Source organism: Mycobacterium sp. NGS59 (assembly GCF_059812345.1).
This window is the reverse complement of sequence record NZ_JCALCN010000010.1, coordinates 115344-170639: the sequence shown is the minus strand read 5'-3', so window position 1 is coordinate 170639 and position 55296 is coordinate 115344. Positions and strand designations below refer to the sequence as shown.

Here is a 55296-nt window from a genome sequence, read left to right as displayed (position 1 = left end):
CACGACTGGCCCGACGACGACGCGGTGCGAATCCTTCGCAACGTGCGCGATGCAGCGGAGACCGGCAGTCACCTGCTGCTGGTCGAATTCGTCGTCCCCGAACACCACCGGGAATTCGCCGGTAACTGGCTAGACCTGGAAATGCTGCTCGCACTCGATGCGCGGGAGCGCAGCGCCGAAGAGTTCGAGCGCGTATTCGACCTGGCCGGCTTCCGATTGAAGCGGGTGGTCCCGACCGCCTCGCCGTTCAGTGTGCTCGAGGCGCAAGCGGTGTAACTCCGGAACGCCTCGAAATCCCTGGTCGGCGCGGTGCGTGGCAGTACTTGGCAGCGCCACGCATGGATCTGGCAGTGCATAACCGGGACCGTCAGAGGTGTCCCGCTGCACAACGTCCCAGGAGCCCAAACATGACCGCCACATCCGGAGTGACCAACCGCCCACTGTCCGACTCGAGTGACTCGCTGCTGCGTTTCGCGATGCGCGCCGACGCCACGCTGACCGGTCTGATGGGACTGGTCGTCGCCGCTGCCTCCGACGAGGTATCGAGCCTGACCGGCCTGACGTCGACCCAGGAATTCAGCATGGCTGCGTTCTTCGTGCTCTACGGCCTGACGGTGTTCGGCCTGGCCGCCTTACCGGACCTGCGTCGGGTGGGGATCGCGGTCATCGCGGCGAACCTGGTGTACACCGTGGCCGCGGTGATCTTCGCGGAGTTGGTGCCGATGACGGCGATCGGCGTCGCCGCGACCCTGGCCAGCGGCGTCTACACCTTGGCGTTCGCCGGCGTGCAATACCTGGGACTGCGCCGTCTGGCGTAGCTCCCCTCCCCGCCGAGCGGGGTCGCCACCGCCCGAGCGTTGCGGTGTGTGGCCCCGCTCCGGCCTTTTGGCGAGCAGACGCAAAAGCACCCGATTTCGTGCCGAAACGGGTGCTTTTGCGTCTGCTCGCGGTCACAGCTTGCGCAGCCGCAGCCGGTTGATCGAGTGGTCGGCGTCCTTGCGCAGCACCAGGGTGGCGCGCGGGCGGGTCGGCAGGATGTTCTCCACCAGGTTGGGCCGGTTGATCGAGCGCCAGATCTCCTTGGCGGCGACCACGGCCTGCGGATCGGACAGCGCCGAGTAGTGGTGGAAGTGTGACTCCGGGTTGGCGAAAGCGGTGCTACGCATGGCCAGGAACCGCGACACATACCACTGCTCGATGTCTTCGATCCGGGCGTCGACGTACAGCGAGAAGTCGAACAGATCCGACACCATCAGCGTGGGACCGGTCTGTAATACGTTGAGTCCCTCGAGAATCAAGATGTCGGGGTAACGCACCACTTGTTTGGCGCCGGGAATGATGTCGTAGTGCAGGTGCGAATACACCGGCGCGCACGCGTAATCCGAACCGGACTTGATCAAGGTGACGAACCGCATCAGCGCCCGGCGGTTGTAGCTTTCCGGAAATCCTTTGCGGTGCATCAGGTTTCGCCGATTGAGCTCGGCGTTGGGGTAGAGGAATCCGTCGGTGGTGACCAGGTCCACGCGAGGGTGGTGATCCCAGCGGGCCAGCAGCGCCTGCAGCACACGCGCGGTGGTCGACTTGCCGACGGCCACACTGCCGGCCACCCCGATGATGAACGGAACCGGGCGGTTCGGGCTCTGTTGCTGCTCTCCGAGGAACTCCGCGGTGGCGGCGAACAGTCGCTGCCGGGCGGCGACCTGTAGGTGAATGAGCCGGGCCAGCGGCAGGTAGACCTCTTCGACCTCCAACAGGTCGATCTGCTCGCCGAGGCCACGCAGACCGACCAGTTCCTCTTCGGTCAAAGCCAGCGGTGTCGCCATCCGAAGCGCACGCCATTGCCGTCGGTCGAACTCGACATACGGGCTCGGCTCGCTCGGCCGCGGCATTGGGCCATTTTTGCAGGAACGTCAACGAGCCGTACGGGTGGGCCGGTCAAAGCGGACTGAATGATGAAACCGCACGCTGGATAGACTGACGGCCGTGACTGCCGCACCTGACGCCCGCATTTCCTCTTCAGTTATGTCCGCTCCGCTCGCCGAGGTCGACCCCGACATCGCCGAGCTGCTGGGCAAGGAACTCGCGCGTCAACGCGACACCCTCGAGATGATCGCCTCGGAGAACTTCGTGCCGCGTTCGGTGCTCCAGGCCCAGGGCAGCGTGCTGACCAACAAGTACGCCGAGGGTCTGCCCGGGCGCCGTTACTACGGTGGTTGCGAGCACGTCGACGTGGTGGAGAACATCGCCCGCGACCGCGCCAAGGCACTGTTCGGCGCCGACTTCGCCAACGTGCAGCCGCATTCCGGTGCCCAGGCCAACGCCGCTGTGCTGCATGCGCTGATGTCCCCGGGGGAACGGCTGCTGGGCCTGGATCTGGCCAACGGCGGTCACCTGACTCACGGAATGCGGCTGAACTTCTCCGGCAAGTTGTACGAGAACGCCTTCTACGGAGTAGACCCGACCACGCACCGGGTCGACATGGACGTGGTGCGCGCTCAGGCGCTCGAGTTCCGGCCGAAGGTGATCATCGCCGGCTGGTCGGCCTACCCGCGGATCCTGGACTTCGCGGCGTTCCGTTCCATCGCCGACGAGGTCGACGCCAAGTTGTGGGTCGACATGGCGCACTTCGCCGGCCTGGTCGCCGCGGGACTGCACCCCTCGCCGGTGCCACACGCCGACGTGGTGTCCACCACCATTCACAAGACCTTGGGCGGCGGTCGCTCCGGCATGATCGTCGGCAAGCAGGAGTACGCCAAGGCCATAAACTCCGCGGTGTTCCCCGGCCAGCAGGGCGGGCCGCTGATGCACATCATCGCGGGCAAAGCGGTCGCGCTGAAGATCGCCGGAACCCCGGAATTCGCCGAGCGCCAGCAACGCACACTGTCCGGCGCGAGGATCCTGGCCGAGCGACTGCTCGCCGACGACGTCGCCAAAGCCGGCGTGTCGGTGGTCAGCGGCGGCACCGACGTTCATCTGGTGCTGGTCGACCTGCGCAACTCCCCGCTGGACGGGCAGGCTGCCGAGGACCTGCTGCACGAGGTCGGCATCACCGTCAACCGCAACGCCGTCCCCAACGACCCGCGACCGCCGATGGTGACCTCGGGTCTGCGGATCGGGACGCCCGCGCTGGCGACCCGAGGCTTCGGTGACGCCGAGTTCACCGAGGTTGCCGACGTCATCGCCACCGCGCTGGCCGCCGGCACGTCGGCCGATACGACCGGCCTGCGGGAGCGAGTGACCCGCCTGGCCAGGGAATTCCCGTTGTACGACGGCCTCGAAGGCTGGAACCTCGCCTAGGTTCGCCGAGCAGACGCAAAAGCCCCTGTTTCGTGCCGAAACAAGGGGCTTTTGCGTCTGCTCGCCAGGGCACGCGACACGCGCGCGCGGGGATTTGAAAGCATCTGTGTATGCGAGTTACAGTAACCGCATGGCACAGAAACCTGTCGCTAACGCGCTGACTCTGGAACTCGAGCCCGTCGTGGAAGCGCTGCACGCTCACCACCTCAGCACCGAGGAGCTGTGGTACGCCCACGACTACGTACCCTTCGACCGCGGCGAGAACTACGCGTTCCTCGGCGGGCGGGACTGGGACCCCTCCCAGGCGACGTTGCCCCGCCCCATCACCGACGCCTGCGAAATCCTGCTGCTGCTCAAGGACAACCTGGCCGGCCACCACCGCGAGCTCATCGAGCACTTCATCCTCGAGGACTACTGGGGTCGGTGGCTGGGCCGCTGGACGGCCGAGGAGCATCTGCACGCCATCGCGCTGCGTCAGTACCTGGTGGTCACCCGCGAAGTCGACCCGACCGCCAACGAGGAGGCGCGCGTCCAGTACGTGATGAAGGGCTACCGCGCCGACACGTACTCCCAGGTCGAGACCCTGGTCTACATGGCGTTCAGCGAACGCTCCCACGCCACCTTCTGCCGTAATCTCGCCGCGCGCATCGAGGAGCCCATCCTGGCCGGGTTGATCGACCGCATCGCCCGCGACGAGGCGCGGCACGAAGAGTTCTTCGCCAACCTGGTCACCCACCTGCTGGACTACACCCACGACGAGACGATCGCGGCGATCGCCGCGCGCGCGGCCGACTTGCAGGTGCCCGGCGCCGACATCGACACCTATCAGGACAAGCTGAAGAACGTGGCGGACGCCGGCATCTATGACGAGGCGCAGCTACAGCAGGTGATCTCCGAGCGCATCACCGCCTGGGGGCTGGCCGACGAGCCGGCGCTCAAGCAATTCGTCACGGACTGAATCGAATTCCGGCGCGCCTGCGCTGCGGGGGTACAGCCACCGGAGTAGCGTCGCCTTCGATGGCCAGCGATCTGCTCTGCTGCCAGGGCGGCACTCCCGGTTTCTGCACCGGTCATTGCACCGGTCGTTGGAAAGGCAGGACCGGCCCCGGTCCTGGTGCCGCGGCCCCCGCCGACACGCTCGAGTGGGTCCGCCCGGGCGTCTTCCGCTCGAGGAGCGCCCCGTGACCGAAACCCGGACGTACGTGCTCGACACCTCCGTACTGCTGTCCGACCCGTGGGCATGCAGCCGGTTCGCCGAGCATGAAGTGGTGGTGCCGCTGGTAGTGATCAGCGAACTGGAAGCCAAGCGCCATCACCACGAGCTGGGTTGGTTCGCGCGCCAGGCGTTGCGGTTGTTCGACGATCTCCGGTTGGAACACGGACGGCTCGATCAGCCCATTCCTGTTGGTACAGAAGGCGGTTCGCTGCACGTCGAGCTCAACCACACCGACCCGTCGGTGCTGCCCGCGGGCTTCCGGACCGACAGCAACGACTCCCGGATCCTGAGCTGCGCCGCCAACCTCGCCGCCGAGGGCAGACGAGTCACGTTGGTGAGCAAGGACATTCCGCTGCGGGTGAAGGCGGCCGCGGTGGGCTTGCCGGCCGACGAATACCACGCACAGGACGTCGTCGTGTCCGGCTGGTCGGGAATGCGTGAGATCGAGACGGCCGCCGAGGACATCGACGCGTTGTTCGCCGACGGTGAGATCGACCTGGCCGAAGCCCGGGATCTGCCGTGCCACACCGGGATTCGGCTGCTCGGCGGGAGCTCGCACGCGCTGGGCCGGGTCACTCCCGCCAAACGCGTGCAGCTGGTCCGCGGCGACCGCGAGGTCTTCGGGCTGCGCGGCCGCTCCGCCGAGCAGCGGGTCGCACTCGACCTGCTGCTCGACGAGTCGGTCGGCATCGTGTCCCTGGGCGGCAAGGCCGGAACCGGAAAGTCGGCGCTGGCGTTGTGCGCCGGACTGGAGGCCGTGCTGGAACGACGCACCCAGCGCAAGGTCGTCGTCTTCCGTCCGCTGTACGCGGTGGGCGGCCAGGAGCTGGGCTATCTGCCCGGCAGCGAGAGCGACAAGATGGGCCCGTGGGCCCAAGCGGTGTTCGACACCCTCGAGGGCCTGGCCAGCCCGGCCGTGCTGGAGGAGGTGTTATCCCGGGGGATGCTGGAGGTACTCCCGCTGACCCACATCCGGGGCCGCTCGCTGCACGACTCGTTCGTCATCGTCGACGAAGCGCAGTCGCTGGAACGCAACGTGCTGCTCACCGTGCTGTCCCGGTTGGGCACCGGTTCCCGGGTGGTGCTGACCCACGACATCGCCCAGCGCGACAACCTGCGGGTGGGCCGCCACGACGGCGTCGCGGCGGTGATCGAAAAGCTCAAAGGGCACCCGCTGTTCGCCCACATCACGCTGCTGCGCAGCGAACGCTCCCCGATCGCGGCGCTGGTCACCGAGATGCTCGAGGAGATCACCGGGCCGCACTGAGTCTGCCCGCGGGTAAACTTCCTGCGTGCCGAAACCACCCGACAACCAGGCCTGGCGCTACGGGCGCATGGTCTTCGGCGTCCTCGTGGCGGTGGCGGTCCTGGTGGTCGGCGGTCTCACCGGCCACGTCACCCGGGCCGACAACCTGAACTGTTCGGTGGTCAAATGCATCGCGCTGACCTTCGACGACGGGCCCAGCCCGTACACCGACCGGTTGCTGCAGATTCTGAACAACGACGACGCACGGGCCACCTTCTTCCTGATCGGTAACAAGGTCGCGGCCAACCCGGGCGGCGCCAAGCGGATCGCCGAGGCGGGCATGGAAATCGGCAGCCACACCTGGGAACACCCCAACATGACGACGATCCCGCCCGAGGACATCGCCAGTCAGTTCTCCCGGGCCAACGACGCGATCGCCGCGGCGACCGGCCGTCGACCCACCCTGTACCGGCCGGCCGGCGGACTGTCCAATCAGACCGTGCGCCAGACCGCCGCCAAGTTCGGCATGGCCGAGATCCTGTGGGACGTCATCCCGTTCGACTGGGCCAACGACTCCAACACCGCAGCCACCCGTCAGGTGCTGATGACCCAGATCAAGCCGGGCTCGGTGGTGTTGTTCCACGACACCTACTCGAGCACCGTGGATCTGGTGTACCAGTTCATCCCGCTGCTCAAAGCCAATGGCTACCACCTGGTGACGGTCAGCGATCTGCTGGGGTCGCGGGCGCCGGGCAGCAGCTACGGCAGCCGGGAGAACGGCCCGCCCGCAAACGACCTGCGCGAAATCCCGGCTGTCCAGATACCTGCGTTGCCCAACACTCCGTCGCCCCAGCCGATGCCGAATCTGCCGATCACCGACATCCCCGGGCAGAACTCGGGCGGACCGAACAACGGTGCTTGAGCGCAAGCGGGAACCCAAACCCGCGCTGCGGCTCTCGCTCCAGTACGCAACCGATCTGGCGCTGGCCTACCTGCTGGCCGTCGCCGACGCGGCCGCGATCATGATCCCGTTGCGCGGCCACACGCCGGGTATCGCCAGCACCGACTTCGCCGAACGCAACACCGCTTTGGTGCTGGGCCTGGTCGCGTCGGCCACCATCGGCGTCGCGGCTGTCGGTACCGTGATCATCGCCCCGACCTTGCGGTGGTATGCCGCCGGCCACGAACCGACTCCCGAGCAGCGGGATGCCGCCATGAAAATCGCCGGGCGGCAATCGATCCTGATGGCATCGGCCTACGCCGCATGCGGCGCGATCCTGATCCTGGTGAACGCGCACCGCGGAGCTGCGCTGGTCGCGCCCATCGCGTTCGGAGTGGTCATCGGCGCCGCCGCCGCCGCAGGAACCGGCCTGCTGCTGGCCCAGCGCACCCTACGGCCGATCATGGCCGTGGCCACCCGGGGAAGTGAGCCACGGCTGGCCGTTCCAGGGGTGTTCGCCCGGCTGGTGCTGCTGTGGTTTCTGGTCAGCGCGTTGCCGATCGGCGTCATCGCGGCGTTTGTCGCCTTGCGCTCCGCCGGTTGGCTCAGCGACGAATCCCGGGCGCTCGACGTACCCGTACTGGTGGTGTCGATGGCCGCGCTGATCCTGGGATTGCCGACGATGATCCTGACGTCCCGCTCGATCTCCGATCCGCTCGGGGAGATCGCCGACGCGATGGGTGAGATCGAGCACGGCCACATGGGCACCTACGTCGGGGTGTACGAACGTTCCCAGATCGGGCGCCTGCAAAGCGGCTTCAACCGGATGGTCACCGGACTCGAGGAACGCGATCGAATCCGTGACCTGTTCGGACGCCATGTCGGAACCGACGTGGCCCGTCGTGCTCTGGAAGAAGGTACGTCGCTGTCGGGCGACGTGGTGGAGGCCGCAGTGCTCTACATCGACCTGGTCGGGTCCACGCGACTCGCCGAAAGCCGTCCGCCGCAAGAGGTTGCCGAGGTTCTCAACGACTTCTTCCGCATCGTCGTCGACACCGTGGACGAACATCGGGGCCTGATCAACAAATTCGAGGGCGACGCCGCGCTGGTCATCTTCGGTGCTCCGCTGCGCACCGACGAGCCGGCGTCAGACGCGCTGGCGACGGCGCGGGCACTGGGCAGCAGGCTACGACGACTTCCGTTGGTGGACTTCGGCATCGGGGTTTCGGCGGGCCGGGTGTTCGCCGGCAACATCGGTGCGGAAAACCGGTATGAGTACACCGTGATCGGTGACGCCGTCAACGAAGCCGCACGCTTGGCCGACCTGGCCAAGACCTCCGAGCGGCGCATCCTGTGCTCGGGGGCCGCGACCGAACGCGCCGGCACCGCCGAACGCGACCGTTGGGCCGAGTGTTATTCCACCGTGCTGCGCGGTCGCTCCGAACCCACGCACGTCTCGGCGCCCGTCTAGCTCGCGCGCTCTCGGCCGAGGAGGAGCTACTTCTTCGAAACCTTCAGCGCGCCGATGACACTGTTGACGGTCGCCTGCGAAGCCGTATCACCGATCGGCACCGCGCCGAGGAAGATGGTCACCGGTTTGGTGTCGACGGCGATGATGGTGACCGTGTCACCCTTCACCCCGCGCGTGGTGTCCGCAATGGTGATGTCGGCCTGTACCCGTGCTGCCTTGACCCCGCCGACCGTCGTCGACGACGTCTTCTTGCTCCCGAGCGTCGGCGAAACCTGGTTGTAGCCGGGGCCGTTGGCGATGCAGTCCAGCAACTTCGACGCCTGCGCGCCGACGTCCATGCTGGACACGAAGTTCGTCACCGCGACCTCGACCTGCATCATCCATTGGCTGCCGCCGGCCACTTCCTGACCGAGGCCCACCGCCTCGATCAGGTTCGGATTCTGGTCGTCGATGTACGGCGCCCAACCCGGTGCCGCGCTGGCCGGGAACGACAGCTTCCCGGCGCTCACCGTCTCACCGGTGGGCTTGGCGCCGCCGGACACGTTCGGGGTGCAGTCGGTTGCGGTCTGTTGGCCACTGCCCGGACCGGAGGCCTCTTCGGTGGTGGTCGACGAGTTGGCCGACGAAGAATCGTTTCCGCTGTTGAGCGTCATCGCCAGGATGACCACCAGGATGATCACGCCGACGACGGCGATGCCGGCCACGATCAACCAGGGCAGCTTCGAGTTCCCCGGCGGGGGTCCCGGCGGATAGGGCCCGCCTTGCCAGCCGGGCTGGGCGTACTGCTGCGGTGGGTAGCCCTGGGCGCCGTACGGATCCGCGCCGTACTGACCCGGCGGCTGGTAGGCGTAGGGATCGCCCTGCTGCGGTGGCGGCTGACCCGGTGGCGGGCCGCCCCAAGAGGGTTGCTGCCCATAGGGATTGGCCGCGTACGGGTCCTGGCCGTAGGGACCGCCGGGAGGCACAGTCATCGCTCAACCACTCTCATTCTCGTCGTCCGGGTCCTGCGGGCCGCCGCGCACTCGCGTCACCGTGATCATCTCAGTGACACCGGGATAACGCTCGTTCAGTCGGTGGGCTCGACCTTGGCCATCGCCAGCACGTCCAGCCGACGGTCAAGTTCCTCTTCGGACAGTTTGTCGCCGATCAGGCCGCGATCGATGACGGTCTGGCGGATGGTCTTGCGCTCCTTGAGCGCCTGCTTGGCCACCGCGGCGGCCTCCTCGTAGCCGATCGCGGAGTTCAGCGGCGTCACGATCGACGGCGAGGACTCGGCCAACTCGCGCAACCTGTCTTCGTTGGCGACGAGTCCGACGATGCAGCGCTCGGCGAACAACCTGGACACGTTGGTCAACAGCTTGAACGACTCGAGGATGTTGCGGGCCATCATCGGGATGTAGACGTTGAGTTCGAACGCGCCTGACAAGCCGCCGACCGCCACCGCCGCGTCGTTGCCGATCACCTGCGCGGCGACCTGCGTAACCGCTTCGGGCAGAACAGGATTCACCTTGCCCGGCATGATCGAGCTGCCCGGCTGCAGATCGGGCAGTTGAATCTCGGCCAGACCGGTCAGCGGACCCGACCCCATCCACCGGATGTCGTTGGCGATCTTGGTCAGCGACACCGCGATGGTGCGCAGCGCACCGGACGCCTCGACCAACCCGTCCCGTGCCGCCTGCGCCTCGAAAGAGTTTGTCGCCGTCCGCAACTCGGACAAACCGGTCTTGTCCACCAGCACCGCGACCACCTTGACGCCGAAGCCATCGGGGGCGTTGAGTCCGGTGCCGACCGCGGTGCCGCCGATGGCCAGTTCACCCAGCCGCGGCAGACACGCGCGCACCCGCTCGATGCCGGCTTCGATCTGGCGGGCGTAGCCGCTGAACTCCTGGCCCAGCGTCACCGGGACGGCGTCCATCAGGTGCGTGCGACCCGACTTCACCACCGTCTGCCACTGCAAAGCCTTGTCCGACAGCGCATCCTGCAGCACCTGCAGCGCCGGGATGAGATGGCTGACGGCGGCCTCGGTGGCGGCGATGTGGGTGGCGGTCGGGAAAGTGTCGTTGGACGACTGCGACATGTTGACGTCGTCGTTGGGGTGCACCTTCACCCCGTTCGCGGCCGCGATGCTGGCGATCACCTCGTTGGTGTTCATGTTGGAGCTGGTTCCCGACCCGGTCTGGAACACATCGATGGGGAACTGGTCGTCGTGCTTGCCGTCGGCGATCTCGTTGGCGGCGGCGACGATCGCCTCGGCCTTCTCCGGCGCCAGCAACCCGAGGTCCTTGTTGACCTGCGCGCACGCGCCCTTGAGCAGGCCCAGCGCCCGGATCTGGGTGCGCTCGAGGCCGCGTCCGGAGATCGGGAAGTTCTCCACTGCGCGCTGAGTCTGCGCGCGCCACAACGCCTTTGCCGGCACCCGGACTTCACCCATGGTGTCGCGCTCGATGCGGTATTCGCCGTCTTCGGCCATGAAATTCAGATCCTCACTGAAGGGTGGTCAGGGCAGGGGATAAGCGGCGCTGGTGTCGCCGGTGAAGTCGATCGCCGAATATTCGTTGAGCTTGGACAGCCGGTGGTAGGCCTCGATCATCCGCACGGTGCCCGACTTGGAACGCATCACGATCGACTGGGTGGTGCAGCCTCCGGGGTAGTAGCGCACACCCTTGAGCAGATCGCCGTCGGTGACCCCGGTCGCGCAGAAGAAGACGTTCTCACCGGACACCAGGTCGGTGGTGGTCAGCACCCGGTCGACATCGTGGCCGGCGTCCAGCGCCTTGCGACGCTCGGCATCGTCCTTGGGCGCCAATTGCGCCTGGATGGCCCCGCCCATGCAGCGGATCGCGGCCGCGGTGATGATGCCTTCCGGGGTGCCGCCGATGCCGGCCAGCATGTCAGTGCCCGAGCCGGGACGACACGCGGAGATCGCACCCGCGACGTCACCGTCGGTGATCAGCCGGATGCGCGCGCCGGTGTCGCGGACGTCGGCGATCAACTGCGCGTGCCGTGGCCGGTCCAGGATGCACACGGTCATGTCGGCCACCGACAGCGCCTTGACCTTGGCGACCGCCCGGACGTTCTCGCCGATCGGTGCGGTGATGTCCAGCACGTGCGCCGCCTCGGGGCCGACGGCGATCTTGTTCATGTAGAACACCGCCGACGGATCGAACATCGCGTGACGGTCGGCCACCGCCAGCACCGAGATGGCGTTCGGCATGCCCTTGCTCATCAGTGTGGTGCCGTCGATCGGGTCGACGGCGAAGTCGCACTCCGGCCCGTCGCCGTTGCCGACGTGCTCGCCGTTGTAGAGCATCGGCGCTTCGTCCTTCTCGCCCTCGCCGATCACCACCACGCCGCGCATCGACACCGAGTTGACCAGCTGGCGGATCGCATCCACCGCCGCGCCGTCGCCGCCCTCTTTGTCGCCGCGCCCGACCCACCGGCCCGCGGCCATCGCGCCGGCTTCGGTGACCCGGACCAGTTCCATGGCCAGGTTGCGGTCCGGGGCTTCGCCGCGGAAAGGTCGCGACGGGCTCGCAACGGAGGTCGGCGACGCGCCGGATCCCTGTGCAGTCATAGCTGCGATTGTCCCAGAAGCGGAACACCCGACTGGAGCTGGGATACTCGGGGAGTGACCGCCGAGCCGCAGCCGACCCCCAAACCGGCCAAGCCGCGAGTGCTGCAGGACGGCCGCGACATGTTCTGGTCGCTGGCGCCACTGGTGCTGGGTTGCATTCTGCTGGCGGGAATGGTCGGGATGTGTTCGATCGCGCCGGGCGGTACGAACCGGGGCACGGTCCCGTCCTACGACGCGGCGACGGCATTGCGGGCCGACGCTGCGACGCTGGGATTCCCGATTCGCATGCCGCAACTGCCGGCGGGCTGGAAACCCAATTCCGGAAGCCGCGGCGGAATCGAGGGCGGCCGCACCGACCAAGGTCAGCGGCTACACGCGGCGACCTCGACCGTGGGTTACCTCAGCCCGACGGGGATGTATCTGAGCCTGACCCAGAGCAACGCCGACGAAGACAAGCTGGTGGGTTCCATACATCCCGACATGTACCCGACCGGAACCGTCGACGTCACCGGGACCAGCTGGGTCGTCTACCGGGGCGCCGATCAGAAAGGTGCGGTCGAGCCGGTGTGGACCACCCGCCTGGGCAGCCCGGCCGGCCCCACCCAGGTCGCGATCACAGGTGCCGGCAGCCCCGAGGAGTTCCGTACCCTGGCGGCCGCGGTGCAATCCGTGCAACCCCTGCCGGCACGATAGAAAGGCGCCGACGTGAGCTCACCTGAAGCAGACCTCTCCGGGTGGTCGGTGCAGCCGTTCACCGGTGCCGGCTATACCCACGACGTGTACCGCAAAGGTTCGGGTCCCGGCGTGCTGTTGATCCCGGAGATACCCGGCATCCACCCGGGCGTACTGGGGCTGGGTAATCACCTGGTGGACAACGGTTTCACGGTGGCCATTCCGTCGCTGTTCGGCGAGCCGGGACGGGCCCAGTCACCTGGATACATCGCCGCCACGATCGGCAGGGCTTGTGTGGCAAAGGAATTCGCCGGCTTCGCCACCGACAAGCAGCGGCCGGTGTCGCTGTTCCTGCGCGCGCTGGCCCGCGATCTCAACGGCTCGACACCGGGCAGCGGGGTAGGCGTGATCGGCCAGTGCTTCACCGGCGGCTTCGCCTTGGCCGTCGCCGTCGACGACAGGGTGCTGGCCCCGGTACTCAGCCAACCTTCCGTGCCGTTTCCGTTGACCCCCAAGCAGCGCCGCGACCCCGGTCTGAGTGAAGCCGAGCTGAGCATCGTCGCCGGTCGCTGCGCCGACGAGGGCCTGTGCGCGATGGGGTTGAGGTTCAGCGAGGACATCGCGGTGCCGCGGGAACGGTTCCAGACCCTCAAGCAACGTCTGGGCGACGCGTTCGAGGTGATCGAGATCGACTCGAGTCCGGGCAACGCGCACGGTTTCAGCCGGATGGCGCACTCGGTGCTCACCGACGAGGTCCGCGAGGTCGACGGTCAGCCGGCCTACGAAGCGCGCAAGCGGGTGGTCGAGTTCCTCACCCGGCGGCTCACCTAGCGAAATATCGACATCGGATGAATCAAAGCACCCTCCAGAACTTCCCGCGCGAGGTCGGCGACTTCCACCGACCGCAGCGGCAGCTGGACCATCTCGTCGAGCGTGAACCACGCGGCGCCCAGTGACTCCTCATCCGGCACCGACTTCGGCGGACGGTCGTCGGCCGGGTGGGCCACGAAGATGACGCGCATCCGCGCGTTGCCGGGCAGCGGTGTGTGCTGAATACGCAACACCCCGTCCAGGACGATGTCGATCCCGGCCTCCTCCCGCGTCTCCCGGTGCGCCGCAATGGCGAACGTCTCTCCCGGTTCGACGCGGCCGGCCGGGAGGTACCACAGCTGACCGTGTTTGCGCTCGCGCACCAGCAGAAACCGCCGGCCCAGTCGGACCAGCACCAGGGAGAAGTTCCAGGTCGGAATCGGTTCGCGGGCCATCAATCCGGGACCGCGGTCTGCGCTTCGTCCTTGCGGCGGCCAAACCACTTGCGCCGCACCGGCTTATCGTCAGCGGCCTGCAGTGCCGGCAGGTCCACGCCCTTGTAGACCGCCAGGTAGACGTCGATCGTGGTGACGATGATGATCATCAGCACCGGACCGATGATGATGCCCCACGGGCCGAACATCGAGATGCCGGCGAACACCGACAGCAGCATCAGCGCCGAGTTGAGCCGGGCGTCGCGCGGCACCAGGACCGGCCGCAGGAAATTGTCGATGTTGGTGACCACGATCAGGTGGAACAGGATCACGAACAGTCCGCCGCCGATGTTGCCGAAGAAGCACATACCGACGCCGAACGGAATGGTCACGATCCCGCCGCCCAGCGGGATGATCGACAACGCGGTCAGCACGATCGCGAAGATGAAGAAGCCGTGGTGGAATCCCGCCAGGTAGATGGATGCGGCGCCGGCGACGCCCTGGCAGAACGCGATCACGAACTGTCCGTTGACGGTGCCGCGCACCATCGAGCCCATCTTCTGCAGGTACAGGTCGGTGACTTCGTCGCCGAGCGGGTTGAGCTGACCGATCAGGGTTCGCATCTTTTCGCGGTGGACCAGCAGTGCGACGAACACGTACAGGAAGATGATCGCCGACGTGATGATGCCGGCCAGGCTGCCGGCCGCGTTCTGCAGGATCCCCAGTAGCCAGTGGCCCGCGTTCTGCGCGGCCGAGACCACCGTCTCGCGCAGGTTCTCCGCGGTGACCGTGACGTGTACGAACGGCACCCGGCTCAGCAGTTCGTTGACCAGATGCAGGGTCTTGTCGCCCAACGTGTTCAGGTCGGTGGTCTTCATCCACCCGGCGACCGAGTCGACCATCCGGGCGATCTGGACGATGGCCAGTGTCACCAGCAGCGCGACCGGCACGATCACGATGCCCAGCGCGGACAGCAAGGTGCAGGTGGCCGACAGTCCGGTATTCAGCCGTTTGTTGAACCATTTGTACAGCGGGGTGAACAGATACGCGCCGACGGCGGCCACCACGATCAGGACGAAATAGTTGCGCAAAAAGTAGGCGCCGAACAGCACTGCGACGAGGGTGATGATCGCCAGCGCACGTTTCTGGGTAACCGTGAACTCGGTATTCATGCCTTGGCCGGGCCACCTCCGGTCGGTGTTGAGCGCCTCGTTACCTTATCGTCGTTTCGCGGGATGCGAGGCGACTCTGCCTCTGGCCAGGAGGAACAGCATGAGTGTGATCGAGACCAGTTACGGTCCGGTGCGCGGTGCCGACCTCGACGGCCCGCCCGGCCGCGTGACTGTCTGGAAAGGCATCCGGTTCGCTCGCGAACCCGTCGGCGATCTGCGGTTTCGGGCGCCGGAGCCGCCTGAGCCGTGGACCGAGGTCGCCGATGCCACGGAGTTCGGGCCGGCCTGCCCGCAGTCGACGCTGCCGAACATGAAGCTGGACTTGGGCGCCCCGCAGGGCGAGGACTGTTTGCGGCTGAACATCTGGGCGCCGGCCGGCACCTGCCCCGGGGAAGGCAAACCGGTGCTGGTGTGGCTGCACGGCGGCGCCTACGTCTTGGGCTCGGCCAGCCAGCCGCTCTACGACGGCCACACCTTGGCCGCGACCGGTGACGTGGTGGTGGTCACGGTCAACTACCGGGTCGGGGCGCTGGGGTTCTTGGACCTGTCATCGTTCAGCACCGCGCAGCAGCGGTTCGACTCCAACATCGGCCTGCGGGACGTGCTGTCCGCGCTGGGCTGGGTGCGCGACAACGTCGCGGCGTTCGGCGGCGACCCCGCCAACGTCACGTTGTTCGGTGAATCCGCCGGCGCCGGCATCGTCACCACCCTGCTCGCCAGCCCCGCGGCCGAAGGTCTGTTCGTCCGCGCGATCGCGCAGAGTTCGCCCGCCACTTCGGTTTACGACCGGGACCGGGGGCGGCGGGTGGCCGTTGCCGTCCTGGACAAACTCGGTATCGCCGAGTCCGACGGCCACCAGGTGGCGACCGCGTCGACCGAGGCGCTCATCGCGGCGACCAGTGAAGTGTTCAACGAGGTGCCGGTCAGCAATCCCGGCACGCTGGCGTTCGTGCCGATCGTCGACGGCGACCTGCTGCACGATCAGCCGGTCAAGCTGGCCCAGCAGGGCCGCCTGCTTCGGGTTCCGTTGATCATCGGCACCAACAAGCACGAAGCGGCCCTGTTCCGGTTGCTGCGCTCCCCGCTGATGCCGATCACGCCACACGCGATCACCACGATGTTCAGCCAGATCGCCGCCGAGCAACCCGACCTGCAACTGCCCACCATGGAGGATTTCGGGCAGGCGTACTCGGGCCGGCAGAAGTCGCGCAGCGTCGGCATGGCCACCGACATCGGGTTCCGGATGCCGTCGGTGTGGCTGGCCGACGGCCACAGCAGGGTGGCGCCGGTGTATCTGTACCGGTTCGACTACGCGACACCGTTGTTCAAGCTGCTGATGGTCCGGGCCGCCCATGCCACCGAATTGCCTTATGTGTGGGGCACTCTGGGCGGCCCGCAGGACATGTCGCTCAAGCTCGGTGGCGCCAAGACGGCGACGGCGGTCTCTCACCGGATGCGGACCCGATGGATCAACTTCGCTGCGCATGGTGAGCCCGGCGGACCGCCCGGCGAGCCGCGCTGGCCGCGTTACGGCGAGCCCGACCGCGCCTGTCTGGTGATCGACAAGCGCGACACCGTCGTCAACGACGTCGACGCGCGGATCCGGGAGGCGTGGGGCGCTGAGATGGTCAGCTTCCGGTAGTCGCCTTCGCGCCCTTCTTCTTGGCCGCCTGCGCGTCGGCGTTCATCTTGTGGAACATCTCCACGTAGTACGGCAGGCATTCCTTGAGCGCCTGCTCGGTGGTGAACAGCGGCTCGTAGCCCAGGTCGCGGCGCGCCTTGGCGATCGAGAAGTAGTTGTCCAGATACAGCCGTTCGACCGCGTTGGGCTCGAGAAGCGGTGCGGGGAAACCGAATCGGAAGTGCAGCCGCTGCCACCCCGTCATCACCCAGTGCACCGCCGGGCCGGAAACCCTCAGTTTGGGCCACTTCACGCCGCACGCCTCGACGACCGGGCGGGCGAACTCGAACATGTTGATCGGCTCGGCATCGTTGATGAAGTACGCCTGGCCGGGCGCGGTGCCGCCGGGCACCAGGTGCTCGGCGGCCAGGATGAAGCCGTGAATCAGGTTGTGCACGTAGGAGTTGTCCAACTTCGCCGACTTGCGGCCCACCAGCACCTTGACGTGGCCTTTGATCACGCTCTCGAAGAGCTTGCGGAACATGGTCTGATCGCCGTTGCCCCAGATGCCGCTGGGCCGAATCGAACACGTCAGGATTCCGCCGACGTCGTTCTGCGACAGCACATATCGCTCGGCGACCACTTTGGTTTCGGTGTAGAGATCGTGGAAGCGGTCGGTGTAGGGCAGGGTCTCGTCGCCGTTGGCGATGTTCTTGCCGCCCATCACCACGCTGTTGGACGCGGTGTAGACGAAGCGTTTGACACCCGCTTCGCGCCCGGCCTCCAACAGGTTCTCGGTGCCGCCGACGTTGACCGAGAAGTTGCGCTGCCGGTATTCCTCGGTCACCGAGGCACCGCCCATCAGTTCGATGATCGCCGCGGTGTGGAAGACGGTGTCGATGCCGTCGACGGCGGCTTCGCAGACGGCCTTATCGGTGATGTCGCCCTGCAGCACTTCCAATTTCGGGTGCTGGGGCAGCGGGGAGGGCGCCCGGTCGAAAGAGCGGACTTGGTATCCGCGCTCCAGCAATGTCCTGACCAGATTGGCGCCGACGAAGCCTGAGCCGCCGGTGACCAGGACGCTGCCGAGTTCGGTTGTCAGTGATGCATCACCCATCGGGGGAGCATAACTAAAACGTGTTCCAGTTCGGAACAGAAACAGGTCGGCGAATCAGTTTTGTTCGGCTTCCCCGGCGGCCAGCGCGTCCGCCACCCGCTGGCGGGCGCCAGCTAAGTGCTCTTCGCACCTTTTGGCGAGTTGCTCGCCTCTTTCCCAAAGCTTCAGCGACGCGTCGAGATCCAGACCGCCCTGCTCCAGCTGCCGCACGACTTCGACCAGTTCGTCGCGGCAATTTTCATAGCCGAGCTGACTAACAGGTGTAGTCGTGTCGCTCTCGGAATCAGGAACCATCTCAGGATCAGAAATCATCAAAGCGTCCTTCGCTCACCGCTGCGACGGCACCGTCGGCGACCCGTACCCGCAACCTGGTACCCGTGGGTGCGTCGTCGGTGCAGCGCAGCACCTCGGCGGCTGTCGGTGTCACCACTTGGACCACGGCGTAGCCGCGAGCCAGGGTCGCCGCCGGACCCAGCGTGGACAGTCGCGCGGCCAGGTGGCCGATGCGTTCGGTCTCGCCGTGGAGCAACCGCTTGACGTCGCGGCGCAGCGCGGTGCGGGCGCGGTGCACCTCCTCGCTGCGCGTCGTCACCATGCGCAGCGGGTCGGCCAACACCGGGCGGCTGCGCAACTGCGCCAGCGCGCGTTGCTCGCGGGAAACCCAGTTCCGCAGCGCCTGAGCGTTACGCCGGCGCAGGTCGTCGATCAGGCGCTGTTCGACCGCGGTGTCGGGAACCACTTTCTTGGCCGCGTCGGTGGGGGTGGCCGCGCGCAGGTCGGCGACCAGATCGCAGAGCGGATTGTCGGGCTCGTGGCCGACGGCACTGATCACCGGTGTGCGGCAGGCCGAGATCGCCCGGCACAGCGTCTCGTCGGAGAACGGCAACAGATCCTCGACGCTGCCGCCGCCGCGGGCCAGCACAATCACGTCGACATCGGGGTGCCGGTCGAGTTCGCCGAGGGCCGCCACAATCTGCGCGACGGCGTTGACACCCTGGGTCGCCGCGTGCCGGATGACGAACCGCACCGCGGGCCAACGCGCAGCCGCCACCGTAGTCACATCCCGTTCGGCGTGGCTTGCCCTACTGGTGATCAGGCCGATCATGTTGGGCAGGAACGGAATCGGACGCTTCAGGCGAGGGTCGAACAGTCCCTCGGCGTCCAGCAGCCGGCGCAACCGGTCGATGCGGGCCAACAGTTCGCCGACGCCTACGGCACGAATCTCGTTGAGCCGCAACGAAAACGTGCCACGCCCGGTGTAGAAGGAGGGCTTGCCGCACACCACCACTTGAGTGCCCTCGGTCAGCTTCACCGGTGCCCGCAGCACCAGGTCGCGCGAACAGGTCACGGTCAGCGACATGTCGGCTGCCGGGTCACGCAGCACCATGAACACCGTATTGGTGTTCGGTCGCATATTGATCTGAGCCAGTTGGCCTTCCACCCACACGGTGCCCAGCTTGTCGATCCAGCCGGCGACCCGAATGGCGACGGCGCGAACCGGGAAGGGGTTCTCGGCTGAGTTCGCGTTGGGCGCGCCGGTCACTTCGCCGACGCGCGGGTGATCCTGTTGGCGAGCAGCGTCTGGAACGGCGCGCGGGCCTTGGTGGCCTGCTCGTAGGCCAGCAGCGCCTCGAGTTCGGCGACGTCCAGCGACTGCAGCCGGGCCCGCAGTTGGGCCAGCGTCAGCTGCGGATAGTCGAGTTCGGTTGCCACCGGCGGTACCGGGGCGCCAGGGCCGGCCTGCTGGTCGTCCGGCTGCGTCCGGGACTCGACGGTCTCGGCCGGGTCGGACACCGAGTACAGCGCGAAGCGCCCCTCGGCGCGGCGGTCGCCGTCGACCCCGTCGACCGGGATGGGGGAGAACCCGCCCTGGCCGCCGCCGTCGATCACCTCCAGGTCCTCGTCGAACGTCGCCCACTCGGGTTGCTCGTCCTTGGGCGGGAACAGCGACTCCAACGTGGTGTCGCCCTTGATGACCAACTCAGCCAGGTTCTGCTGGAAGCGCATCACCAGATGAGCCGCCTGGGACGCCAGCGTCATCGGGTACATGAGGATCGTGCGCGGGAGCTTGATCGTCTCCTCGACGGCGACTGTCGCCGCGCCGACCAGCAGCCGAAACCCGTACGGTGCAGTAGTCATGGCTCCAAGACTGCCTCAAGCAGCGGCGAACTCCAAGCTGGGGCCGCTGAGATGGCAGGCCGGTATCGGCAGAAAGTACCCTGGACGCATGGTGCCGACTATTGACATGGGAATTCCCGGTGCCTCGAGATCGGTAGTCGACGACCCCACCGGTAAACGAGTGTTGCTGGCCGAGCCGCGTGGCTACTGCGCGGGGGTGGACCGGGCGGTCGAAACGGTGGAACGTGCGCTGGAAAAGCACGGCGCACCGGTGTACGTGCGGCACGAGATCGTGCACAACCGGCATGTGGTCGACACGCTGGCGCAAGCCGGCGCGGTGTTCGTCGAGGAGACCGACCAGGTTCCCGAAGGTGCCATCGTGGTCTTCTCCGCGCACGGCGTCGCACCGACGGTGCACGCGGCCGCCGCCGCGCGCAACTTGCAGACCATCGACGCGACCTGCCCGCTGGTCACCAAGGTGCACAACGAGGCGCGCCGGTTCGCTCGCGCCGACTACGACATCCTGCTGATCGGCCACGAGGGGCACGAGGAGGTCATCGGCACCGCCGGCGAGGCCCCCGATCACGTGCAGCTGGTCGACGGGGTCGAATCCGTCGAGCATGTCCGGGTTCGTGACGAGGACAAGGTGATCTGGTTGTCGCAGACCACATTGTCCGTCGACGAGACGATGGAGATAGTGGAACGGCTGCGCCAGCGCTTCCCGAAGATGCAGGATCCGCCCAGCGACGACATCTGCTATGCGACGCAGAACCGCCAGGTCGCCGTCAAGGCGATGGCGCCCGAATGCGAGCTGGTGATTGTCGTCGGCTCCCGCAATTCGTCGAACTCGGTGCGGCTGGTCGAGGTGGCGCTCGGCGCCGGGTCCCGGGCGGCGTACCTGGTCGACTGGGCCGACGACATCGATCCGGCATGGCTGGACGGGGTCACCACGGTCGGCGTCACATCCGGGGCGTCGGTTCCCGAGGTGCTGGTCCGCGGTGTGCTCGAGCGGCTGGCCGAGTACGGCTACGGCACGGTGCAACCGGTGACGACGGCCAACGAGACGCTGGTCTTCGCGTTGCCGAGGGAGATCCGCCCGGCGCGGGCGAAGAGCTAGGGACGCCGGGAGTCTCCTTATTTCAATCTCGGTGACTCAGCGCCGCCGAGCAGGTCAGGCGTCGTACTCCCACGCATCGGGCGACGGCCGCCGCGGTGCCCGCGACCGGTTGCGGCGCGGTTCGTCCCGTCGCTCGTCGCGAGGTTCGCCGCGCGAGGCCTGCCCGCGGTACCGCACCTGCGAAATCGGGTGGTGAGTGGGACTGGACCCACCGGATCCCGCCGAAGCGGCGCGCCGGCTGCGCGGCTCGTAGGGCGGCTCGTACGGCGGGTACGGCTCGTAGCCACCGCGACGCTCGTGCCGGCTGCGGCGTTCGCCCCGGATGGGCGGCTCGGCCCGATCGTAGGTGTCGTACGGATCGAAGCGGCTACTGCGCGGTTCCGGACGGTCGTAGGCCCGCTCGTAGGAATTGCGGCGCGGACGCGGCTCCCGGCGCATCTCCCGCGGCGGTGGGGTGCGCGGGTCAGGGTCGTCGTCGGGGCGGCGCCGACGCGGTCGCCGGGGCGGGTCAGCGGGGTCGAAGTCGGACGCATCGGGTGCCGACGGCCGGCGTGGGGCGCGACGCGGACGCTCGTCGTCTGGCTCGGATGCCTCGTCCGCTCGGCTGTCCGGCCGGACCTGCCGGGAGCGGGTTCGGGTCGGGCGCTGCGCGGATCGGCCGCCGTTACGTGCGGTCCGGCTGGTTCTGGCGGTCCGGCTCTTGGCGTGCGTGGGTGCCGCGTCGGCCGCGTCGACGTCGTCGCCGGAGATACCCGCAAGCAGCGAACTCACCTTGGACCGGATGCCACTGAACACCGAGGGACGCTGGGTGGCGACCTCGTCGTTGTCGCTGTCCCCGGCCTCGCCGTTCTTGCCCAGATACCAGCGAATCAGCCCGATGAAAAGCACGCCACCGGCGGTACCCAACATCAGCGGAAACCGCTCGATCAGCGGGTAACCGCAGTTGATCAGGAGGTCTTTGAACTTGTCGACCTTGCCGCCGTGGAACAGCCAGTAGGCCCCCGGCACCGCGCAGAACAGGATCAGCGGCGGCTGGATGACCGCGGTGAACACCGCGGCCTGCCGCACCGCCAGGACCGCGGCTACACAACCTGCGATGTAGAACCCGGCGAAGACGTGGGTCAGTTCTTTGTGGCCGGAGTCGATCAGGTACCCCGCGGCGGTTGCCCCGACAGCGATGAATACCGCCCCCCACCAGGGCACGCCCGGGATGCCCGGGACGATCGAGCGATGGCTCGGTTCGACCCCTGACGTATCCCGCTGCGCTGACACATGTTGACCGTACCGGCAATCCGCCCGAAGGCCCGTATATAGCCGGGCACTCGCCGTTGGCGTCCCCCGTAGACTTGGCTTCCCGTGAGCCTGAGCCTGGGAATCGTGGGTTTGCCCAACGTCGGCAAGTCGACTCTTTTCAACGCGTTGACGCGCAACAACGTGGTGGCGGCCAACTACCCGTTCGCAACCATCGAACCCAACGAGGGCGTCGTGTCGCTGCCCGATCCGCGCCTGGACAAGCTGGCTGAACTGTTCAAGTCCGAGCGCGTCGTCCCGGCACCGGTGACCTTCGTCGACATCGCCGGTCTGGTTGCCGGGGCCTCCGAGGGTGCCGGTCTGGGCAACAAGTTCCTGGCTCACATCCGGGAATGCGACGCCATTTGCCAGGTGGTGCGGGTGTTCTCCGACGACGATGTGACGCACGTCTCAGGAAAGGTCGATCCCCGGTCCGACATCGAGATCGTCGAGACCGAGCTGATCCTGGCCGACATGCAGACGCTGGAACGGGCGCTGCCCCGGCTGGAGAAAGAAGCCCGCACCAACAAGGACCGCAAACCGTTGCACGACGCGGCGTTGAATGCCCAGCAGGTCCTCGACAGCGGCAAGACGTTGTTCAGCGCGGGAGTGGACACCTTGCTGCTGCGGGAATTGAACCTGTTGACCACCAAACCGTTCCTCTATGTCTTCAACGCCGACGAAGGGGTGCTGACCGACGCTGCCCGGGTCGCCGAGCTGCGTGCGTTGGTCGCACCGGCCGACGCCGTATTCCTTGATGCCGCAATCGAATCCGAACTACTCGAACTCGACGACGAGTCCGCTGCGGAGCTGCTGGAGTCGATCGGACAGACCGAGCGGGGCCTGGATGCGTTGGCGCGGGCGGGTTTTCACACTTTGAAGCTGCAGACTTACCTGACGGCGGGGCCGAAGGAGGCGCGCGCGTGGGTGATTCATAAGGGTGACACCGCGCCGAAGGCGGCCGGGGTGATCCACACCGACTTCGAGAAGGGCTTCATCAAGGCCGAGATCGTCTCCTACGACGACCTGGTCGCGGCGGGTTCGATGGCCGCGGCCAAGGCGGCCGGCAAGGTCCGGATGGAGGGCAAGGACTACGTGATGGCCGATGGGGACGTGGTCGAGTTCCGGTTCAACGTCTAAGTCGAGCGGACGGATGCGATTCGAGACATCGTCTACTTGGACTTCACCCCCCCTGAAAATGGGATTTCACTGGTAGCATGTTCCCATGGAAGCAGTGATCGATTCTGGGGGGCGTGTCGTGCTTCCGAAGCACCTTCGTGACGCGCTCGGCTTGACGCCGGGTACGACGGTGGACATCTCGCCGTACGGGACCGGATTGCAGCTAACACCTGGTGGCAGGACAGCGCGGCTCGAGCGGGATGCGAACGGGCGCTTGGTGGCTCGTGCCGACACCGAGGTTACCGACGAGATGATGTTTGCTCTGATCGACTCCGGGCGACGTTGACGACCGTCCGCGTCACGGCGGTCGACACCAGTGTCGCGGTACCGCTGCTGATGACATCGCACCTTCACCACGCGGTGGTCGCTGCGTGGGCGGAGAGTCGAACCCTGGGTCTTTGTGGGCACGCACTGGCTGAGACGTACTCGGTCCTGACCCGGTTGCCCGGCGATGCTCGCGTCGATGCTGCCGACGCAGTGGCATTGATCGATGGGAACTTCGCTGCGTCGCTGCAACTCGGTGCGCGCGCCGCGCGATCCGCACATCGCGAGTTCGCGCGACGAGGTATTGCCGGTGGCGCAACATACGACGGGTTAGTGGCTTTGGCCGCTCGCGAGCACGGTGCCGTCTTGGCCACTCGAGATGCACGGGCGCGGTCTACCTACGAGGCGCTTGGTGTTGCCGTCCAAGTGCTTGTCGGCGACGTCGGGGGCGTTCAGTGACCGCCGGCGATCCGGTCGAGAGACAACGGCGCCTCATCGAACGTCGAAAGTCGTCTCGAAGCAACTGAGAGACGGGACGACGCCGAGATCCGGCGCGCAGTGGCAGAACCGGCCGGTCGATCGATGAACCCCCGTCCGGGCAATACTGACGACCGCGACGGGGTTCCGTTGCGACACTGCTCAGTTGATGATCTCGCCGCGCTCATCCGCGCGTAGCGCGGCCAGTCGGTCGTGCCACGCCTGAAGAGCCTCGGGCGACAGCCGCGTCCAGTCCTCGACTTCTGCGATGACCCGGAGCGGTTCACGGCTGCGGTAAGAGCGGGTCGGATTGCCGGGGAACTTCTTGTCGGTGACGTTCGGATCGTTCTCGAATTCACCGGTCGGTTCGACGAGATACACCCGGGGCGTGCCGCCGCCGGCGGCGAGCTCGGCCGCCAGCCCGGCGCCGTCGCGCAGGGCGGTGAAGTAGATGTGATTCATCACTATTTCGGGCCGGTAGTTGGAGCGAAAGCCTGCGGTGAGCAGTTCCCCCGTCTTCAGTTCAGCCTTCGTTCCGTGAAAAAACGGGCCTTCGTCCAGCACTGTCTCAGGTTACGGCTACTGCGGCGCGCTTCGGTGGGCGTCAGTCATGCGGTCGGTCTGCCTTCCGCGATTCGACGCGTGACGTCAGTAAGCAAGGCGGTCAGCAGCAACTCGAACGCGCGATCATCCTGCGCGGGTGCGGTAGCGGAAAAGCCGGACGCGCCGGCAACCAAAAACCCTGCCGCATAGTGCTTTTGGGCCAATCGACCGCGAAGTACCGAACCCTGAACCAGCTCTGAGACCGCTGAGTACGTCTCGTAGGCCGTCTGCTCATCGAGGCCCGCCGCGATCATGCTGGCGATCGCTTTCTGGGTCTCCTGTGCACCGAGCCGTTGCGCCATTGGGCTCAGTGCACCGCGAATGAGGATCAGATCCGTCAGCACCGGATCGCGCAGGAAAGTTTGTCGCACACCGCGCACATGCGTCGTCAAGGATTCGCGCCAATCGTTGGAATCGACGAAGGCCGGCATCCCACTGCGGCGTAAAGCCCGATCCGTCATGGCATCCAGGAGCTCTGCTTTGTTGCGAACGTGCCAGTAGACGCTGGTCACTCCCACACCCAACATCTTGGCGACCAGCGGGATACTCAGCTCGTCGACCGACGACTGCGCTGCTATTGCGAAGGCGGTATCCACGATCGCATCTGCGCTCAGGGTGCCGCGTGCTCGTCGCGAGGACTGTTGCGGTGACATTCAGCGCCGGATCTGACGGGTGACGACTGGGGGACCCGCCAGGGGCGCCTCAATCAGTCCAGGTGCAGCGTCGATGACAGCAGGTATGGCGTTGACGGCCGCCATTGCCGTTGCGGCGACGCCGGGATTGGTGGAGTCCCCGGGTGCGGGGTCCAAACGTAGCTCGAGAGTCATGTTGGGGGAGCCCGCGATGCGGAACACCATTCCACCCTGGCCGGGTTGCGCTGGGCGCGGCCAGCTGTCGGGCCAGGGAGTGGAGGTGACGGTGGCGAAGTACTGCACCGACACGACTGGGCGGTCATTGCTGATCGCGGCGAGTTGCCAGCGATGACCGCAAATGGTGTTCTTTGCGATCACGCCCAGCGCGGTGTCGAGATCGTCGGGCGCCAGGATGGTCTCCCAGTCCAACGCCACTGTCTCGACGTCAACCGACAACGTGTCGGCGATGTAGCGCACGACCGGTTCCCAGTCGTTGTTCACCTTGCCCACCGCGATGCGGATAGGCACGTGACCGTCGGGTTTTCCGAAGCCCATCGACTCGTGCAGGACCTCCCAGATCGGGTAGGCCAGGTCGAGGTCGAGCGCGTACTCGTCCATGCGGTAGGAGTCGACGAGACCGGCGCCGGTCAGCAACGCGGTCGGCAGGTTGAGGCTCACGAACCCGGGTTCGCAGCCGGTCGCGTAGAACGTGGCGTTACCTTGTCCTGCAGCGCATTCGATCGGTTCACGCCATCGCATTGGAGCTGCCTTCGGATACACCATCGGGATGGCCGAGATGGTCACGACGTTGATGCCGGCCTCGAGGTAATCGACGATGTCGGCGATGACCTCATCTTCGCGGCGGACGGCGGTCGCACAGTAGGCGACGCAGTCGGGTTTGGCGTCCACGACCGCGGTGAAGTTGTCAGTGGCGCGTATGCCGACCTCAGGACGTCCGCACAACCGGCCCGCATCTTGGCCGACCTTCGCCGGTGTCGAGACCTTGACTCCGACTAGATCCAGCGCGGGGTCATCGATGATCGCGCGGAGAGCCGCGCTTCCCGTCATGCCGGTACCGACGTGCACCACGCGGCGCTTGGCGGTCGCAGAATCGAGAGATGCGCTCATCGTCGTTGCCTCTCGAGTTTCGCGGGCGGCTTAACCCGGCGTCCCAAGGCAGTTGAAGCAACCTGCCGCGCGGCCTCCTTACTGTAGGCGATACTAGTAAGGATTACCAGTGGTTTGTTCGACAAGCCGACGGGGCGACAGCCGATGGCCGCTCTCTGCTCGTTGGTTTGTTCAGGCTCGGCCGCCTGCCGTCATGCCGATTGGACACTCGGCGTCGTCGGCCCGGACGGAGGCGTGCTGGGCGCGGTGGGGACTTTGGTGGGTACCGACGGTGCTGTGAGTTCGCCGGCGTACTGGGGGCAGTAGGCCTGGATGGCGGCGCCGGTGAAGTACGCGGCGTTGAGTGACGGCCAGTTGGTGGCGCTGACGACTTTGGCGGCCAGGTCCGCATTGCTGGTGCTGGGGTTCTCCCGCAGCGACCCGCAGACGACGGTCTTAGCGATGTCGATCGCCTTGTCGGGCGCGCCGAAGTTCATCCCGGAGGTGTTGAGGTTGGCCAGGAATGCGTCATCTTTGGTGTCGGCGAGTGCCGAGGGGGCCAACGCGACAGCAAGGACCAGCAACGCTATGGCTACCCGCACCATGACACGCCTCCCCGGGATTGATTCCACCGCAGTTTAGCGAGCGCCGACGATCAGCGCCCGCCGCGTGAAATCGACACTTGCCAGGAGTGTGAGTGGAGGGAAAGTCTTGACAGATGCGAACCGTAGGTCGGTTGACGACGGCACTGGTAGTTGTCGGGTTGGGGATGTCAGTGCTGGCGGGCGGCGTCGCCCGGGCGGCTCCAGCCCCGTTGCCCAGCAATCACTGGTGTCCAGGGGAGTACTGGGACCCTGCCTGGCAGGACATCTACAACTGGGACTGGCGCCAGTGCCACGACTGGCAGAACTCCGGTTTCGTCGGTTGGGGGCCGTGGGGTCCCCCGCCGGGGTGGGCCTCGCCGCGGCCGCCGCAACCGGACTGGGCGCCGGGCGCTCAGTTGTTGTGGAACCCCACTGTCGGCGCGTGGGGATTCTGGAATAACAGCATCTGGACTCCGGTCTAGGCCTGAAAGCTCAGTCGGACAACGTAATTCGCGGTGAGGGCGCGGTGATCAGCCCGACGATCTCGGCTTGCCGCAGCAGAAATCTACCCTCGTCGAGCTTCTTGCGTCGCATCCAGGTGGTGACTTCGGCATTGCACTTGCTCGCGTTGCAGGACGGGCAGCTGGGCACCACATTGGCCAGGGTGTACCGACCGCCGTTAGCGATGGGCAACATGCAGTCCTTCTGCAGGGCAGAGCCCGTCGCGCCGCAGTAGGCGCAGCCTCCCCATCCGGACTTGAGCGCGTCCCATTGCGCATCGGTCAGGTCATGGACGTGACCGGCCATCCGCCGTTTGCGGCGGCGTGCGTACCGCTGTGCGCGGGTGGGGCGCCGGGCTGACACCATCGGACAACGCTAACGGCACCGGAGTGCGGTGCGGCGCAGCGAAATGCGTCCAACCGTGTTCAATTTCGCACCTCTGCGGGTGGCGAGCCGTGACCGCGCCCGGTGAGTTCAGGCGCGGCGCACACTGCCACACAGCGTCAGACGCTCGTAGATTCGGTGGAGAACCACTCGTCGACTTGGCGAGCGCGTCCTGCCGCGACGGGAGAGAACTCGATGCTCAAATTTCTTGCAGCGGTCACGCTGGTGGCGGTGCCCATGATCCTGGCGCCCAGCGCTCATGCCGACAGAACGGTCACGGCCGGTCAGGCATGTGCGGAGGCCATACCCGGATCGATACCGGTGCAACTCACGTTCGAGTTGTCGTGCCAGGACCCCGAGGTGTGGAAGAGGCAGGGAACGCCCTGGGGGACCGAAGCGATGCCCGTCGTCATGGCGCGCACGTTCCCCGGCTCCTACCGGGTCAACCCCGCCAACCGGTGGTCGGACTGGGTGATCCCGGACTGAACCACGCCGAGCCTCGGAGCCGCCGTTAGCAGGGCTTACCCTCGTTGAGCTGGAACGTCGGTCCCCACACCACCACTGTCGAGGAGCAGGGTGTGCACAGCGTGTCACATCGCGGACCACGCGCGCGTCCCATTGTCAGCTGACCAGCCAAGCCGGTGCGTATTCGCCGATCGGAGGACCGCGTTGGCTAGGTCACACAGATAAGGATTGTCGTTTTGCGCCCCCGGTGCCGGGTAGCCATGGCTGGTAGCAGTCGCACTGGGCAACCGGCATCTTGAGGCGGCAGCAAAGATCCTGTTGGACGGATTGAAGGAGTGATCTATCGATGAAAGAACCCCCCGAGGTCGACAGCGCGCTTGCCGTGCGGCGTGAGACCACCGCTTCGCGCCGTCAAGTCTGGGACGTGATGGCCAACGGATGGACGTATTCGCAGTGGGTCGTGGGCAACAGCCGAATGCGTGCCGTGGATCCGAACTGGCCGGCGCCCGGCAGCCTGATCCACCACACCATCGGGGTGTGGCCCGTCGCATTGAACGACGAGACCGAAGTCGAAGTGTGCGTACCGGTCACCGAACTCGTGCTCCGGGCGAAGGGGCGACCGCTTGGCGGCGCGCGAATCACGGTGCGCCTGAGCGACACTGACGCGGGAGGCTGTCTGATCGAGATGGCCGAGGTGCCGGTGGGCGGGCCGCTGAGCTTGATTCCGCGGCGGCTGGCTCTCATGGCCGCGTACCCCCGCAATCGGGAGTGCCTTGCTCGATTATCCGCGCTCGCGGAACGCCGTTCAGAACCTGAGCAAGGTCACTGACGCTGCCGTAGCTGGTTCGGCAACGTCAACAATGCTCTCTCTATCGCTTTTCGGCCTTCTCGCGGCTTATCGTGTCGAGGTTCGCCGAACTGGGGAGGGCGTAGATGGACGGGACGCCGTTCGGACGCTACTTGCTGTTGGAACCGCTGGGCCGGGGCGGCATGGGGGAAGTCTGGCGAGCGCATGACACCGAAACCGACAGAATTGTCGCTCTGAAGGTGCTGCCCGAACATCTGTCTGGCGACGACGAGTTCCAGCGACGATTTCGCCGCGAGGCGCATGCCGTCGCTCGACTGAACAGTCCCCATGTCATCCCAATCCACCACTACGGCGAGATCGGAGGCCGTCTTTACGTCGACATGCGCCTGATCGAAGGATGTGACCTCGCTGCTGCATTGGCCGACGGGCCCCTGAGACCGGCCCGTGCGGTGCGCATTGTCGAGCAAGTCGCTAAAGCCTTGAACGCGGCGCACCGAGTGGGTCTGCTACACCGCGACATAAAGCCGTCAAACATCCTGCTCGACCACGACGATTTTGCCTACTTGATCGACTTCGGGATCGCTCGCGCCGCTGACGAAACTCGAATGACCAAGACCGGCAACACAATCGGCACGTTCGCCTATATCGCACCCGAGCGTCTAGATCCCCAAGCCGACGAGGACGCCCGTGCCGACGTCTACTCGCTGGCTTGCGTGCTGTATGAAGCTTTGACCGGACTCCCACCGTTTGTCGGCGCCACGATGGCGCACCTGGTTGCCGCGCATCTGAACACGCCGCCGCCGCGACCGTCGACCTCCCAACCTGATGTGCCCACCCAGATCGACCAGGTAATCGCTACAGGGATGGCGAAAGATCCCGACATCCGCTATGCGACAACCATCGAGTTGGCCAATGCTGCCCGCGAGGCCATCAGCACGCCGTTGCAACTGATCGGCCCAACTAATGCACCTACTGATCGTGTAGATCGCGTAGGAACCCAACCTTTGTTCAAGAAGCCAAATGGCGCCGGCACCGGAACCCCGAACCACCATCGGGTGCAATTGAATTCGGGTCCCGCGGGACTCAGGGTCTCGCATGAACGCGGCCAATCGGTCGGCGCCAGTAACCGGCTTCTTGTTCCAGAAGCTGCAGTAGCCGACGCCGGTGCTGGATCAGGTGCGACGAAAGGGATGGATTTCTCTGGCCTCGACGACCCGTACAAGCCAAGTAGCGGACTATGGGTGGGCATCGCGATTGGGCTGGCTCTACTCGCCGCCGTGGCCATCTTGCTGCTGGTGTCCGTCAAAGGGCAGATGAGGCAGAGCTGGTATGGCGGAGCAGCAATGGGTTCTGCTCAAGTCGCAGAACGCGCCAGCTCAAGCGCCCCAGTCTGGTCGTGACGCGAGCGATATGAGCGCCCCGGCGGAGCCACCCCGATACACCCTCGCTCGTCGTCTTCGATCACGTGCAACGCCCCCCATCCGGCCGGTCGGATCGTGCGCTCAGCGGCGGTCCAGACCAGGAGATCAGCGGCCACGTCGCCGAATGTGCGCCAATCGGCACCGGCGACTACATGTGACCCATCCCACGCCCGCAATACGAAGTGATGAGCCGCCTGCCGTACCCGCGACCATTGATTATGGTCGGTCATGCCTCCGCCATACGTCATGGCGCGAGTTGCTCGTGTTGAATACAACTAGACAATAGACCTGCTCAGCGGGCTCACCGAAGCAGTAGCGTAATTTGCTGACTATTGTCATTTGTCACACTAACCACATCTGTTTCAGTTTATTGATTTATGCGTGACCTCACTGCGGTATGTGCAGGTCAATGGCGTATTCGGAATGGCGTGACCGGCACCACAAATTTTGTTTCGCTATACATTCTCTGGGTAGCGTGCCGAGCATGATTGCACTTGCAACGCTTTTAGCACTCGTTAATCAGGTGTCCGGGACGCCCTACGTTCCGGGTGGGGATTCTCCGGCGGGCACCGACTGTTCAGGGCTTGCTTCGTGGGTCGCAAATGCGGCAAGCGATAGGCCGATTTTCGGAAATAGGTTCAATACCGGAAACGAAGAAGCCGCATTGGCGGCACGCGGCTTCCAGCACGGCACCGCTCCCAACGCCCTGGTGATCGGGTGGAACGGCGGGCACACCGCGGTGACGCTCCCCGACGGCACCCCGGTTTCCAGTGGCGAAGGCGGCGGAGTGCGCATCGGCGGTGCCGGGGCCTACCAGGCCGGCTTCACCCACCATATGTTTCTTCCCGCCGATGAGCTGCCCGAAGGTGAATTGCCCGCGCCAGACGCACCGCCTGTGCTGGTCGACGCTGTCGCACCCGACTTCGCCCCGCCAGCTCCCGACGTCATGGAACCGGCTCCCGATCCCGTCGGCGAACCGGAAGCACCGGTCGAGTAGTTCACTTCCCGAAGTGATTTGAGCAACAAACGGTCGTTGCGACGTGGCTCACAAACTGGATCGATAACCGCAGCTACGCCCGCCGGCGCATTTGTGGGTTGTGTCACAATGCGCCGCGGGTGTGGTTCGGATACCAAAATCACATTTCACATCAAAGACAATAGTAATTTGTAACAATTCTATTGATGTGATAACCCGATCGGCCACGAATTCGGATTTCATTCGATTCACGCCGAGCGGGAAGCTCGATTCTCGCTATGCGCTTTCGTAAGATTGCGCGATGACATCCTCGACCAGTCAACTTGGTGGCGTCATCAGCGCCACGGCGGACGCCGTCGCCAACGACCCGGCCAACGCCCAGGTGGTCTTTCAGGCCACCGCCGCCGCGCACGACGCAGTGGCCAGCACCATCACCCTCGGCCAGTACCAGGTCGAGGTCGACGAGCCACCCGCTCTCGGCGGGGAAGCCAAGGCGCCGAACCCCGTCGAGTACTACCTGGCCTCACTGCTGTCCTGCCAGATCGTGACCTGGCGCTTCTGGGCCGAAAAGCTGGGCATCACGGTCGACGAGATCACCGCCCGCGCCGAAGGCGACCTCGACGTTCGGGGCTTTTTCGGTTTGGACGCCGGCGTCCGCTCCGGTTTCCAGGAAGTCCGCGTGGTCGTCAAGGTGACCGGACCGGAGACCGCCGAGCGCTACCGTGAACTTCAGCAGGCGGTCGACGCGCACTGTCCGGTGCTCGACCTGACCCGGAACGCGACCCCGGTGACCACCCGGATAGAGCTCAGCTGACGCCGTTATCCTGCGGGAATGATCTTCATCGTCGTCAAGTTCGAATCCAAACCCGACTGGACGGACCGTTGGCCGGAACTCGTCGCGTCCTTCACCGAGGCCACCCGCGCCGAAGAGGGCAACCTGTGGTTCGAATGGTCGCGCAGCCTGGAGAACCCGGCGGAGTACGTGTTGGTCGAGGCATTTCGAGACGGTGACGCGGGCGGAGTCCACGTCAACAGCGATCACTTCAAGAAGGCAATGCAAGAACTGCCCCAGGCGCTGGCGACCACGCCCAAGATCATCAGCCAGACCTTGGACGCGACGGGCTGGTCGGAGATGGGGGAGATGAAGGTCAGCTGACCGCGATCTCCTTGCCGAGCTCGTAGCCCGGAGCCAGCGGCAACGAGTCACCGCTCCAGAACTTGCCCGGGTCGAACCAGTTGGTGTCCTTGTCGGTGACGAGCAGACCCATCTCCTCGTAGGTCACCGCGACCGTCTCCGCGCAGTACGCCGTGGCCATCCCCATCTTGCGCTCTTCTGATTTGCGGCGCTCGGTGTGCTCGCGAACCTTCCTGTCCAGCAACGGGATTCCACGGAACCAGTCGTTGACGGTGGGCAGCCGGCCGCGCAGCCAACGGCCCGTCAGCCGCGCACTGGTGGGAAACGCCGTGCCGTTCATCCGGGCGATCACCCGCAGCAGGGCATCCTCCTGCTCGCGGTTGGCGTACGGCGTGAGCTGGCGCAGCCAGCAACGCTGGTGATAGTTCTGGGTCCACCGCTCGAAGACCTGCCGAGCGTCGTTGAGCTGCACGCCGCGCTGATTGGTGCCGGTCCACACGTCGAGGAGCTTGTCGCCCAATTCGGCATGCCAGATCAGCGGCGGCAGGTCGTCGATGGCCACCGTCATGCCGACGTGGTTCACCGGAGCGTTGGTCAGCGTCTGAATCGCACGGTCGGGTCGCGAGACGCCGCGAAACAGCCACAGGTCGCCGGTTCGGGTTTCGGCCAGCGCTTGATCCAGGGTGAGCGTGCTCGAGTCCACCAGAGCACTCTAGGCAGAGACAGGCAGCGATAGCCTGTCCGGATGCGCAACATCTGGAAGTGGATCGGGCTGGCCGGCGCCGCGGGCGTCGTCGCCGGCGGTGCGCTGGTGGTGCGTGATCAACGCAAACGCCGCGCGTACACGCCGGACGAAATCCGGGCCCGGCTGCATCAGCGATTGGCCGAATCGGGTTCGGACTCCACCGCGAACAACCGGTAACTGCCGGAGAAACCTTTGAGCTCGACCTCGCGGCCGTCGTCGAAACCGATGTCGTCGCAGTCCACCACGGCATCCCGCACCGGTTCGCTGACCAGGATCTCGCCGCCTTCGGCCTGCGCGGCGACCCGGGCCGCCATCGCGACGTTGCGGCCGAACAGGTCGTCACCGCGGCGCACCGAGCGCCCCATGTGGATGCCGATGCGCACCCGAATCTCCTGGTGGCGCTTGCGTTTTCCGTCTCGCAGGATGGCGTTCTGCACGTCGCGACCACACCGCACCGCCTGGTCGGCGCGGGCGAAGGCGACCATGTAGCCGTCGCCCTGGCTCTTGACCACGTGACCTTCGCGCTTTCGCACCCGCTCCTGAACCAGCTTGTCGTGCGCGCCGATCAGCTTGACCCAGGCCCGGTCGCCGATCCGTTCATTCAGCGCGGTGGACTCCTCGATGTCGGAGAACAAGATCACCACGCGGCCATCCTTGGTGACTTTCGCCAGATCCGGCCGCTCCACCTCGGCCCAGTCCGCCAGGTCCTCGATCGAGCTGCGCACCGCCGCCCCGAAACCCTCTTTGCGTACCAGGTTGGCGGTATTCCATACCTGTTTGACGGCCTCGCGGCCACCTGACCAGAGCCGGGTGCGGACGTCGGCCCGATGCTGAAGTTCGGCCAGTTCTTTCCGGCTGCGGTCCAGCAGACGCCACAGCACCACCAGTCCGACGGCCTCGCCGACCGCGATTCCACCCAGGATGTAGACCACGATCTGCAGCGCATCACCCATGCCGAACATCCTGACAGCCTGTCGCAGCGCTATCTCGGCGGCCCGATCATGTCTAGGGTTTGTCTACGACGGGAACCCGCAGATGTGTTGGTGATTCTTGGAACTGCCGGTGACGGCAGGAAGGAGACAAGATGCAGCTGGGCATGATCGGTCTGGGCAGGATGGGTGCCAACATCGTGCGCCGCGTGGTCAAAGCCGGCCACGAGTGTGTGGTGTACGACAACAGTCCTGACGCCGTCAAGGCGATGGCCAAGGATCAAAACACCACCGGGGTCGCCTCTTTGGAGGAGTTACGCGACAAGCTCGCCACTCCACGCCTGGTCTGGGTCATGGTCCCCGCGGGCACCATCACCACCGGGGTCATCGACGAACTGGCCGGCATCCTGGAACCCGGCGACATCGTCATCGACGGCGGCAACTCCTACTACCGTGACGACATGCGACACGCTAAGACGTTGTCCGAGAACGGGATCCGGTTGCTGGACTGCGGCACCAGCGGCGGTGTGTGGGGGCGGGAACGGGGTTACTGTCTGATGATCGGGGGTGACACCGACGCCTTCGAGCACGCCGAACCGATCTTCGCCAGCATCGCACCAGGAGTGAACGCCGCCGAGCGGACCCCGGGGCGCGAGGGCAAGGTCGCGCAGGCCGAGCAGGGTTATCTGCATTGCGGTCCGGCCGGCGCCGGGCACTTCGTGAAGATGGTGCATAACGGCATCGAGTACGGGATGATGGCCTCGCTCGCCGAGGGCCTGAACATTCTGCGCAACGCCGACATCGGCACCCGAATCCAGGAAAGCGACGCCGAGACCGCGCCGCTGTCGAATCCGGAGTTCTACCAATACGACTTCGACATCCCGGACGTGGCTGAGGTGTGGCGACGCGGCAGCGTCATCGGCTCCTGGCTGCTTGATCTCACCGCGATCGCGCTGCACGAATCGCCGGACCTGAAGGAGTTCTCCGGGCGGGTCTCGGATTCGGGGGAGGGGCGCTGGACTTCTATCGCGGCGATCGACGAAGGCGTTCCCGCCCCGGTGCTGACGACGGCGCTGCAGTCGCGGTTCGCTTCGCGCGACCTCGACGACTTCGCCAACAAAGCGCTGTCGGCGATGCGCAAGCAGTTCGGCGGGCACGCGGAGAAGCCGGCCAACTGACTACTCACCCGCCGCCGAGTGTGAATTCTGCGACGCATCTAGCGCGTGTCGCGTCGTGCAATTCCCACTCGCGCGTCAGGACGCTCGTTCGACGAATGCCACCACGACTTCGCTGAACGCATCGTTGTCGTCGCCGGCCGCGGTGTGCCCCGCGTTGGACAGTTCGGCGAACTCCGCGCCGGGCACTTGGCTCAGAAAGTGTTCGACGCCTTCGGGACTCACCACGTCGGACAACTTGCCCCGGATCAGCAACACCGGGATCGTCAGGTTCGCGGCCGCCCGCTCGAAGCCCTCGGTGCGCAGTTCCGGGTCATCGCCTGGCTTGGTCATGAACGCCGGATCCCAATGCCAGTACCAGCGGCCGTCGCGCAGGCGCAGGTTCTTCTTCAGACCTTCGGGGCTGCGCGGTTTGGTCCGGTGCGGCAGGTACGCCGCGACGGCGTCGGCGGCCTGCTCGAGCGTCTCGAATCCGTCGATGTTGGTCATCATGAAATCCCGGATCCGGGCGCTGCCGTTCTTTTCGAATCGCGGCACCACGTCGACGAGCACCAGCTTCGTCACCTTTTCCCGTCCGGCGCGGTCGGCGACCAGGATGCCGGTCAGCCCGCCCATGCTGGCCCCGATGATCACGACCGGGCGCCCGATCGCGTCGAGAACGTGCAAGACGTCGGCGGTCAGCGTCTCCACGTCGTAGTCGGCGTCGGGTGCGCGGTCACTGTCGCCGTGCCCGCGGGTGTCGATCGCGATCACGTGGTAGCCGTCGTCGCCCAGGATCTGCCCGGTGTTCTTCCAGGAGAACCGATTCTGGCCGCCGCCGTGCAGCATCAGGATCGTGGGCCGGTCGGAATCGGTTGTGCCGCCGTTCCATTCGTCGGCGATCAGGGTGATCCCGTCGACCCCGGAGAACTCGACGGTCTGGGGGGTGCTGGTCATCTCAGGAGTCTCCTTTGATTCGGTGGACGGTCAGGTATGCGCTGATGACTTCGACGAGCATCTGTCGGTCTCGGGTGCTGTCCAGCGGCTTTGGCCACGTCAATTGCAGGGCAACCAGACCACGGATGGTGCTCCAGATGAGGTTGCCCAGCCGGCTCGCCTGCGCGGGAGCGATGCCGGTGCCGAGGTGCTCGCCGATCTCGGTCATGCGGGCGGTCATCGCGGTCAAGTGGGCGTTGGCGGTGGCGGTGCGGGCGCCGCGGGTGGCGATCAGGATCTCCAGGGCCGCCATCGACGTCGGGCTGGAAAATGCGCGCCATACCGCTTCGACGACGAACGACGGGCGCTGTTCGGGCCGAATCCGCTCCACTTGGGCGGGTAACTCGTCCAAGGTGCGCAACAGATCCTCAAACCCGTTGTCCACCACGGACATCAAGATCCCGTCCAGGTCGCCGAAGTGGTATTGCACTGCACCCCAGGTCAATCCGGCGCGCTCGGTGATCTGCCGGATGCTCGGCGGGGCGAACCCCTCCTGCAGGATGTAGCGAACGGTTTCATCGATCACGGCCTGACGGCTGCGCTCGGCGCGGGCCTGCGCGCCGGACGTCGGTCTACGCGCTGTCACCACATCACGTCGCGCAGGTGATCGAGCGGCCTGAGGTGGTGGGCGGCCAGGATGCCGCTCGGCGCGCGGCACACCGCGTCGATCGAGTTGACCACCCGCGCCGCCGTGGCGATCACACCACCTTCGTTGTGGTCGATCGCCCCGCCCAGGTGGGTGTTGATCTCCACACCGGGGCTGCCCTCGACAACCACGCGGTGCACGCCGAGCCGGCCGTCCGGAGGATAGGGCCAGTCAGGGGCGGTGGCCGCGCCGAGTCGGTTGACGTGTTCCATGGTGATCATGGTGCGGCCGTTGTGCACGCCTTCGACCCCGAACCGCACGGCGGCCACCTGTCCCGGGTCGACGTGCATCATCACGCAGTCGATGGGCTCCGGTGTCACCCACTTCTCGCAGCGCTCCCGTATCTCGTCAAGTTCGACGCCCAGGTCCTGAGCGAGGCTGCGCACCTGCACGCCCCACATCGACGTCAGCACGCCGGGCGCGAACATGATCGGGGTGTGATCCGGCGAAGTGCCGAAACCGAAACTCACACCGGTGAATTCGGCGTCGTCATAGCTGGCGTAGTCGCAGATCTCCTGCACGGTGATGCCGGTGGCGCGCTCGGTCAGGCTCAGCGCGGTGTAGGCAAGGGTGTCGCCGGAGAAGCCGGGGTCGACGCCGTTGACGTACAGCGTGGTGTCGCCCTCGGCGCAGGCCTGTTGCAGCGGTTCGCGGAGCCACCGTCCGGCCTGTTCCGGCGCGACCAGCCACACGAACGACGAGCCGACCACGTTGGTGCCGGACCGCAGGAAGCGGGTGATCTCCGCGAGAGCCTCTTGCGGCCGGGTCTCGGCCTGCGAGGTGTAGACGACGCAGTCGGCGCGCAGGGCAACCAGAGCGTCGACGTCGTCAGTGGCCGTGATGCCCGTCGGCGTCGGCAATCCGCACAGTTCGGCGGCGTCGCGCCCCACCTTGTCGGGACTGCGCGCGTGCACACCGACCAGTTCGAGTCCGGGCCGCTCGATCAGCATGCGCAGGGCATGCCGGCCGACATTGCCCGTCGAATATTGGATGACTCGCCTCATGTCAAGGTCGTCGGGATCGGCCATAGCGGCGCCGGCATTTCGGCCCACGACCCGTAGTGTCCGGGTTGTTTGCCGCCGCGGATGGCGACCATGCGCGCGTCGAGTTCCGGGGAGTTCCTGCCGTCGCGCAGGATGTCCAGCATTGCCGCCGTCGCCATTCCGACGTCGAAGATGTCGCGCTGCCAGGACCAGCTGCGGTGTCCGCTGTACTGAAACCAGCTGCCGCCCAGTCCCCGGATCTCGTACGGCTCGCCATCAGGTGAGGCGAAGGTGGACAGCTGGCGCCACAGACCGAACGCCTGTCCGGATCGGTCGTCGAAAAGCACTGTCTGGTATGGATATATCCAGCCCTGGAAGCCCAGCATCTCGGTGCCCAAGGCGAGGTCGCGAATCTCGTCGCGCCCGTTGGCCATGAACTGGTCGGTCGGCGAATAGGACCAGCCATAGGTGGCGTCGGGCTCGTAGAAATCGGCCATCACACCCCAGTCGCCGGAGTCCTGCGCCTGACGGTTGACATCCAGCCAGGCCGTCCAGAAATCGTCGAAGTCGTCTCTGTCGTACGACATTTCAGCTCCTCACAGCAGATCGGTGATGGTCTTCAGGCCCGCCTCGTACAGCACGCCCGGCAACATACCGCCGTCGATCTCGATGGTGGTGCCGTTGATGAAATCGGCTGCGCCCGAGGCCAAAAAGACCACCGTGCGACCCACCTCGGCGGGTTCGCCGCCCCGCTTCATCGGGACCTTGGCGAAGTATTCGGTGCCGGTCGGGTCGTCTTTGTCCAGCACCAGCGCGCGGAAGTTCTCGGTGGTCGTCGGACCCAGCGCCACACAGTTGACCCGCACCTTGGGTCCCCACTCCTGGGCCAGCGACCGCGTCATGTGGTTCAGGCCCGACTTGGCCGCGCCGTAGGACACCAGCGTGGGTGAGCCCGCCGGATGACTGGCGCCGCTGGAGACGTTGACGATGCACCCGGTGCCGTCCTGGGTCTTCATCTGCCGGTAGGCGCGGATGGCGAACCACATCGGGCTGATCAAATTCATCTGCACTGCGAACGCGTGGAACAGCGCGGTGCGTTCGAAGTCGTCGTCGCTGCGTGGTGCGCCCTGCAGGCGCTGCACCAGCTTCGGAACGTCGTCGACGTGCGGCGTCGGCACGGTGCCGCCGGCGTTGTTGACCAGGATGTCGATGCGGCCGTAGTCGTCGGCCACCTGCTGCACGAACGCGTCGATGGCGTGGTAATCGCCTTGGTCGCAGACCATTTGGGCGCTGCGTCGAGCCCACTCGGGTTCGGCCTCGACACCGGGCAGGGCCGGTAGCGCGCTTCGCGAGCACCCGACGACGGTGGCTCCGGCGCGCAGCAACTCGTGCGCGATGCCCACGCCGACGCCGCGGCTGGTGCCGGTGACGACGGCGACTTTGCCGTCCAGTGAGCCCACCCGTCAGATGATTACAGCTGTAATCTTTTTCGGCAAGTGTCGGGCTGTCGAGATTGCAATCTGGGCGTGCGCGATGAGTTTCCGTCCTCCTCCGGGTCTATCCCGGTAGCAGAAGCCAAACGACAAGGAGGCGACATGCCGGCTATCACGCCCGCATTGTGGTTCGACGACAACCTCGAGGAAGCGGCCGAGTTCTACACCTCGGTGTTCCCGAACTCGCACGTCGAGGGGTACACCAAGTACACCGAGGTGGGGCCCGGCGAGCCCGGCTCGACGGCCTACGGGACGTTCGTGCTCGACGGCACCCGGTTCATGGGCATCAACGGCGGACCGCACTTCACGTTCGACGAGGCGGTGTCGTTCACGGTGCATTGCAAAGACCAGGACGAAGTCGACTACTACTGGGAGAAGCTGACCGACGGCGGCGAGGAGTCCGAGTGCGGCTGGCTCAAGGACCGCTTCGGGCTGAGTTGGCAGATCGTCCCGGACCGGCTCCTGGAACTGGTCAACGATCCCGACCCGGCGCGCGCAGCCGCGGCCACCAAAGCCATGCACGGGATGAGCAAGGTCATCGTGGCCGATCTCGAAAAAGCCGTCGCGCAAATATAAGCGGGACTTCTGCTCTCCTCGGCTGCCCATTACGTTGGACTGAGCGGTCGATGAACAGGAGTCGTGTTGTCCGAACCACGCTGGGTCGACGTCAAAGGCCCCAACGGTGACCTCAAGGCCCTGACCTGGGGTCCCACCGATGCACCGATTGCGTTGTGTCTGCACGGCTTTCCCGACACCGCCTACGGTTGGCGCAAGATCGCGCCGCGGCTGGCCGAGGCGGGTTGGCGGGTGGTGGCGCCGTTCATGCGCGGGTACGCGCCGTCGTCGATTCCTGCCGACGGCAGCTATCACATCGGGGCCCTGATGGATGATGCGCTGCGGGTGCGAGCGGCCGCGGGCGGCTCCGAGCGTGACGTGATCATCGGCCACGACTGGGGTGCGATGGCTGCCGGCGGCCTGGCGGCGCTACCCGACAGTCCGTTCGCCAAGGCGGTGATCATGTCGGTGCCACCGGCCGGTGCCTTCCGGCCGTTGAGTCAGGTGCCCGACCGTGGCCGATTGTTCCGCGAGATACCCCCTCAGCTGGTGCGCAGTTGGTACATCAGCTACTTTCAGCTGCCGTTCCTGCCGGAACGGTCGGCGTCGTGGGTGCTGCCGCTGCTGTGGCGACGGTGGTCGCCGGGCTACCGCGCCGACGAGGACCTGCGCCACGTCGACGCCGCGATCGGTACGCCGGAGAGTTGGCGCGCGGCGCTGGGACCGTACCGCGCCACGATTCGCAACACCCGCCCGCCGGCGCAGTATGCCGAACTGCACCGGCACTGGACCGAACCACCGAAGTTGCCGAGCCTGTACCTACATGGTCACGACGACGGTTGCATGACACCGGCTTTCGCGCGCTGGGTGGAACCGGTACTGCCCTCCGGCAGCGAACTGGAAATCGTCGGGCACGCCGGTCATTTCCTACAGCTCGAACAGCCGGAAAAGGTTGCCGAGTTGGTGCTGGGATTCATCGGTTCCCCTTGACGACGCGGATGGCGGCCGTCGACGCCCAGTTCTACTGGATGTCGTCGAAGGTCCCCAACGACGAGTTCTTGCTCTACGCGTTCGACGGCGTACCTGTCGATCCGGAGGGCGCCATCGAGGACGTCCACCGGCGGGCCCGTGCGTGTCCGGACTTGGCGGTGCGCGCCGAGGACGACTGTGCCGTCCGGTATCCGCGCTGGGTCCCATCCGGCGTCGGACCCGAGCGCACGGTCCGCCACAGCGTGCCGGACGGCTCCTGGGAAGGCTGCCTGGCTGCGGTGGCCGGCTTGGGCGACAGTCAGCTCAGCCGCAATGGGATGCCTTGGCGGCTACATGTTTTCGCCCCGGTACGCGACATTCCCGGTGTGCCGGGACCCGGCACCGTCGTCGTCGTGCAGGCTACGCACGCGTTCGGTGACGGCCGGCGGGTCGCGGCGCTGGCGGCTCGACTGTTTGGGCGGCCCGGTCCGGTGCCTGCAGTGCCGAGGCATCGGCCGGGTCTGGTGCCGTGGCGCGCGGTCGACGCCGTTCGCACCCATCGGCAACTCGTCGCCGACACCGCGGCTGGGCTGTTGTCGCCGGGGTTGGGGACCCGCCCGCCACAGGCTACGAATGCGCGGCCCCAGGGTGTGCGGACAATCCGCACGTTGGTGCGCCGTCGTTCCCAATTGGCCGGTGCCACCGTGACCGTCGTGGTGCTGGCCGCGGTGGCCAGTGCGATGTCGGAGTTGCTCGGCGATCCCGTCGACTCGCTGGCCGCGGAGGTGCCGATGGCCAAACCCGGCACCCGCCTCGGCAATAACCACTTCGCCAATGTGGTGGTGGGGCTCTACCCGCGACTCGGCCACGCCGACCGACTGCGGCGCATCACCGCAGACCTGGCTAATGCGCGTCGCCGCCTCGAGCACCCCGCGGTTCGGGCCGGCGACCGAGCGTTCGCCACCGTGCCGGCGGCGTTGTTGCGTTGGGGCGTATCCCAATTCGATCCCGATGCGCGACCGGCGCAGGTGGCCGGCAACACGGTGGTGTCCAGTGTCGATCGCGGAGCCGCGGACCTGCGCTTCGGGGACGCTCCGGTGGTGCTCACCGCGGGCTACCCTTCGCTGTCGCCGGTGATGGGTCTGACGCACGGCGTGCACGGCATCGGCGACATCGTCGCGGTCAGCGTCAACGCGGCCGAGTCGGCGGTGCCGGACGTGGACGCCTATGTGCGCCTGCTGGACGCGGCGCTGTAGCTACTAGCCCGCGTCGCCGGATCTGGCGGCTTGTTCGCGGGTCAGCCCGGCAGCCAGGATCAGTTCCTCGTGCAATTCGAACCACACGGTGTGGTAGGAGTCGATGAGAGGCCTTGTCAGCCATAGGGTTTCGCCGGCCTTGACCTTCGCCAGCGCAGCGTCCAACTTCGTCGGGTACGCCGACAGGCGCGGCAGTTGCGCGGTGAGGGTCGTCATGATCGGCGCCAGTCTTTGGTGCACGTCGTCGAGACGCGCCAGCACCGCGGCGTCGTAGGCGGCGTCCTCATGGTTGTTGGGCTGTCCGTCCTTGAGCTGCCAGTCGGTGATCAGCGCCTTGAAATCGCTGTTCACCGCATGGAATTCGTGATAGGTCCGGATCAGGACGGCTGTGTCGGCGCTGCTGCGCTCTGCGGCGACCAGGTCGGCGAGGTGTGTGCGGCCCGTCGGCGTGATCCGCACCGTGGGCCCGTCTGTGAGCAGGCCGTCGGCTGTCAACCGGCGGATCGTCTCCGCGACATCGGCCTCGTCGGCGCGCAGGGTCGCGGCCAGGTCAGTGGCGGTTACCCGGCCCTTGAGCCGAACAGCTTGCAGCACAGCCAGATCGGTCATCGGTCGGCCTGGGCTCGTCGGGCGATCTCGGCCAGCTCGCGCAGCTCGGGTGAATCATGCTCGGACCACGCGGTCAGCGGCAGAATGCCTTGCCGCACTTCACCTTCGTAGCCGTCGACGGTGATCTGTCGGCCGGCCAGTGCAGAGGCGACGCCGTGGCCGCAGCCCACCACGGCGACCCGGCCGAGTTCGCGGCTGACCACGGCCGCATGACTTGCGGCTCCGCCGACCTCGGTGACGATGCCTTGGGCGGCCAGCATGCCCAGGACGTCCTCGGGGCGGGTGTGATCGCGCACCAGGATGACCTGTTCGCCGCGGCCTGCGGCATCGAGTGCCTCGTCGACGTCGGTGTATGCAACGCCCGTCGCCACACCCGGACAGGCCGGTAGTCCTTTGGCCAAAAGCGGTGCGGCCAAGCGTGTTTCGGGCTGCAGCGACGGTCGAAGCACGGCTTCGACGTGGGCGGGCGTCACGCGGCGCAAGGTTTCGGCGTCGTCGATGAGATGTTCGCGCCGCAGCTGCAGCGCCAGTCGCACCGCGGCCTGCGCCGACCGCTCGGCGGCCCGGGTCTGCAGCAGCCATAGTTTGCCGTCTTCGACGGTGAACTCGATCTCCTGGACGTCGCCATGGAGGCGTTCCAGGCTGCGGGCGGCGGCTATCAGTTCGTCGAAGACGCCCGGTTGCTCGACCCGCAGGGCTGTGATCGGCTCGACGTCGACCAGTCCGGACACCACGTCGTCACCCTGGCCGCCGGGCAGCCATTCACCGAACGGTTCGTCGGCCCCGGTGATCGGATTGCGCGACGACAGCACTCCGGCGCCGGAATTGGGCGGGCGGTTGCCGAACACCATCGCCTGCACCACCACCGCGGTGCCCCCGCCGTCGCCGCGGCCGTAGTGCTCGCGGTAGGCGACGGCGCGCGGGGAGTTCCACGACTCGAACACGGCCTCGATGCCGGCGCGCAGCTGTGCATACGGGTCGGCCGGGGGACCGGACTGGTCACCCACCACCCGCTGGTACATGGTGACGAACCGTCGGCGGGTGTCGCGGGCAAACGACTCGGCGCCGGGCGTGGTCAAGGCTTGCTCGACGGCGTCGTTCATACCCAGGTCGAGGATCGTGTCCATCATGCCGGGCATCGACTGGGTGGCCCCCGAGCGGACGCTGACCAGTAGCGGCCGCGGTCCTCGACCGAAGGTGCGCGAGGTCTGCTCTTCCAGCCAGCTCATCCGGTCGAGGACGTCGTCCCAGATCGCGTCCATCGTCGGCTGGGGGTCGGCCAGATAGCGGACGCCGACCTCGGTGCTGATGCAGAAGGCCGGTGGTACCGGCAAATTGTGCCGCCGCATGGTGTCAATGCCGTGGCCCTTGTTACCGAGGATCTCCCGGGGTTGGTTCGCATGGCCGTCCAGCAGGACAACGGTGTCGGGCAGGGTGTCGAGGCGTGAACCACGGCCCCGCGTGGCACGAGGCATGATGCACCCCCTTGTTGGTTGACCTGCCCGATTGGTTGCGCGGGCAAACACCGGAACGTCCGCAATGGTCCCACACCGGCGGGTCCGCGCTACCGTCACGAGCGATGATCTAGTTTGAACGGTATGAACGCCATCGATGTCGGGTTACTGATTCTGCGGCTGGTACTGGGTCTGACATTGGCCGCGCACGGCCTGAACAAATTCTTCGGCGGCGGGCGAATTCCAGGCACCGCGCGGTGGTTCGAGAGCATCGGCATGAAGCCCGGGAGGTTCCACGCCACCGTGGCCGCTTCCACCGAGACGGCCGCCGGTCTGGGCTTGGCGGCCGGGCTGTTCACGCCGATCCCCGCCGCGGGCTTCGTCTCGCTGATGATCGTCGCGGCCTGGACGGTGCACCGCGCCAACGGATTCTTCATCGTCAAGGAGGGTTGGGAATACAACCTGGTGTTGGCGCTCAGCGCCGTCGCGGTCGCCACCGTCGGTGCGGGCAAGCTCAGTCTCGATTACGTGATCTTCGGTGACAAGCTGTGGTTCCCCGGCTGGCCCGGGCTGGTGATCTCGCTGGGTCTCGGGTTGGCCGGCGCCATCGGACAGCTGCTGATCTTCTACCGTCCGCCGGCGGCGCAGACGGGGTAGCACGACGGCTCCGCTACGGCCCGTCGTCGTCGTCCTCGGGGATCAGGAGTTTTTCGGGGTGGTGGAATGTGTTGATTCTGGGTTGGCCGTGGTCGAGGTGTGCTGGTGGGATCCATTCGGTGTGGCCTTGGGCGTTGGTGCGGGTGGTCCAGCCTTTTTCGGCTAGCCGGTTATCGGGGCCACAGGCCAGGGTGAGGTCGTTGATGTCGGTGCGGCCGGTTTTGCGCCAGGCGGTGACGTGGTGGACTTCGGAGTGGTAGGCCGGGGCGTCGCAGCCGGGTCTGGTGCAGCCGAGATCTTTGGCGCACAGCATGATCCGCTGGGCCGGGGAGGCCAACCGTTTGGCGTGATAGAGGGCTTGGGGTTTGGCGCCGTCGAAGATCGCCAAATAGTGGTTGGCGCCGCCGCCGGCCATGCGGATCAGATCACTCATGGGTAGGCGGGAGCCGCCGCCGGTGCGCGCCCACCCGCTAGCGGCTTCCAGTTCTGCCACGGTGGTGGTGGCGATGATGGTGACCGGCAGGCCGCGATGGCGGCCCAGTTCGCCGGAGGCCAGCAGTGCGCGTAGCCCGGCCAGCAGCGCGTCGTGCTGGCGTTGGGGTCCCGAGCGGGTATCGCGCTGCGCCTCCTCGGCGTCGGGTTCGCCGTCCACCCGTGGTGCCTCGTGTTCCGGGTTGGACATCCCCGGTGCGGCCAACTTCGTCCACGCCGCTTCGATCGCGGCCCGCAGCTCGGGGGTGACCAGCCCGCTTAGGCGCGACATGCCGTCGAACTCCTGCTTGCCCAGCATCAGGGCGCGTCGGCGGGCGCGTTCCTCCTCGGAGTAGTTGCCGTCGGGGTGCAGATAGGCCATCACTTCCTGGGCATAGGTCTGCACTTGTTCGGGGCGAAAGTGGGTGGCCTTGTCGACCAGGTCGGCTTCGGCGTCCTGCCGGGTGCCCGCATCGACCGTGTCGGGCAGATGCGCCAGGAATTTGCGGATCAACCTGATGTGTTCATCACCGATGAGTCCGGCGCCTTGGGCGGTCGCGGTCGCGGTCAGCAGCGGCCCTAGCGCCTCCCCGGACAGCGCCCGGCGCGCCCCGAGATCCTTGGCTTCGGCGATACGCCGGCCGGCTTCGGCTTAGAGATCCGCAACCGATCAGCCACCGCACTGCGCAGCTTGCCACCCAACTCCTCCTCGCCGGCGTGGGCGGCGAGTTGGTTGATCACCGCGTGCTGGGGTGTGCGCAGTTGGCGCGCTGCCCGTTCCAGGCGCTCGAGAGCCCGCATCCGCTCCGGGGTGGTGAACACCTCAAAGGACAACGCGCACAATCGATCCACGTCGGCATCGAGTGCGTCGAAGACCTCCACGATCTCTTCCCGCGTGCTCGCTGCCATACCTCAAATTTTAGGAAATGGCACCGACAACTCCCCGGCCCCGAGGGCGCACCTGTGCATAAACCTGCAAGTGTGAATAAGTCGCGGCAGTGATCACACGGGCGTGAGCGGCAACGACTTTCGTGGCTGGAAGACGAACGTCGACCCGCCGCTGAACTTGGCCACCGCGACTTCGGAGAATTCCTCTGCAGCAGTGTCGGTTTCGTGCACGATCGCAGTCCAGTCATCGGACGTGCCGCTGACTTCGACGGTCAGATGCGGATCGACCGCGGCGACGATCGCCTGCAACGGGCCGACCGACTCGGGCGAGACCAGCGCCGGCCACGCAGCGTCGTCGTGTGCCGGGGACCGATGCAGGTGCACGCGGTCGCCTTCGAACGAAGCCGATACGTACAGCGCGGGATTGAACAATGGATGCAACTCCAACACGCGCACCGCACCTTCGACGCCACCCGGCAGACCCAATGCCCGATGAATTCGCTCGGCGGCCAGACCCGCAAGGCCGATGAGCTGCTTGGTGCAGATCATGCGGGTCTTGTCCGCGTCGCCCTGCGCGTGCTTCTCCACCGCCAGGACGAACGACAGGTAGAGCAAATGCATCTGCAGGCACACTTCGTCGGCGATCCGCACCAACGCGGAGTGCGAGAACGCAGCAAAGTCGAAGTCGGACACCAGCGGACCGGAGTAGTCCGATTCACCTGGCTCGCTCTCGTCGATCGGGTCGAGTTCGGCTGTCGCTGCGCGGGTTCGGCCGATGATCTCGAGGGCTGGTATGAAACCGACCTCCGGGTACGACTCGTCGATGATCACCGTCCAGGCGCAGTGCGGGTGCCGATCCGCCGGCGTCCTGGGCGGCCGGTGGATCGGACGAACCTGAGCCCTGCGGTTGGTGGCCAGCGCGGTGGCGTCGAACGTCGGGTCCTCGATGTCATGGCACATGCCGCGCACGTACTCCTCGCCCATCGGTTCGACATCCAGCAGCGCACCGCAGTGATCGAGCTGGAACTCGCCGTGCCAGCGATCGTGCACCGTGTAGCGGAAGTCCATGAACTGCGGCGGGGCGCCGATGTCGAGTTGCAGGCCCTTGAAGATGGTGATGACGTCGACACCTTCGTACTTCAGCGCTCGCTGCATGCGCTTGGTGTAGATCGGGCTCGCGCCGGCCCATTCGTCAATAGCGATCTGCACCATGGCTTCGCGGCCGAATTGCTGTATGCACCAAGCCATTCCGGATCGGTCGATCATCTGGCCGATCAGCAGCAACTCCGGCACCAGGATGGTGAGTTGCTCACGGGTGAGGGCGGCGTACCTGCTGGTCATACGCGATCCTTCGGTCTGCGTCGTGTGGCGGTCCGGCGGAGACCGCGGGTTCGCGCCTAGTTGCCCAGTTCGACGGCTCGAGCGGGCTGCACTCGGCCCCAATTATGGACAGGTGTCTGATTATCCTTCGAACTCTAGCCGACCGCTTTCCCAACGGCAAGGACGATCGATCCGTCGAAAGCCCCATCCGAACCACCATATGGACTGCTCATTCTGGACAGGTGTCCATCAGCCCCTGGCGGGACGCTTCCTGCGCCAGCTGAATGCGGGAGGCGATACCGAGCTTGGTGTAGATATGCGAGAGATGGGCCTGCACCGTCCGCGGAGATACGAACAACCTGGTTGCGATTTCCTTGTTGGCCAATCCTTCGCAGACCAGGCGCGCCACGTCGCGCTCGGCTGGTGTCAGCGACGCCCAACCGGACGTCGGCCGTCTGCGTTGGCCGCGGCCGCGCAGCGCGTAGGCGATCGCTTCGTCGATGGACAACGCGGCGCCCTGCGCCCATGCCCCGTCAAAATCGTTTGCACCCATCGCATTTCGGAGATCGGCAACCACCGACTGGTAACCGGACTCGTGAATCTTGAAACGGACCAGGCCCATGCCATCGCGGATGTGGTCTGCCGCACCGAACAGGCGGGCCGCTCCGGCCGGATTGCCATTGATGGTGGCTATGGCGGCCAGACATTCCAAAATGTCGGGTATGTGCAGGCGCAGATCTTTGTCGGCCGCCCCGGCCAACGCCAGTTGGGCATCCTGTTCGGCGGCTTCGAGTAGCCCTTCCGCCGTCGCGATGCGAGCGCGGACCGATAGCAACGCCACCCGGTGCCAGCCCACTGCAACCGCGAGTCCCTCGTCGGCCCATTCTCGGGCGCGCGCAACCTCGCCACGCGCCAATGCTGCCTCAATGGAATTGAAAGCACGCTGCGCGATCGCCACCTGGGGTTGGCCGGTGTGCAGGCCCTCGTAGGCGGCCTCGCCGTTGACCTGTGCGGCATCCAGTTCGCCGGCGGCAACATTGGCTTGAGCCAACTGGGCATAGGCCATACCGCGGAAGTATTCGCTCAAATCGGCTGCACCTGCCACTGCGGTATCGGCTACCCCGTGGGCGGCATCCAATTCTCCGTGGTACGTCAGCGTCAATCCCAGGCCCATCCGGGCACTTGCCCTATAGACCTCGTCATGAGTCGCCTCACACTCATTTACTACATCCCGAAATTCACAGATCGCCGCGGCTAGTTCGCCTCGCAACAGATGGGCGTAGCCGATCATGATCCGGCTCTGTCGTGAGCATGGGCGATTACCGATCGCGTCGGCGATGTCGCGCCCCTGCGTCCCCGCCTCGCCCGCAGCAACCGGATCGCCCGTGGTCAATGCGCTATTAGCCTGCCACGCAAGGATCTGGCTCATGGTCCACTGGTCATCCACCGCCCGGGCCAACTCCATTGCCTCGGCGTGGCAGGACTGAGCTGTTTCCGCGTCGTAGTGCTGCGCTCCGGCGATCAATCCGCACGCGGATAGTGTGCGGGCAAGCAATGCCGGATCATCGACTTCGCGGGCAATCTCCACTGCACGCTGTGCTCGGTCCATGGGCTGGCCGATGTGCATGTTCAGGACGGCCTCGTCGGCAAGAGCCCGTGCCCGCACTGCGGGCGCAACGTCGACGTATTGGTCGAAGTCAGCCAGGATGGTGTGGAACCACGCCAAACCTTCCACAATGCGTCCGCGCGACATCCACACCGGTTGTAGGGAGGATGCCAACGCCAAAGCCCGCTCGGTCTCACCGTTTTCCAGATCCCAGCCCAAAGCATTGCGCAGATTGTCCATCTCGAGTTCAACCTGCTCGAGCCGCTGCTCGTAATCGGTGCGCGCCGGGGCGTCGAGCAGGGCGGCGATGGACGTGTAGTGGTCGCGGTGACGCGACCGCACGGCGTCGGCTTCGCCGGACTCCCCCAGCTTCTCCAGCGCATATTGACGCACCGTTTCCAGTAGCCGATACCGGGTGCGACCGCTACTTCCGTCCGCGACCACCAGCGACTTGTCGACCAGCAGACTCAACTGGTCCAGTACCTGATACCGCTCGATCTCACCGTCACCGCACACGAATTGTGCTGCCGCCAGATCAAATCCCCCGAAGAACACCGCGAGCCGACGGAACAGGATGCGCTCGGTCTCGGTGAGCAGGGCGTGTGACCAGTCCACTGATGCGCGCAGTGTCTGCTGGCGGCGGACCGCGGTGCGGGACCCGCCGGTCAATAACCGGAACCGGTCGTGCAGGCTGTCGACGATCTCGGCCAACGACAACGCCCGCACCCGTGCCGCCGCGAGTTCGATCGCCAAGGGCATACCGTCGAGCCGACGGCAGATCTCGGTTACCGCAGCACCATTGGCGTCGGTGACCGCGAAATCCGGTCGGGCCAGCCGGGCACGCTGAGCGAACAGTTCGACCGCTTCGTCGGATAACGATAATGACGGCACCTGCCACGTCGCTTCGCCGGTCACGCTGATGGGTTCGCGGCTGGTGGCCAGGACAATGACTCGCGGTGCAGCGCCTAAGATTTCGGATACCAGTGTCGCGCACGCATCGAGTAGGTGCTCACAATTGTCCAGCACGATCAGCAGGTGGCGGTCGCGGACAAACCGCACCAGCGTCTCCATGGTGGAACGCCCCGGATGGTCGGGCAGACCGAACGCGCGCGCGACCGTCACCGGGACAACCTCGGCGGCGGTGATGGGCGCCAGGTCGACGTACCACACCCCGTCGTCGAACTTACCGGCTACCGCGGCGGCCACTTGGACCGCCAGGCGGGTCTTACCCACGCCGCCGGTCCCGGTCAGGGTGACCAGCCGGTTGACCGTCAAAGCCGTTCGTATGTCGGCGATTTCGGACTGGCGGCCGACAAAAGCCGTCAACTGAGTTGGAAGATGTTGTATGGCAACGTTACTGGAAGTGCGCAACGGCGGAAAGTCGTTGCGCAGATCCGGGTGGCATAGCTGCACCACCCGTTGCGGACGGGCCAGATCCCGCAGCGTGTGAGCGCCGAGATCGGTCAGCCACGCATCGTCCGGGAGTGTCTCGGCGACAAGGTCTTCGGTGGTACCGGACAGCACGGTCTGACCGCCGTGGGCCAGGTCCCGCAACCGCCCCGTGCGGTTGATGGTCGGTCCGACGTAGTTGCCCTCGTCACGAAGACGTACCTCGCCGGTATGCAATCCGATGCGTAACCGGATGGGAGTCAGCGGCGCCCGTTGCAAGTCCAGCGCGCAGGCAACCGCGTCGGACGCGCGGGAGAACGCGATCACGAAGCTGTCACCCTCGCCCTGCTCGACGGGACGAACCCCGTCGTGCGCTGCTACCGCAACCGTCAGCGTCTGATCCAAACGCGCGATGGCGGCCGCCATTTCGACGGGCTGTGTCTCCCACAGCCGCGTCGATCCCTCGACATCAGCCAGCAGCAGGGTCACTGTGCCGGTCGGAAGCCCATTCACCCCAACGTCGCTCCACTCGGTCGTGCTCATGCTAACCAGGATGCGATGACCGAGATCGCAGAACATCAGCGAAATGGCCTACCTACGCAGTTACGCACGTCCGGCCAATAGGCACGTTGGCCGATGGTCGCCGGCCGTTTTCCCCGGAGAGTGAATCCATTCCGATCCGAGGAGCGACGCCATGCCCACCGATATTTTCGACCTCGCCCTGCCGGCCATCACCTATCACGACGCCCGTGACCCCGACGAGATCCACCGTCTGATCGGGCAGGCACGCCGGCAGTCCCCGATTGCTCAGGGACCGTATGGACCCGAGGTGCTGAGCTATGAGTTGGTCCGCGCGATGTTGCGCGACCCCCGGTTCGCGATGCCTCGCGGGATCGGACTGGCGGTCCAGGGAATCGAGTCCGGACCCGTCTGGGACCGGGTCTGTCGGCTGCTCATCAGCCTCGACGGTGCCGAGCATCATCGGCTGCGGCGACTGGTGTCGCGGGCATTCACACCCCGCGCGGCAGCGCGGATGCGCAACGCGTGCACGAAGGTCATCACCGAACTGGTCGACACGTGCGCCATCGAAGGGCGCTGCGATCTGGTCACCGACATCGCGCGGCCGTATCCGGTCCCGATCATCTGCGAGCTGTTGGGCGCGCCTCGGCAGGACTGGGAATTGTTCTCGACCTGGGCCACCGACATCAGCAAAGCGTTCGGGGCCAACGTTGCCGCCGAAGAAGACGCGATCGTGCGGGCCTGGCAACAACTCGAAAACTATGTCGAGGAGCTGATCGCGCGCCGACGGGACTGTCTGGCTGAGGATCTGATCTCCGAACTGATTCGCGCCGAGGAAGACGGCGACCGCCTCACCCATGACGAGATGGTGAATCTCGTTGCCATCCTGCTCAACGCCGGAACCGACACGACCCGGAACCAGTTGGCGGCTGCGGTGCAGGTGTTGTGCGAGCATCCCGACCAATGGGCGAAACTTGCCGCGCATCCCGAACTGGCCGCGCAGGCCGTGGAGGAGTTGATCCGCCACACGCCCATCGTCGTCGGCGCAATACGGCTGGCCACCCAGGACATCGAGCTCGGCGGTTTTCTGGTGCCGGCCGGCACTGTCGTCGTCGCCAACACGGCTTCCGGAAATCGCGACGAGACGGTCTACGACAGTCCCGACCGGCTCGACATCACCCGGGCGGCACCACCGCCCATGCTGAGTCTCGGTGGCGGCGTGCATTACTGCCTGGGCGCACACCTCGCCAAAGTCGAACTCGCCGAGGCACTTCGAGTGATCACCCAGCGCTTGACCAACCCACGGCGCGTCGGTCCGGCCCCGTGGAAAGCGCCGACCGAACTCAGCGGACCGATATCGCTACCGATGGCGTTCGACACCCGACACCCCGCATCTTGATCGGCTTCCCCGGTTCGGCAATCCTCATCGAAGGATTCGTGGACGAGCCGAAGGAGGCCGACGTGGCCGGTGTGGGGCAGATCGCGTTGAACAGCGCGCCGGTCTTGGGTGGTGTGATGCTCGCCGTCGCGGCCGGGCAATTCCGGGGGCCGGACTTTCGCGGCCTGATCAAGCAGGACATGGATCTGCTCGACCGGCTCCCTCCGGAAGCCACCAAGCGCCGCGCCGAACTGCAACGCACGATCGACGCCCGCATCGACGACCTGGTCGAGGCAGCGGACCGCGGACGCGCCATGCGCAAGGCAGCGGTGTCTTACCACGGCAATTGGCGCGACATCGTGCTGCTGGTGTGTGTCCTGCTGTTCATCGTGATCTGGTGGGACGTCGACCACAGCCGCAGCAACTGGATGGTGACGTTCATCCTGCTGATCCTGCTGTCGATCGTGACGGCGGCGTACGCGTTGCGCGGTGTGCTGCGGGCGATTGCTTCGTTTCTGCACCGACGAAGCAGCGACGCCGGCTGAGAAATGAAAAGGTAATTGCCCCCCGTCGGCGGCGGTGCCAGGCTGACAACATGACCGAAGCCGAGGGGTTCGTCGACCAGGAGTATGTAGACCAGTCCATCGTCGGTCTCGCCGAGCCGCAACCGATGTACAAAGCGCTGCGCGAGTCAGCCCCGGTGTTCCGGTCCCCGCAGGCGGTGGTGCTGAGCCGGCTTGCCGATATCGAGATGGCGCTCAAGCGGACCGATCTGTTCTCGTCGAACATGGACGCGGTCGATCTCGGCACCATACGTCCGCTGATCCCGCTGCAGATCGACCCGCCCGACCATGCCAAGTACCGGCGCATCCTGGATCCGCTGTTCACGCCACGGGAAATGGCCAGACGCGAACCGCAGGTCACGGCGCTGGTCAACGAGCTGATCGACAACTTCGCCGGTCGCGGCGAATGCGATTTCCACACCGAGTTCGCGGTGCCGCTGCCCTGCACGGTGTTCCTGCAGTTGCTCGGCCTGCCGCTGGACGATCTCGACCAGTTCCTGGAGTGGAAGGACGGCATCATCCGGCCGGACGGCGCGGCCGACTGGGACGAACGGCATGCGGCCTCAGCGCCAGTGGCGCAACAGATCTACGAATATTTCGACCGCGCCATCGACGACCATATCGCCAGTCCTCGCGACGACGTCCTGTCCGCAATGATCGCGACCCACTTCAAAGACGACAAGGGCGCAACCCTCACCCGCGAAGAGCTGCTCGACATCTGTTTCCTGTTCCTCATCGCCGGACTGGACACCGTGACCGATTCCCTGGACTGCTTTTTCGTGTATCTGGCCCGGCACCCCGAACACCGGCATCAACTCGTCGAGCAGCCCGACATCCTGCCGCATGCAGTCGAGGAGTTACTCCGCTGGGAGACACCGGTCCCGGGCGTCGTCCGGGTGGCCATGCAGGACGTCGAGGTCGGTGGCTGCCCCATCAACAAGGGCGACCGGGTCAGCCCGCTGCTGGGTGCGGCCAACACCGACCCGGCCGAGTTCCCCGATCCCGAATCGGTGGACTTCAACCGCAACCCGAATCGGCACCGCGCCTTCGGGGGCGGCCCACACCGCTGCCTCGGATCCCACCTGGCGCGCATGGAGTTGCGGGTGGCACTACGCGAATTCCACCGCCGCATACCCGATTACGAGATTCCGCGGGGTACCGAACTGAAGTACACCGCCGCGCTGCGCTCGGTCGAGGCGCTCCCGCTGACGTTCCCGGTGGCGCGATGAAGCACATCGCGGTCGATGCCGACCGCTGTGTGGGCCATGGCCGGTGTTATTCGCTCGCCCCCGACGTCTTCGACGCCGACGACGTCGGGCATTCGATCGTGCGGGTCGAGCAGGTGTCGGGCGAGCTGGAGCAGCACGCGCTGGCGGGTGCGCAGAATTGTCCCGAAGAGGCGATCACCCTCACTCCGTGAGCCCCTCGCTACGCTGACGCAAACCAGAGAAGGGACGCCTGCCCATGGAGCCAACCTCGCTCGATCCGGTCGCCAGCGAACGGTTGTCGCATGCCGAGAAGTCGTTCACGTCGGATCTGTCGATCAACGAGTTCGCGCTGCTGCACGGCGGCGGGTTCGAGCCGATCGAGCTGGTGATGGGTGTCTCCGTTTACCACGTCGGGTTCCAGTTCACCGGCATGAGGCAGCAACAGGAGTTGGGCGTGCTCACCGAAGCGACCTACCGGGCGCGCTGGAATGCGATGGCGCGCATGCAGGCCGAGGCCGACGCGCTCAAGGCGGACGGCATTGTCGGGGTCCGACTGAACTGGCGCCACCACGGCGAGGGCGGCGAACACCTGGAGTTCATGGCGGTCGGCACCGCGGTGCGCTACACCGACAAGCCGGGAGCGTTCCGGCGACCCAATGGTCAGGCTTTCTCCAGCCACCTGTCGGGCCAAGACATGGTGACGTTGCTGCGTTCCGGGTTCACGCCGGTGGCCTTTGTGATGGGCAACTGCGTGTTTCACATCGCCGTGCAGGGTTTCATGCAGACGTTGCGGCAGATCGGCCGCAACATGGAGATGCCGCAGTGGACGCAGGGGAACTATCAAGCACGTGAGCTGGCGATGTCACGCATGCAGACC

Annotated in this window: 58 protein-coding genes and 2 pseudogenes (2 of these 60 running past the window's edge); 32 read left to right on the top strand and 28 right to left on the bottom strand. The window is 66.1% G+C overall.

Features of this window, described 5'->3' with window-relative positions:
• On the top strand, positions 1-276 hold the 3' end of the coding sequence (locus tag AC5Y46_RS14030; protein ID WP_499991765.1) for a methyltransferase. Its footprint begins 810 nt before the window's first position; only the last 276 of its 1086 coding nucleotides appear in the window; its start codon lies off the left edge, out of view; it ends in the stop codon at positions 274-276.
• A 131-nt stretch (positions 277-407) separates the two neighbouring features.
• On the top strand, positions 408-818 hold the full coding sequence (locus AC5Y46_RS14025; RefSeq protein WP_499946618.1) for a hypothetical protein: 411 nt from the start codon (positions 408-410) through the stop codon (positions 816-818).
• Positions 819-950: 132 nt separating this feature from the next.
• Here the strand turns inward: AC5Y46_RS14025 and coaA are convergent, their stop codons facing one another.
• Entirely contained in the window at positions 951-1889 is a 939-nt protein-coding gene (gene coaA, locus AC5Y46_RS14020; protein ID WP_499946619.1) for a type I pantothenate kinase, read from the bottom strand.
• A gap of 133 nt (positions 1890-2022) precedes the next feature.
• Between coaA and glyA the strand changes: the two genes are divergently transcribed.
• The 5 genes from glyA (at position 2023) to AC5Y46_RS13995 (ending at position 8170) form a co-directional block, all read left to right on the top strand.
• Entirely contained in the window at positions 2023-3297 is a 1275-nt protein-coding gene (gene glyA / locus AC5Y46_RS14015) for a serine hydroxymethyltransferase (RefSeq protein ID WP_499946620.1), read from the top strand.
• Positions 3298-3427: 130 nt separating this feature from the next.
• Positions 3428-4255 (top strand): acyl-ACP desaturase, encoded by an 828-nt coding sequence (locus AC5Y46_RS14010; protein ID WP_499946621.1) that lies wholly within the window; start codon positions 3428-3430, stop codon positions 4253-4255.
• Between the two features lie 223 nt (positions 4256-4478).
• Positions 4479-5780 carry an RNA 5'-3' helicase PhoH2 gene (gene phoH2, locus AC5Y46_RS14005; RefSeq protein WP_499946622.1) on the top strand — a complete coding sequence of 434 codons (1302 nt, stop codon included), beginning with the start codon at positions 4479-4481 and terminating at the stop codon, positions 5778-5780.
• 25 nt (positions 5781-5805) lie between these two features.
• Entirely contained in the window at positions 5806-6681 is an 876-nt protein-coding gene (locus tag AC5Y46_RS14000) for a polysaccharide deacetylase family protein (RefSeq protein WP_499946623.1), read from the top strand.
• Between the two features lie 55 nt (positions 6682-6736).
• Positions 6737-8170: an adenylate/guanylate cyclase domain-containing protein gene (locus AC5Y46_RS13995; protein WP_499991785.1), complete on the top strand. Its 1434-nt coding sequence runs from the start codon at positions 6737-6739 to the stop codon at positions 8168-8170.
• A gap of 26 nt (positions 8171-8196) precedes the next feature.
• Here the strand turns inward: AC5Y46_RS13995 and AC5Y46_RS13990 are convergent, their stop codons facing one another.
• The 3 genes from AC5Y46_RS13990 to glpX all read right to left on the bottom strand — a co-directional run bounded on the left by AC5Y46_RS13990 (position 8197) and on the right by glpX (position 11744).
• Complete coding sequence (locus AC5Y46_RS13990; RefSeq protein ID WP_499991754.1) at positions 8197-9141, bottom strand: hypothetical protein; 945 nt, start codon at positions 9139-9141, stop codon at positions 8197-8199.
• A 95-nt stretch (positions 9142-9236) separates the two neighbouring features.
• Complete coding sequence (locus AC5Y46_RS13985; RefSeq protein ID WP_499946625.1) at positions 9237-10640, bottom strand: class II fumarate hydratase; 1404 nt, start codon at positions 10638-10640, stop codon at positions 9237-9239.
• Positions 10641-10667: 27 nt separating this feature from the next.
• Positions 10668-11744, bottom strand: coding sequence for a class II fructose-bisphosphatase (gene glpX / locus AC5Y46_RS13980; RefSeq protein ID WP_499991752.1), 1077 nt, complete (start codon positions 11742-11744; stop codon positions 10668-10670).
• Positions 11745-11798: 54 nt separating this feature from the next.
• Between glpX and AC5Y46_RS13975 the strand changes: the two genes are divergently transcribed.
• Positions 11799-12437 (top strand): DUF4245 domain-containing protein, encoded by a 639-nt coding sequence (locus AC5Y46_RS13975; protein WP_499991749.1) that lies wholly within the window; start codon positions 11799-11801, stop codon positions 12435-12437.
• A 12-nt stretch (positions 12438-12449) separates the two neighbouring features.
• A complete protein-coding gene (locus tag AC5Y46_RS13970) occupies positions 12450-13247 on the top strand; it encodes a dienelactone hydrolase family protein (RefSeq protein ID WP_499991747.1) in 798 nt (265 codons plus the stop codon).
• Here the strand turns inward: AC5Y46_RS13970 and AC5Y46_RS13965 are convergent.
• Positions 13244-13681 carry an NUDIX domain-containing protein gene (locus AC5Y46_RS13965; RefSeq protein WP_499991746.1) on the bottom strand — a complete coding sequence of 146 codons (438 nt, stop codon included), beginning with the start codon at positions 13679-13681 and terminating at the stop codon, positions 13244-13246. The genes AC5Y46_RS13970 and AC5Y46_RS13965 overlap by 4 nt on opposite strands.
• Entirely contained in the window at positions 13681-14832 is a 1152-nt protein-coding gene (locus AC5Y46_RS13960) for an AI-2E family transporter (RefSeq protein WP_499946630.1), read from the bottom strand. The genes AC5Y46_RS13965 and AC5Y46_RS13960 overlap by 1 nt, the downstream gene beginning before the upstream one ends.
• Positions 14833-14932: 100 nt before the next feature.
• Here AC5Y46_RS13960 and AC5Y46_RS13955 point away from each other — a divergent pair, with 100 nt between their 5' ends.
• Positions 14933-16474, top strand: a complete 1542-nt coding sequence (locus AC5Y46_RS13955) for a carboxylesterase/lipase family protein (protein WP_499991744.1) — start codon at positions 14933-14935, stop codon at positions 16472-16474.
• On the opposite strand, the gene AC5Y46_RS13950 is transcribed toward AC5Y46_RS13955, so the two are convergent.
• The 4 genes from AC5Y46_RS13950 to AC5Y46_RS13935 are packed head-to-tail and all read right to left on the bottom strand — an operon-like array spanning position 16461 to position 19709.
• Positions 16461-17570 carry a 3-beta-hydroxysteroid dehydrogenase gene (locus tag AC5Y46_RS13950; protein WP_499991743.1) on the bottom strand — a complete coding sequence of 370 codons (1110 nt, stop codon included), beginning with the start codon at positions 17568-17570 and terminating at the stop codon, positions 16461-16463. The genes AC5Y46_RS13955 and AC5Y46_RS13950 overlap by 14 nt on opposite strands.
• A 54-nt stretch (positions 17571-17624) precedes the next feature.
• A complete protein-coding gene (locus AC5Y46_RS13945) occupies positions 17625-17882 on the bottom strand; it encodes an exodeoxyribonuclease VII small subunit (protein ID WP_499946633.1) in 258 nt (85 codons plus the stop codon).
• Positions 17872-19113: an exodeoxyribonuclease VII large subunit gene (gene xseA / locus AC5Y46_RS13940; protein WP_499991740.1), complete on the bottom strand. Its 1242-nt coding sequence runs from the start codon at positions 19111-19113 to the stop codon at positions 17872-17874. Before xseA ends, AC5Y46_RS13945 begins: the two co-directional genes overlap by 11 nt.
• Positions 19110-19709: a lipid droplet-associated protein gene (locus tag AC5Y46_RS13935; protein ID WP_499946635.1), complete on the bottom strand. Its 600-nt coding sequence runs from the start codon at positions 19707-19709 to the stop codon at positions 19110-19112. The genes xseA and AC5Y46_RS13935 overlap by 4 nt, the downstream gene beginning before the upstream one ends.
• 88 nt (positions 19710-19797) lie before the next feature.
• On the opposite strand from AC5Y46_RS13935, the gene AC5Y46_RS13930 reads away from it, so the two are divergent.
• Positions 19798-20805, top strand: a complete 1008-nt coding sequence (locus tag AC5Y46_RS13930) for a 4-hydroxy-3-methylbut-2-enyl diphosphate reductase (RefSeq protein WP_499946636.1) — start codon at positions 19798-19800, stop codon at positions 20803-20805.
• A gap of 54 nt (positions 20806-20859) precedes the next feature.
• Here the strand turns inward: AC5Y46_RS13930 and AC5Y46_RS13925 are convergent, their stop codons facing one another.
• Entirely contained in the window at positions 20860-22077 is a 1218-nt protein-coding gene (locus AC5Y46_RS13925; RefSeq protein WP_499991736.1) for a DUF6542 domain-containing protein, read from the bottom strand.
• An 84-nt stretch (positions 22078-22161) separates the two neighbouring features.
• Here AC5Y46_RS13925 and ychF point away from each other — a divergent pair, with 84 nt between their 5' ends.
• From ychF to AC5Y46_RS13910, 3 genes are all read left to right on the top strand, one after another.
• On the top strand, positions 22162-23235 hold the full coding sequence (gene ychF / locus AC5Y46_RS13920; protein WP_499991735.1) for a redox-regulated ATPase YchF: 1074 nt from the start codon (positions 22162-22164) through the stop codon (positions 23233-23235).
• A gap of 85 nt (positions 23236-23320) precedes the next feature.
• Entirely contained in the window at positions 23321-23560 is a 240-nt protein-coding gene (locus AC5Y46_RS13915) for an AbrB/MazE/SpoVT family DNA-binding domain-containing protein (RefSeq protein WP_499946639.1), read from the top strand.
• On the top strand, positions 23557-23997 hold the full coding sequence (locus AC5Y46_RS13910) for a PIN domain-containing protein (protein ID WP_499991731.1): 441 nt from the start codon (positions 23557-23559) through the stop codon (positions 23995-23997). The genes AC5Y46_RS13915 and AC5Y46_RS13910 overlap by 4 nt, the downstream gene beginning before the upstream one ends.
• A gap of 180 nt (positions 23998-24177) precedes the next feature.
• Here AC5Y46_RS13910 and arr read toward each other — a convergent pair whose 3' ends face one another.
• The 4 genes from arr to AC5Y46_RS13890 form a co-directional block, all read right to left on the bottom strand.
• Complete coding sequence (gene arr, locus AC5Y46_RS13905) at positions 24178-24579, bottom strand: NAD(+)--rifampin ADP-ribosyltransferase (protein ID WP_499946641.1); 402 nt, start codon at positions 24577-24579, stop codon at positions 24178-24180.
• Positions 24580-24623: 44 nt separating this feature from the next.
• Positions 24624-25214, bottom strand: a complete 591-nt coding sequence (locus AC5Y46_RS13900) for a TetR/AcrR family transcriptional regulator (RefSeq protein ID WP_499991728.1) — start codon at positions 25212-25214, stop codon at positions 24624-24626.
• A gap of 57 nt (positions 25215-25271) precedes the next feature.
• A complete protein-coding gene (locus AC5Y46_RS13895; protein ID WP_499991727.1) occupies positions 25272-26378 on the bottom strand; it encodes a dihydrodipicolinate reductase in 1107 nt (368 codons plus the stop codon).
• 191 nt (positions 26379-26569) lie between these two features.
• Complete coding sequence (locus AC5Y46_RS13890; RefSeq protein ID WP_499991725.1) at positions 26570-26962, bottom strand: DUF732 domain-containing protein; 393 nt, start codon at positions 26960-26962, stop codon at positions 26570-26572.
• A gap of 113 nt (positions 26963-27075) precedes the next feature.
• Here AC5Y46_RS13890 and AC5Y46_RS13885 point away from each other — a divergent pair, with 113 nt between their 5' ends.
• Complete coding sequence (locus AC5Y46_RS13885; RefSeq protein WP_499991722.1) at positions 27076-27423, top strand: Mtp family mycobacterial-type pilin; 348 nt, start codon at positions 27076-27078, stop codon at positions 27421-27423.
• A 10-nt stretch (positions 27424-27433) separates the two neighbouring features.
• Here the strand turns inward: AC5Y46_RS13885 and AC5Y46_RS13880 are convergent, their stop codons facing one another.
• Positions 27434-27808 (bottom strand): HNH endonuclease, encoded by a 375-nt coding sequence (locus AC5Y46_RS13880; RefSeq protein ID WP_499991720.1) that lies wholly within the window; start codon positions 27806-27808, stop codon positions 27434-27436.
• A 213-nt stretch (positions 27809-28021) separates the two neighbouring features.
• Between AC5Y46_RS13880 and AC5Y46_RS13875 the strand changes: the two genes are divergently transcribed.
• The 6 genes and pseudogenes from AC5Y46_RS13875 (at position 28022) to AC5Y46_RS13850 (ending at position 32652) form a co-directional block, all read left to right on the top strand.
• Complete coding sequence (locus AC5Y46_RS13875) at positions 28022-28312, top strand: hypothetical protein (protein WP_499991718.1); 291 nt, start codon at positions 28022-28024, stop codon at positions 28310-28312.
• Positions 28313-28637: 325 nt separating this feature from the next.
• Complete coding sequence (locus tag AC5Y46_RS13870; protein WP_499991717.1) at positions 28638-29120, top strand: SRPBCC family protein; 483 nt, start codon at positions 28638-28640, stop codon at positions 29118-29120.
• Positions 29121-29224: 104 nt separating this feature from the next.
• Positions 29225-30145: pseudogene (locus AC5Y46_RS13865) on the top strand (serine/threonine-protein kinase); the annotation flags it as partial.
• A 1039-nt stretch (positions 30146-31184) separates the two neighbouring features.
• Positions 31185-31517, top strand: a complete 333-nt coding sequence (locus AC5Y46_RS13860; protein WP_499946648.1) for a hypothetical protein — start codon at positions 31185-31187, stop codon at positions 31515-31517.
• 280 nt (positions 31518-31797) lie between these two features.
• On the top strand, positions 31798-32310 hold the full coding sequence (locus AC5Y46_RS13855) for an OsmC family protein (RefSeq protein ID WP_499946650.1): 513 nt from the start codon (positions 31798-31800) through the stop codon (positions 32308-32310).
• A gap of 18 nt (positions 32311-32328) precedes the next feature.
• Positions 32329-32652, top strand: a complete 324-nt coding sequence (locus AC5Y46_RS13850) for a putative quinol monooxygenase (protein WP_499991711.1) — start codon at positions 32329-32331, stop codon at positions 32650-32652.
• On the opposite strand, the gene AC5Y46_RS13845 is transcribed toward AC5Y46_RS13850, so the two are convergent.
• Positions 32645-33334, bottom strand: coding sequence for a guanylate cyclase (locus AC5Y46_RS13845; protein WP_499991709.1), 690 nt, complete (start codon positions 33332-33334; stop codon positions 32645-32647). The two genes, AC5Y46_RS13850 and AC5Y46_RS13845, sit on opposite strands and share 8 nt — an antisense overlap.
• Positions 33335-33376: 42 nt before the next feature.
• Between AC5Y46_RS13845 and AC5Y46_RS13840 the strand changes: the two genes are divergently transcribed.
• Complete coding sequence (locus AC5Y46_RS13840; protein ID WP_499944788.1) at positions 33377-33553, top strand: hypothetical protein; 177 nt, start codon at positions 33377-33379, stop codon at positions 33551-33553.
• Here AC5Y46_RS13840 and AC5Y46_RS13835 read toward each other — a convergent pair.
• Positions 33505-34338: an adenylate/guanylate cyclase domain-containing protein gene (locus AC5Y46_RS13835; protein WP_499991706.1), complete on the bottom strand. Its 834-nt coding sequence runs from the start codon at positions 34336-34338 to the stop codon at positions 33505-33507. The two genes, AC5Y46_RS13840 and AC5Y46_RS13835, sit on opposite strands and share 49 nt — an antisense overlap.
• Positions 34339-34460: 122 nt before the next feature.
• Here AC5Y46_RS13835 and gnd point away from each other — a divergent pair, with 122 nt between their 5' ends.
• The gene (gnd, locus tag AC5Y46_RS13830) at positions 34461-35483 is read left to right on the top strand and encodes a phosphogluconate dehydrogenase (NAD(+)-dependent, decarboxylating) (RefSeq protein ID WP_499944790.1); all 1023 of its coding nucleotides are present in this window, start codon (positions 34461-34463) and stop codon (positions 35481-35483) included.
• Positions 35484-35558: 75 nt separating this feature from the next.
• Here the strand turns inward: gnd and AC5Y46_RS13825 are convergent, their stop codons facing one another.
• Genes AC5Y46_RS13825 through AC5Y46_RS13805 form a run of 5 tightly spaced genes read right to left on the bottom strand, consistent with a single transcriptional unit; the run spans position 35559 to position 39544 of the window.
• The gene (locus AC5Y46_RS13825) at positions 35559-36416 is read right to left on the bottom strand and encodes an alpha/beta fold hydrolase (protein ID WP_499991700.1); all 858 of its coding nucleotides are present in this window, start codon (positions 36414-36416) and stop codon (positions 35559-35561) included.
• 1 nt (position 36417) lies between these two features.
• Positions 36418-37041, bottom strand: coding sequence for a TetR/AcrR family transcriptional regulator (locus tag AC5Y46_RS13820; RefSeq protein ID WP_499991696.1), 624 nt, complete (start codon positions 37039-37041; stop codon positions 36418-36420).
• Positions 37038-38105, bottom strand: a complete 1068-nt coding sequence (locus tag AC5Y46_RS13815) for an NAD(P)H-dependent amine dehydrogenase family protein (RefSeq protein ID WP_499991693.1) — start codon at positions 38103-38105, stop codon at positions 37038-37040. Before AC5Y46_RS13815 ends, AC5Y46_RS13820 begins: the two co-directional genes overlap by 4 nt.
• Positions 38102-38671, bottom strand: coding sequence for a nuclear transport factor 2 family protein (locus AC5Y46_RS13810; RefSeq protein WP_499991690.1), 570 nt, complete (start codon positions 38669-38671; stop codon positions 38102-38104). Before AC5Y46_RS13810 ends, AC5Y46_RS13815 begins: the two co-directional genes overlap by 4 nt.
• A gap of 9 nt (positions 38672-38680) precedes the next feature.
• Positions 38681-39544, bottom strand: coding sequence for an SDR family NAD(P)-dependent oxidoreductase (locus AC5Y46_RS13805; RefSeq protein ID WP_499991688.1), 864 nt, complete (start codon positions 39542-39544; stop codon positions 38681-38683).
• 135 nt (positions 39545-39679) lie between these two features.
• Between AC5Y46_RS13805 and AC5Y46_RS13800 the strand changes: the two genes are divergently transcribed.
• From AC5Y46_RS13800 to AC5Y46_RS13790, 3 genes are all read left to right on the top strand, one after another.
• Entirely contained in the window at positions 39680-40153 is a 474-nt protein-coding gene (locus AC5Y46_RS13800; RefSeq protein WP_499991679.1) for a VOC family protein, read from the top strand.
• Between the two features lie 66 nt (positions 40154-40219).
• Positions 40220-41122: an alpha/beta fold hydrolase gene (locus AC5Y46_RS13795; protein ID WP_499991677.1), complete on the top strand. Its 903-nt coding sequence runs from the start codon at positions 40220-40222 to the stop codon at positions 41120-41122.
• A gap of 8 nt (positions 41123-41130) precedes the next feature.
• A complete protein-coding gene (locus AC5Y46_RS13790) occupies positions 41131-42357 on the top strand; it encodes a WS/DGAT domain-containing protein (protein ID WP_499991784.1) in 1227 nt (408 codons plus the stop codon).
• Positions 42358-42360: 3 nt separating this feature from the next.
• Here AC5Y46_RS13790 and AC5Y46_RS13785 read toward each other — a convergent pair whose 3' ends face one another.
• Entirely contained in the window at positions 42361-42966 is a 606-nt protein-coding gene (locus AC5Y46_RS13785; RefSeq protein WP_499991676.1) for a winged helix DNA-binding protein, read from the bottom strand.
• Positions 42963-44441 carry a pyruvate, phosphate dikinase gene (locus AC5Y46_RS13780; protein WP_499991674.1) on the bottom strand — a complete coding sequence of 493 codons (1479 nt, stop codon included), beginning with the start codon at positions 44439-44441 and terminating at the stop codon, positions 42963-42965. The genes AC5Y46_RS13785 and AC5Y46_RS13780 overlap by 4 nt, the downstream gene beginning before the upstream one ends.
• A 123-nt stretch (positions 44442-44564) precedes the next feature.
• Between AC5Y46_RS13780 and AC5Y46_RS13775 the strand changes: the two genes are divergently transcribed.
• Positions 44565-45077, top strand: a complete 513-nt coding sequence (locus AC5Y46_RS13775; protein WP_499991670.1) for a DoxX family protein — start codon at positions 44565-44567, stop codon at positions 45075-45077.
• Positions 45078-45090: 13 nt separating this feature from the next.
• Here AC5Y46_RS13775 and AC5Y46_RS13770 read toward each other — a convergent pair.
• The 3 genes and pseudogenes from AC5Y46_RS13770 to AC5Y46_RS13760 form a co-directional block, all read right to left on the bottom strand.
• A pseudogene (locus tag AC5Y46_RS13770) lies at positions 45091-46457 on the bottom strand (HNH endonuclease signature motif containing protein).
• Positions 46458-46550: 93 nt separating this feature from the next.
• Positions 46551-47777, bottom strand: a complete 1227-nt coding sequence (locus AC5Y46_RS13765) for a hypothetical protein (RefSeq protein WP_499991668.1) — start codon at positions 47775-47777, stop codon at positions 46551-46553.
• Positions 47778-47985: 208 nt separating this feature from the next.
• The gene (locus AC5Y46_RS13760; protein WP_499991667.1) at positions 47986-51294 is read right to left on the bottom strand and encodes a LuxR C-terminal-related transcriptional regulator; all 3309 of its coding nucleotides are present in this window, start codon (positions 51292-51294) and stop codon (positions 47986-47988) included.
• A 151-nt stretch (positions 51295-51445) separates the two neighbouring features.
• Between AC5Y46_RS13760 and AC5Y46_RS13755 the strand changes: the two genes are divergently transcribed.
• From AC5Y46_RS13755 to AC5Y46_RS13735, 5 genes are all read left to right on the top strand, one after another.
• On the top strand, positions 51446-52669 hold the full coding sequence (locus AC5Y46_RS13755; RefSeq protein WP_499991665.1) for a cytochrome P450: 1224 nt from the start codon (positions 51446-51448) through the stop codon (positions 52667-52669).
• Positions 52670-52785: 116 nt separating this feature from the next.
• Complete coding sequence (locus AC5Y46_RS13750; protein WP_499991783.1) at positions 52786-53193, top strand: hypothetical protein; 408 nt, start codon at positions 52786-52788, stop codon at positions 53191-53193.
• Positions 53194-53243: 50 nt separating this feature from the next.
• Positions 53244-54440 carry a cytochrome P450 gene (locus AC5Y46_RS13745; RefSeq protein ID WP_499991664.1) on the top strand — a complete coding sequence of 399 codons (1197 nt, stop codon included), beginning with the start codon at positions 53244-53246 and terminating at the stop codon, positions 54438-54440.
• Positions 54437-54631, top strand: a complete 195-nt coding sequence (locus AC5Y46_RS13740; RefSeq protein ID WP_499991662.1) for a ferredoxin — start codon at positions 54437-54439, stop codon at positions 54629-54631. The genes AC5Y46_RS13745 and AC5Y46_RS13740 overlap by 4 nt, the downstream gene beginning before the upstream one ends.
• 44 nt (positions 54632-54675) lie before the next feature.
• A protein-coding gene (locus AC5Y46_RS13735; RefSeq protein WP_499991660.1) for a heavy metal-binding domain-containing protein crosses the window boundary here: on the top strand, positions 54676-55296 show its 5' portion. It continues 168 nt past the right edge of the window; the window shows 621 of its 789 coding nt (coding positions 1-621); its start codon is at positions 54676-54678; its stop codon lies off the right edge, out of view.

What these genes read in the sequence shown, in the direction of transcription:
- AC5Y46_RS13790 (WP_499991784.1), top strand. Translation starts at nt 41,131, where the DNA reads ATGGCGGCCGTCGACGCCCAGTTCTACTGGATGTCGTCGAAGGTCCCC.
- AC5Y46_RS13785 (WP_499991676.1), bottom strand. Translation starts at nt 42,966, where the DNA reads ATGACCGATCTGGCTGTGCTGCAAGCTGTTCGGCTCAAGGGCCGGGTA.
- AC5Y46_RS13930 (WP_499946636.1), top strand. Translation starts at nt 19,798, where the DNA reads ATGGTGCCGACTATTGACATGGGAATTCCCGGTGCCTCGAGATCGGTA.
- AC5Y46_RS13895 (WP_499991727.1), bottom strand. Translation starts at nt 26,378, where the DNA reads ATGAGCGCATCTCTCGATTCTGCGACCGCCAAGCGCCGCGTGGTGCAC.
- AC5Y46_RS13740 (WP_499991662.1), top strand. Translation starts at nt 54,437, where the DNA reads ATGAAGCACATCGCGGTCGATGCCGACCGCTGTGTGGGCCATGGCCGG.
- AC5Y46_RS13875 (WP_499991718.1), top strand. Translation starts at nt 28,022, where the DNA reads ATGCTCAAATTTCTTGCAGCGGTCACGCTGGTGGCGGTGCCCATGATC.
- AC5Y46_RS13750 (WP_499991783.1), top strand. Translation starts at nt 52,786, where the DNA reads ATGCTCGCCGTCGCGGCCGGGCAATTCCGGGGGCCGGACTTTCGCGGC.
- AC5Y46_RS14010 (WP_499946621.1), top strand. Translation starts at nt 3,428, where the DNA reads ATGGCACAGAAACCTGTCGCTAACGCGCTGACTCTGGAACTCGAGCCC.
- AC5Y46_RS13800 (WP_499991679.1), top strand. Translation starts at nt 39,680, where the DNA reads ATGCCGGCTATCACGCCCGCATTGTGGTTCGACGACAACCTCGAGGAA.
- AC5Y46_RS13755 (WP_499991665.1), top strand. Translation starts at nt 51,446, where the DNA reads ATGCCCACCGATATTTTCGACCTCGCCCTGCCGGCCATCACCTATCAC.
- AC5Y46_RS13885 (WP_499991722.1), top strand. Translation starts at nt 27,076, where the DNA reads ATGCGAACCGTAGGTCGGTTGACGACGGCACTGGTAGTTGTCGGGTTG.
- AC5Y46_RS13765 (WP_499991668.1), bottom strand. Translation starts at nt 47,777, where the DNA reads ATGACCAGCAGGTACGCCGCCCTCACCCGTGAGCAACTCACCATCCTG.
- AC5Y46_RS13780 (WP_499991674.1), bottom strand. Translation starts at nt 44,441, where the DNA reads ATGCCTCGTGCCACGCGGGGCCGTGGTTCACGCCTCGACACCCTGCCC.
- glyA (WP_499946620.1), top strand. Translation starts at nt 2,023, where the DNA reads ATGTCCGCTCCGCTCGCCGAGGTCGACCCCGACATCGCCGAGCTGCTG.
- gnd (WP_499944790.1), top strand. Translation starts at nt 34,461, where the DNA reads ATGCAGCTGGGCATGATCGGTCTGGGCAGGATGGGTGCCAACATCGTG.
- AC5Y46_RS13985 (WP_499946625.1), bottom strand. Translation starts at nt 10,640, where the DNA reads ATGGCCGAAGACGGCGAATACCGCATCGAGCGCGACACCATGGGTGAA.
- AC5Y46_RS13955 (WP_499991744.1), top strand. Translation starts at nt 14,933, where the DNA reads ATGAGTGTGATCGAGACCAGTTACGGTCCGGTGCGCGGTGCCGACCTC.
- AC5Y46_RS13965 (WP_499991746.1), bottom strand. Translation starts at nt 13,681, where the DNA reads ATGGCCCGCGAACCGATTCCGACCTGGAACTTCTCCCTGGTGCTGGTC.
- AC5Y46_RS13880 (WP_499991720.1), bottom strand. Translation starts at nt 27,808, where the DNA reads ATGGTGTCAGCCCGGCGCCCCACCCGCGCACAGCGGTACGCACGCCGC.
- AC5Y46_RS14025 (WP_499946618.1), top strand. Translation starts at nt 408, where the DNA reads ATGACCGCCACATCCGGAGTGACCAACCGCCCACTGTCCGACTCGAGT.
- AC5Y46_RS13775 (WP_499991670.1), top strand. Translation starts at nt 44,565, where the DNA reads ATGAACGCCATCGATGTCGGGTTACTGATTCTGCGGCTGGTACTGGGT.
- AC5Y46_RS13990 (WP_499991754.1), bottom strand. Translation starts at nt 9,141, where the DNA reads ATGACTGTGCCTCCCGGCGGTCCCTACGGCCAGGACCCGTACGCGGCC.
- AC5Y46_RS13935 (WP_499946635.1), bottom strand. Translation starts at nt 19,709, where the DNA reads ATGACTACTGCACCGTACGGGTTTCGGCTGCTGGTCGGCGCGGCGACA.
- AC5Y46_RS13840 (WP_499944788.1), top strand. Translation starts at nt 33,377, where the DNA reads ATGCGCAACATCTGGAAGTGGATCGGGCTGGCCGGCGCCGCGGGCGTC.
- AC5Y46_RS13960 (WP_499946630.1), bottom strand. Translation starts at nt 14,832, where the DNA reads ATGAATACCGAGTTCACGGTTACCCAGAAACGTGCGCTGGCGATCATC.
- AC5Y46_RS13870 (WP_499991717.1), top strand. Translation starts at nt 28,638, where the DNA reads ATGAAAGAACCCCCCGAGGTCGACAGCGCGCTTGCCGTGCGGCGTGAG.
- AC5Y46_RS13760 (WP_499991667.1), bottom strand. Translation starts at nt 51,294, where the DNA reads ATGAGCACGACCGAGTGGAGCGACGTTGGGGTGAATGGGCTTCCGACC.
- AC5Y46_RS13855 (WP_499946650.1), top strand. Translation starts at nt 31,798, where the DNA reads ATGACATCCTCGACCAGTCAACTTGGTGGCGTCATCAGCGCCACGGCG.
- AC5Y46_RS13945 (WP_499946633.1), bottom strand. Translation starts at nt 17,882, where the DNA reads ATGATTTCTGATCCTGAGATGGTTCCTGATTCCGAGAGCGACACGACT.
- AC5Y46_RS13815 (WP_499991693.1), bottom strand. Translation starts at nt 38,105, where the DNA reads ATGAGGCGAGTCATCCAATATTCGACGGGCAATGTCGGCCGGCATGCC.
- AC5Y46_RS13890 (WP_499991725.1), bottom strand. Translation starts at nt 26,962, where the DNA reads ATGGTGCGGGTAGCCATAGCGTTGCTGGTCCTTGCTGTCGCGTTGGCC.
- AC5Y46_RS13915 (WP_499946639.1), top strand. Translation starts at nt 23,321, where the DNA reads ATGGAAGCAGTGATCGATTCTGGGGGGCGTGTCGTGCTTCCGAAGCAC.
- AC5Y46_RS13850 (WP_499991711.1), top strand. Translation starts at nt 32,329, where the DNA reads ATGATCTTCATCGTCGTCAAGTTCGAATCCAAACCCGACTGGACGGAC.
- AC5Y46_RS13745 (WP_499991664.1), top strand. Translation starts at nt 53,244, where the DNA reads ATGACCGAAGCCGAGGGGTTCGTCGACCAGGAGTATGTAGACCAGTCC.
- coaA (WP_499946619.1), bottom strand. Translation starts at nt 1,889, where the DNA reads ATGCCGCGGCCGAGCGAGCCGAGCCCGTATGTCGAGTTCGACCGACGG.
- glpX (WP_499991752.1), bottom strand. Translation starts at nt 11,744, where the DNA reads ATGACTGCACAGGGATCCGGCGCGTCGCCGACCTCCGTTGCGAGCCCG.
- AC5Y46_RS13835 (WP_499991706.1), bottom strand. Translation starts at nt 34,338, where the DNA reads ATGTTCGGCATGGGTGATGCGCTGCAGATCGTGGTCTACATCCTGGGT.
- AC5Y46_RS13810 (WP_499991690.1), bottom strand. Translation starts at nt 38,671, where the DNA reads ATGTCGTACGACAGAGACGACTTCGACGATTTCTGGACGGCCTGGCTG.
- AC5Y46_RS13950 (WP_499991743.1), bottom strand. Translation starts at nt 17,570, where the DNA reads ATGGGTGATGCATCACTGACAACCGAACTCGGCAGCGTCCTGGTCACC.
- AC5Y46_RS13825 (WP_499991700.1), bottom strand. Translation starts at nt 36,416, where the DNA reads ATGACCAGCACCCCCCAGACCGTCGAGTTCTCCGGGGTCGACGGGATC.